Origin of the sequence: Streptomyces sp. WM6378 (assembly GCF_001279695.1) — a bacterium.
Classification (GTDB): Bacteria; Actinomycetota; Actinomycetes; order Streptomycetales; family Streptomycetaceae; genus Streptomyces.
This window is the reverse complement of the sequence record NZ_LGDD01000298.1, coordinates 1-57,671: the sequence shown is the minus strand read 5'-3', so window position 1 is coordinate 57,671 and position 57,671 is coordinate 1. Positions and strand designations below refer to the sequence as shown.

Below are 57,671 nucleotides of genomic sequence, written 5' to 3'. Positions count from 1 at the left end.
TTGTCGAGGCGGAGTTCGGCGCCGAGCACCCGGGCCTGGCCGAGCGCGATGGTCAGGCCGAGCCCGTGCCCGGACCCGCGCTCCTTGGCCCCGGTGTGGAAGCGACGCGGCCCGTCGCGCAAAAGGGCAGGAGGAAACCCGGGCCCGTGGTCGCGGACGACGACGGTACCGTCGGCGACACCGACCTCGACGGGGCCGGCCCCGTGCCGATGGGCGTTGACGACCAGGTTGCTGACGATCCGTTCGAGCCGACGCGGATCGGTCTCGACGGTGTGCGGGCCCTCGGCGACGCTGATCTCGGCATCGAGCCCGGTACGGGTGACGGCCTCGCGGACGACGCCGTCGAGCGGGACGTGGGCGTGGACGGGCTGCTCGGCCCCGGCATCGAGCCGGGAGATCTCAAGCAGATCCTCGACCAGGCCGCGCAGATCACGAACCCGCCCCCGAACCAGATCCACGTCCTCTCCGTCCGGCAGCAGATCGACGGCGGCGAGCAACCCGCCCACAGGGGTGCGCAGTTCATGGGCGACATCGGCGGTGAACTGCCGCTCGGTGCGGAGCCGGCGGCCGAGGCTGTCGGCCATGAGGTCGACGGTGGCGGCGATCTCGGCCACCTCGTCGCGGCCCTCGGTGGGCCCGGTCCGGGCGTCGAGGTCCCCGGCGGAGATCCGCCGCGCGGTTTCGGAGACCCGCCGCAGCCGACGCCCGATGAGCCCGGCCCCGTACACGGCGAGGGGGACGGAGGCGGCGACGGAGACGAGCGCGGCGACGGCCATGGTGGCGTCGAGCCGACGCAGCCCGTAGAGCTCGGAGTTCATGTTGACCTCGACGGCCAGTACGGGAGTGCCCGGCCCGCCGACCCGCTGGGCACCCCAGAAGGTGGGCCCGGAGTTCCCGTCGACGTGCCCGTCGTAGGCGGTGTGCCGGGCGTTGTCGGAGGGGTGGCGGAGCGAGGCGGGCAGGTCGGGGGGATCGAGCCGGGCGCCGTCGGAGAGGGTGCCGGTGCGGCGGTAGGTGTCCATGGCGGAGTAGACGGAGTTGAAGGCGCGCATCTCGGCCCGGTCGCGGATGTCGTGCGCGGTCCAGAAGTGAACGAGCAGCCCGACGGCGACGGCGACGAGGCAGGCGGTGGCCGCGGCGAGGGCGGCGATCTTCCAGCGGAGGGAGGTGGGAGTGTGCCGGCGCTGGGAAGCAGGGGCCGAGTTTCCGGGCTCGGTCTTGCGGGTCCGGGAAGCGGGGGCGGGCCGCGACCGCCGGAAGGGAGAGGAACGCACCGCGCCTACCGCCTGAACTTGTAGCCGAACCCGCGGACCGTCTCGATCCGGTCCCGCCCGAGCTTCTTGCGCAGCCGCTGCACGCAAAGATCCACGACCCGGCTGTCCCCGTCCCACCCGTACTCCCAGACGTCGCGCAGGAGGGTGTGCCGCTCAAGAACGACGCCGGGGTGGGCGGCGAATTCGAGCAACAGCTTCAGCTCGGTGGGAGTGAGCGCGACGGGCGTGCCGGAGACGAAGACCTCAAGGCCGCCGGTGTCGATGGAGAGCTCCCCGAAGGTGAGCAACTCCCCTTGATCGGAGGGGAGTTCAGGAGTCGGGGAAGAGGCGGGCGGCGGGTAGGTGGCCCGCCGAAGAAGCGACCGAATCCGAGCGACCAGCACATACGTATCGACGGGCTTGACGACGTAGTCATCGGCCCCGGCCTCAAGCCCGGCGACGACATCGAGCCCGTCCCCCCGGGCGGACATCATGAGCACCGGCACGAGACTGGTCTCCCGCACCCGGCGGCAGAGCCCGATCCCGTCGAGCCCGGGCAGCATGACATCGAGGACCAGCAGATCGAACTCGCGGTCCCGGAAGGCCTCCAACCCGGCCAGCCCATCAGCGGCGACCGCGACCTCGTACCCGTACCGCTCAAGGGCAACGGCGAAGGACCGCCGCATGAGGTCGTCGTCCTCGACCAGCAACACGCGAACGGGGCGCGGGGCGGCCGGAGCGGGACCGGGGACGGGTGAGGACACGGGGGCTCCTGTTCGCGGGGCCGGCCGAGCCCCCGACACCGCATTTTTCGGTCATAACGGTACGCAGCGGGCGACTCGGATGGATCGAAAGGAACGATACGACAGGAGGCCGGGCGGGGAAGCGCCCCAGGGGCCCGGCGGGGTGAGCCGATGGGGAACCAAGCGGTGGGTGATACGGGGTGGATACAAACCCGGGGTGCGCGCGGGCGGTGAGAGCGAACTCGGGGCTGTCCGACGTGACGGGGTCGGCTCCGTCCTCGACGCGGGTGAGGAGTGCGAGCTGCCGGTCATTCAACGGAGACCATCGGTGCATGTCGATCGTCGTACCGTCTGTTGTCTCCTCAGCACAAGCGGTGGGGTGACTCTTGCGGAGCACATGACGGCTTCGAAGGCGGAACACCTGTCGTTGGAAGTCACCGAGGAGCCGCTCCCCGAAGTCGGCTCCCAAATGGCTCCCAAAACAGGGCCACAACGCAAATCAGGCCCGGTACTGATCTCTCAGTACCGGGCCTGACCTGGTGTTTCAGCTGTCGGGGTGGCGGGATTTGAACCCACGACCTCTTCGTCCCGAACGAAGCGCGCTGCCAAGCTGCGCTACACCCCGATTGTCTCCGCTTGTCGCGGCGACGTCGTTTACTTTAGCCCACTGGCGGCCGGAGACGAAATCCGGTTTCCGGGGTGCCGCAGGCGGGCGCGGACGTGGTCACGGCCGATGGTCGTCAGGGCCAGGGCGTAGGCCGAGGGTCAGGCATGCCGCGTTGCCCAGGGCGCCCGCGTGCCGTGCTGGTCCACGGGGCGGCACGCCCCTCAGGTCGCCCCCGCCGCCCCGCCGGCCCTCACCCCCGTCGTCCCACCAACGTCAGCAACGTCGCCTCCGGCGGGCACGCGAAGCGGATGGGGGTGTAGCGGTTCGTGCCGCAGCCCGCTGAGACGTGGAGGTAGGCGCGGTTGCCCTCGGTGGAGTGGGTGGACAGGCCCTTTACCCGGTCCGTGTCCAGGTCGCAGTTGGTGACCAGTGCGCCGTAGAAGGGGATGCACAGCTGGCCGCCGTGGGTGTGGCCGGCCAGGATCAGGGGGTAGCCGTCGGCGGTGAACGACTCCAGGGAGCGCAGGTAGGGGGCGTGGACCACCGCGATCGACAGGTCGGCGTCCGGCTCCGGGCCGCCGGCCACGCTGTCGTACCGGTCCCGCTTGATGTGCGGGTCGTCCAGGCCCGTGAAGGCCAGCTCCATGCCGTCCAGCTTGAGGCGGCCCCGGGCGTTGCTCAGGTTCACCCAGCCCGCCGTGTCGAACGCGTCCCGCAGCTCTTCCCACGGGTTGTGCACTACGCCGACGGCCGGCGCGTTGCCGTTGAGGCCGTGCCGGCCCTGGGCCTTCTCGAACAGGTACCGGGCGGGGTTGCGCAGCTTCGGGCCGTAGTAGTCGTTCGAGCCGAAGACGTACACGCCGGGGAACTCCATCAGGGGGCCCAGCGCGTCCAGCGCCTCGGGGACGCCCTCCGGGTCGGAGAGGTTGTCGCCCGTGTTCACCACGAAGTCGGGGCGCAGGCCCGCCAGCGACTGCAGCCACGCCCGCTTCTTGCGCTGGCCGCTCACCATGTGGATGTCCGAGACCTGGAGCACGCGCAACGGCCTCGCCCCCGGTGGCAGCACGGGCACCGTGACCCGCCGCAGCCGGAAGGACCGGGTCTCGAAACCGGCCGCATAGGCGAGACCGGCGGCCCCGACCGCCGTGATACCCAAGGGAATTCCGTATCGCGCGCGCATACGCTCATCGTCGCAGACGCCGCCGACAACGGAGTACGGGGCGGAAATCGGCGGGCGGGTACGGCTGTGCACCTGACACACTGGGCACATGACCACGCTCAAGGCCCGACTCAAGGACGACCTCACCACCGCCATGAAGGCGCGCGACGAGCTGCGCTCGTCCACGCTCCGGCTGACCCTCACCGCCGTCGCCAAGGAAGAGGTCGCCGGCAAGACCGCGCGAGAGCTCTCCGACGACGAGGTGCTCAAGGTGATCGCCAAGGAGGCGAAGAAGCGCCGCGAGGCGGCCGAGGCCTTCGAGCAGGGCGGCCGCGCCGAGTCCGCCGCGCGCGAGCTGGCCGAGGGCGAGATCCTCGACGCGTACCTGCCCAAGCAGCTCTCCGACGACGAGCTCGCGGCGATCGTCGCGAGCGCCGTCGAGGAGGCCAGGGCGGCCGGCGCCGAGGGGCCGCGCGCGATGGGCGCCGTCATGAAGATCGTGAACCCGAAGGTGGCGGGCCTCGCCGACGGCGGCCGCGTCGCCGCCGCGGTGAAGAAGCTCCTCGTGGGCTGACCCACCCCGCACGAGCAACACGGGTAAAGGGGCGCCCCGGGATTCGCTGTGAATCCCGGGGCGCCCCTTTCACCTGCGCAAGGGCACTGCTACTGCGGCCACCCGCCCGTGTCCCCGCCGATGACGCCCGGCGGGATCGAGATGCCGGGGAAGGGCTGGTTGGGGTTGGGGTTGGGGTTCGGGGGCTTGTTCTCGCCGCCCGGCTTCGGCTTGTGCTTGCCCTTGTTCTTGTTCTTGTCGGGGGTGCTGGCCGGCGCGCCGGTCGCCGGGTCACCGGCCGGCTTCTGGCCGGTGTCGGGGATGTTGACGTTGACGAACGGCGCCGACGTCTGGCCCTGCAGCGCGCCGGTCATCGCGTCGCGCCAGATGGGGCCGGGGACCTGACCGCCGTACACCTGCTCGTACGTCTGGCCGCCGATGGTGACGTTGTTCATCTCGACGCGCTGAGACGGGCTGCCGACCCAGACCGCGGCCGACAGGTTCGACGTGTACCCGACGAACCAGGCGTTCTTGCGGGCGTCGGTGGTACCGGTCTTGCCCGCGTTGTCCCGGTCCTTGAGCCCGGCCTCCTGGCCCGTGCCGGAGTCGATCACGCCGCGCAGCAGGGTGTTGATGCTGTCCGCGGTGTTCTGCGACATCGCCTGCGAGCAGGAGCTCTTCGGCACCGGCACCGAAGAGCCGTCCGCCTTCTTGATCGACTCGATGGCGATCGGCGTGCAGTACGTGCCCCGGTTGGCGAAGGTCGCGTACGCCGAGGCCATCGTCAGCGGCGAGATGCCGGTCGAGCCGAGGGTCAGCGCCGAGGGCACCATGGGCAGCTTGTCGCCGTTGCCCTGGAGCACGTGCAGCTTGTCCGTCATCTGCGAGACCGGGCACATGCCGATGTCGCCGAGCATCTGCACGAAGTACGTGTTGACCGACTTGGCCATCGCGTCCCTCAGCGAGAACGGGCCGACCTCGGACTCGTTCTCGTTCTCCAGGTGGTACGGGTTGGGCTTGCCGTCGTTGACCCACGGCTTGCCGGTGCACGTCTGGACGGACGCCGGATAGTCCATCTCGTACGGAGCCGAGTACTGCTGGGTCGGTGGCTTGCCGCCCTCGATCGCGGCCGCGGCCAGGAACGGCTTGAAGGTCGAGCCGACCGGGAAGCCGTAATTGGAGCCGCCCATCTGCCGGTTGACCGAGAAGTTGATCTGCGTCTCGTTGTCGCCGAAGCCGTACGGCTTGGACTGGCCCATCGCGAGGATCTTGCCGCTGCCGGGCTGGACCAGCGAGACCGCGGTCGCGACGCTGTCCTTCTGGTAGACGTGGTTCTTGATCGAATCCTGCGTCGACTTCTGCGCCTGCGGGTCGAGCGTGGTCTGAACGGTGAGCCCGCCCTGGTTCCAGAGCTTGGCCCGGTCTTCCTTGGTCTTGCCGAACACCGGGTCGGACAGGAACACCTCGCGTACGTAGTCGCAGAAGAAGCCCGCGCCGTCGACGGCGGTGATGCAGCCGTTCTTCGGCTTGCTCACGCTCAGCTTGATCGGCGCTTCCTTGGCCTTGTCGGCCTCGGCCTGCGAGATGTCCTTCATGTCGGCCATCCGCTGGAGCACCGTGTTACGGCGCTTCTTGGATTCCTGCGCGTCGTTCACGGGGTCGTACCGGCTGGGCGACTGCACGATCCCGGCGAGCATCGCCGACTCGTCCAGGGTCAGGTCCTTGGCCGACTTGGAGAAGTAGCGCTTGGCGGCGGCCTCGATGCCGTACGCCTGCTGCCCGAAGAACGTGATGTTGAGGTAGTTCTCCAGGATCTTCTTCTTGCCGAGCTCCTCCTCGACCTGGATCGCGTACTTGAGCTCCTTGACCTTGCGGCCGATCGTCTGCTGGGTGGCCTCGGCGACCTTGTCGGGGTCGTCACCGGCTTCCTCGACGAAGACGTTCTTCACGTACTGCTGCGTGAGGGTGGACGCGCCCTGGGCGACACCGCCGCTGGTCGCGTTCTTGTTCATCGCGCGCAGGACGCCCTTGAGGTCGATCGCGCCGTGCTCGTAGAAGCGCGAGTCCTCGATCGCGACGATCGCCTTCTGCATGTACGGGGAGATGTCGGCGAGCGGCACCACGGTGCGGTCGCGCGAGTAGACCTGGGCGATCGTGCCGCCCTTGCTGTCCAGGATCGTGGTGCGCTGGCTCAGCGGCGGGGTCTTGAGATTGGCCGGGATCTCGTCGAACCCCTCGACCGTGCCCTTGGCCGCGAGCCCCAGCGCGCCGGCCGCCGGCAGGGCGATCCCCGCGAGCACGGCCCCCGCCAACACACTCACGCCGAGGAACTTGGCGGCCTGCTGGGTCCCGGTCAGGCCTCCGCCCGATCGCTTCTTTGCCATGAGGGCAGCCTACGTTCTCAATCGCCGGACACAGGTGAAGGCTCTGGCCTAAGCTGCTCTCAACTGTCACAGCAGTGCGGTTCCGTATCAAGGTCGGCACGTGCGTGGAAGTGTTCCGCCGTCCCCCGAATACGGCAGGAATCAACCCGGTTGGTGTCCGATTGCGCCTCATGCGTCACCGGGCGTCCGTTGTGACTCAGCTGATACGTCCCATTATTTCGGATTCATCGCGCATGTCCTCGGCTCACTCCGTTGGGTGATCTGCCGCGTACGCATAGTCCGTTCGGGCCATTCAAGATTGGGCCCGACGGGGGTGTTGCGCTGTGCCCACCTTCCGTAACGTCCTCAACTGGCAGCGGTGAATATGCCGCTGCCGCCGTGGGGGAGCCTCGATTCGGGAGAGGACGGCGCCGGCATGGGCTGGGTAACCGACTGGAGTGCGCAGGCAGCCTGCCGCACTACCGATCCGGACGAACTGTTTGTACAGGGTGCAGCGCAGAACAGGGCCAAGGCGGTGTGCACCGGTTGCCCGGTGCGGACCGAGTGCCTGGCCGATGCGCTCGACAATCGCGTCGAGTTCGGCGTGTGGGGCGGAATGACGGAACGGGAGCGGCGCGCACTCCTGCGCAGGCGCCCCACCGTCACCTCTTGGCACCGCCTCCTCGAAACCGCGCGCACCGAGTACGAGCGCAGCACGGGAATCCTGCCCGTGTGCGCGGAGGAGGAGTCGGCGTACGGCTACCGGCATTCCTTCGGAGACGAGGCGTACGCCGCAGCGGGCTGACGAGGTCGGAGGATCAGGCAGCTCCGGCCGGGGCCCCACCGGCCGCGAGCCGGTCCCCGATGATCCGCAGCCCTGCGAGGTCGTGCACATCGCCGGGCAGGGCGGCCACTTCGGCGACCGGGACCTCGGGGTGGAGTGCGGTGAAACGGTCGCGCGTCCGCTGTTCACGTGCGAGGACCTGCATGCGCTCGGCATGCAGCCGCAGCAGCCCGGCGGTCAGCCGCTCGACGGATTCCTGATCCGGGTCCACCTGATCCGGGTCTACAACCGCGTCCACCCGATCCGGGTCCGTGTCTGCGCGTGCACCAGCCGCGTCGGCGTGGGGAGAGGAATCGCTGGAGCCACGATCTCCAGCCTTCCCGGCCTCCTGATCGACAATGCGACGCTCGTCAAGATTTTCTGCAGGGATTTCTGCAAGGTGATCCGGATTGTTTTCCGCGTGATCCGGAAGGTCCGGGGCTTCCGCCGGATCCGGCAGTTCTTCGAGGCTCTCCGCCGCGGCGAGGGCGCGCTCGGCCGAGAGCCGGGACGCCGCACTGCCGTGCACGCGGTTGAGTACGAGCCCGGCCAGCGGCATGTCGTCGGCGGCGAGGCGCTCCACGAAGTACGCGGCCTCGCGCAGTGCGTCCCGCTCGGGCGCGGCGACGACGAGGAACGCGGTGCCCGGCGCCTGCAACAGCCGGTAGGTGGCATCCGCCCTGGTCCGGAACCCGCCGAACATCGTGTCCATGGCCGCCACGAAGGTCTGCACGTCGTGCAGGAAGGGCCCGCCGAGCAGCTTGCCCAGGGTGCCGGTCATCATCGACATGCCGACATTGAGGAACTTCATCCCGGCCCGGCCGCCCATTTTCGCGGGCGCCATGAGCAGCTTGATGAACTTGCCGTCGAGGAACGACCCGAGACGTTTCGGCGCGTCCAGGAAGTCGAGCGCGGAGCGCGACGGCGGGGTGTCGACCACGATCAGGTCCCACTCGTCCCGGGCCCGCAGCTGCCCCAGCTTCTCCATCGCCATGTACTCCTGCGTGCCCGCGAAGCCGGCCGACAGGGACTGGTAGAAGGGGTTCGTCAGGATCGCCTTGGCCCGGTCCGGATCCGCGTGCGCCTCGACGATCTCGTCGAACGTCCGCTTCATGTCGAGCATCATGGCGTGCAGTTCGCCGTCGCCCTCTATGTCCTTGACCCGGCGCGGGGTGTTGTCGAGCGAGTCGATCCCCATGGACTGGGCGAGCCTGCGGGCCGGGTCGATGGTGAGCACCACGACCTTCCGGCCGCGCTCGGCAGCCCGAACTCCCAGTGCGGCAGCGGTAGTTGTCTTGCCCACCCCGCCCGAGCCGCAGCACACGATGATGCGGGTACCCGGATCGTCCAGCAGCGGATCGATCGCCAGCGGCTCGGCCGCGTCCAAAGTCACTCACCCACCCCGAGCTTGCGCAGTTCCGTGGCCAGGCGGTAGAGCCCGGCCAGATCCATTCCCTCGCCGATCAGCGGCAGTTCGTACGTCGGCAGGCCCAACTGCCCGAGCATCGCCCGCTGTTCACGCTCCAGCTCCACCCGCTCGGCGTGCTCGGCGGCCTGCTCCAGGAGCGGCGTCACCAGCTTCGCCGAACCGGTGACTCCGGCCCGCGTCAGCGTCTTGGCGACCTCCTTGCGCCGGTCGCCCGTGACCCCGCGCACCGCCGCCTCGTCCAGGACGTGCGGCCGGACCATGTTCACGATGACGTTGCCCGCCGGCAGCTCGGCACCCCGCAGCTCGGCGATCCCGTCGACGGTCTCCTGTACGGGCATCTCCTCCAGCAGTGTCACCAAGTGCACCGCCGTTTCAGGGGACTTGAGGACCCGCATGACGGCCTGTGCCTGATTGTGTATCGGGCCGATCTTGGCGAGCCCGGCCACCTCGTCGTTCACGTTCAGGAAGCGCGTGATGCGCCCGGTGGGCGGCGCGTCCATCACGACGTAGTCGTACGCGTACCCCCCTTGCTTGTTCTTGCGGCGCACCGCCTCACAGGCCTTGCCGGTCAGGAGTACGTCGCGCACCCCCGGCGCGATGGTGGTCGCGAAGTCGATCGCGCCGAGCTTCTTCAGCGCCCGCCCCGCCCCGCCCAGCTTGTAGAACATCTGGAGGTAGTCGAGAAGTGCCCGCTCCGCGTCGATGGCCAGCGCGTACACCTCTCCGCCACCGGGCGCGACGGCGATCTTGCGTTCCTCGTACGGAAAGGCTTCCGTCTCGAAGAGCTGCGCGATGCCCTGTCTGCCCTCGACCTCGACGAGGAGCGTGCGCCTGCCCTCCGTCGCGAGGGCGAGCGCGAGTGCTGCGGCGACCGTGGTCTTGCCGGTACCGCCCTTGCCGCTGACGACCTGGAGCCTGCTCACATCGTCGAGCCTAACCAGTCCGCCCGCCGCTCACGCATGTGGTCCGCGTAAGGCGCCCGCGAGAGAGGGCGGCGGGCAGCGGCTACAGTCGGGCCCATGACCAAGTGGGAATACGCGACCGTGCCCCTTCTCGTGCACGCGACCAAGCAGATTCTGGACACCTGGGGCGAGGACGGCTGGGAGCTGGTCCAGGTCGTCCCCGGGCCGAACAACCCCGAGCAGCTCGTGGCCTACCTGAAGCGGGAGAAGCAGGCATGAGCGCCGTCGAAGCCAAGCTGGCCGAACTGGGCCTGACCCTCCCGTCGGTCGTACCGCCGCTCGCCGCGTACCAGCCCGCCGTGCAGTCCGGCGTGTACGTCTACACCGCCGGCCAGCTCCCCATGGTGGAGGGCAAGCTGCCCGTCACCGGCAAGGTCGGCGGCGAGGTCACCCCGGAGGAGGCCAAGGAACTGGCCGCCACCTGCGCCCTGAACGCGCTGGCCGCGGTCAAGTCCGTCGTAGGCGACCTGGACCGCATCGCGCGTGTCGTGAAGGTCGTCGGCTTCGTGGCCTCCGCCCCCGACTTCACCGGCCAGCCCGGTGTCATCAACGGCGCCAGCGAACTCCTCGGCGCCGTCCTCGGCGACAAGGGCGTGCACGCCCGCAGCGCGGTGGGCGTAGCGGTGCTGCCCCTGGACGCCCCGGTCGAGGTCGAGATCCAGGTGGAGCTCGTCGAGGCCTGACGTCCTCCTGCTGTTGTCGAGTGCTGATCTTCTATCGGCTGATCTCCTCTCGTCGAGGGCCGACCCCAAAGGGGCCGGCCCTTCGCCGTTTGACGGCTCACGGCGCATGGCTCACGGTGCGTGGCTGATGGCTGATGGCTGATGGCTGGCGGCTGTGCCACTGGCCGCCGTGCCGCTGACGGCTGGCTGCCGCCGACGGTTGACCGCTGTCAGCCAGTGCCGGCCGCTGTCAGCCAGTGCCGGCCGAGGTCGGGCGGTGGCCGGCCGCTGTCGGATCGCGGGTGCCCACTCGGGCGCGCCCGAGCGTGTCAAAGGGATGTCACCTACACGCACCCCCTCGAACATCCGCACGCCACCCCGTAGCATCCGCCCATGCCCAATGGTCAGTGGTACCCGCCGGAGTGGCCGGACCGCATTCGCGCCCTCGCCGCAGGCGAGCTCACCGCGGTCGAGCCGCGGCGGGCCGCCACCGTGATGCTGCTCCGGGACGGGGCGGCCGGCACGGACACCGGCCCCGCCGTCCACATGCTGCGCAGACGCACCTCCATGGCCTTCGCCGGAGGCGCTTACGCGTACCCGGGCGGCGGCGTGGACCCCCGCGACGCCGAGGACGCCCAGCTCGGCTGGGCAGGACCGCCGCGCGAGACCTGGGCCGAACGCCTCGGCACCGACCCCGCCTCCGCCCAGGCCATCGTCTGCGCCGCGGTGCGCGAGACCTACGAGGAGGCGGGCGTCCTCCTCGCGGGCCCCGACGCCACCACCGTCGTCGGCGACACCACCGGCGACGACTGGGAGGCCGACCGCCAGGCACTGGTGACCCGCGACCTCAGCTTCGCCGAGTTCCTGGACCGGCGCGGCCTCGTGCTCCGCTCCGATCTGCTCGGCGCCTGGGCGCGCTGGATCACCCCCGAATTCGAGCCCCGGCGGTACGACACCTGGTTCTTCGTCGCGGCGCTCCCCGAAGGGCAGGTCACCCGGAACGCCTCCACCGAGGCCGACCGCACCGTCTGGATCCACCCCGTCGAAGCCGCCGCCGGCTACGACAAGGGCGAGCTCCTGATGATGCCGCCGACCATTTCCACCCTGCGTGACCTCCTTCCGTACGCCACTGCCGCCGAAGCCCTCGTGGGCGCGGCCGAGCGCGATCTGACCCCGGTCCTCGCCCGGGCCCGTCTGACCGACACCGGGGAACTCGTCCTGAGCTGGCCTGGCCACGACGAGTTCACCAAGCACATCCCGGCCGGGGGCCGCCCCTCATGACCCCTGCCGCCGCCAACCCCATCGACCTTGCGCGGGACGGCCTCGCGAGGCGCGGTCGTCACACGCTGCCCCGGTCCGCGAGGCTTGCCCGGATGACCACCGAGTCCGCCACCCCTGGAGATGCCGTATGAGTGATGCCGCCGCTCTTCCCGGGCAGCCGCGCGGTGGGGTCCTTTCGGGCCGTGCGACCGACCGCGCGATCAACGTCCTCGCGCCCAACCCCTCCGCGATGACCCTGGACGGCACCAACACCTGGATCGTCGCCGAGCCCGACTCCGACCTGGCCGTCGTCATCGACCCCGGACCGCTCGACGACGCGCACCTCAACCACGTCATCGCCACGGCCGGGAAGGCGGGCAAGCGGGTCGCGCTGACTCTGCTCACCCATGGGCACCCCGACCACGCCGAGGGCGCGGCCCGTTTCGCGGAGCTGACCCGTACCCCCGTGCGCGCCCTGGACCCGGCCCTGCGCCTGGGGGACGAGGGCCTCGCCGCGGGCGATGTCATCACCACTGGTGGCCTGGAGATGAGGGTGGTGCCCACCCCGGGCCACACCGCTGACTCGCTCTGCTTCCATCTGCCCGCCGACCGGGCCGTCCTGACGGGCGACACGGTCCTCGGGCGCGGCACGACCGTCGTGGCCCACCCCGACGGCCGCCTGGGCGACTATCTCGACTCCCTTCGCAGGCTGCGTTCGCTGACAGTTGATGACGGTGTGCACACCGTGCTGCCGGGTCACGGCCCGGTGCTCGACGACGCGCAGGGCGCCGTCGAGTTCTATCTGGCCCACCGCGCCCACCGGCTGGCGCAGGTGGAGACGGCAGTGGAGAACGGCCACCTCACGGCGGCGGACGTGGTGGCCCTGGTCTACTCGGACGTCGACCGGTCGCTGTGGCCGGCCGCCGAGCTCTCGGTGCGCGCGCAGCTCGAATATCTGCGTGAGCACGGCCTTATTTGACGTTGCGTCAGGAGGGATGCTGGTTTAGCTGTGCATGAACTGGCGCTCCGTAGAGGAGGGTTGAGTGAGGGCGGTGCTCAACTCTCGTACGGGCGCGGCGCCTTGGCGCCATGGACCGTGAGGTATTCGGCGGCGAGCCACGGTCCGAGATTTTCGGTGTACATATCGAGAACGTTCCGGTCCGCGACCGGGTTCCCGGCCAGCACGGCAATTTCTCTCAACTGCCCGGCGCGCTCCGGGTAGTAGCGCCCGAAGATCTCCGCCTGCTCCGTCAGATCGCTGGTCCAGCCGCCGTGCTGCGGCATGACGAGTGTGAACGCGGTCCGCACGAGCTTGCGCGAGGCGCGGCGCATGAGCGACTGGAGTGCCGCGTCGTCGGCGGCCTCCGCGGCTTGCCGGCGCCAGCGGGGGAGGGCGTCGCCGAGGTCGCCGTTGGTCTCGCGGGCGAGCAGCGAGGTGGGCCGGTAGCGGGGCAGGTGTTCGGCGAGGTCGTCCCCGAGCAACGGGGTGCACAGGCAGGCCACGAACCAGCCGAGGTCGTACCGCTCAAGGCCGCTCAGCAGCACGTCCCGGCCGAACAGCAGGATCCCGGCCCCGTCGATCACCTCGAAACCGGCGTCCAGCTCGGACTCGATGGTCCGTGCCTCGGCTCGGTCGGCCTCCGTCGGGGACTCATGCAGCGCGAGCAGCACGTCCAGGTCGGACCGGCCCGCCCGCGCCGTGCCGCGCGGCACGGATCCGTACAGGTACGCACTGTGCAGCCGCCCGCCGAACCGGTGCGCCACCTGGTCGCGCAGGGCGGCGACGACGGCCCGGAACTCCGGCCGCACAAGGCCGAGCGACCCCTCGCGCTCGATGTATCCGTCTTTCCCGGCCATGCGCCCTTGTGCCCCCCCGTGTCCTTGCGTTCCGCTGCACGCGCGCGCCGCGACCGTACGCGCGGAGCACAGCAGTTACGCGCAGAGTAGACCGGGCCACTGACAGACGGGCCACCGACAGACGGCCGCTCGGTCCGTCCCCCGCCTGTGCGTTCGTGCCCTGTGGGGCCCATGTGCGGCCGCGGGGAAGTCGGCCCACGCGAAAGGGGCCGGTCTCGGATGGGACCGGCCCCTCAGGCGTACGAACAGAGGCGGTTGCGCAGGACGCGGCCGCGGACGGCGACGTTCAGCGCGAGCGCTTCGCCAGGCGCTCCACGTCCAGCAGGATGACCGCGCGGGCCTCCAGGCGCAGCCAGCCGCGCTGGGCGAAGTCGGCGAGCGCCTTGTTGACCGTCTCGCGGGAGGCGCCGACCAACTGGGCCAGCTCTTCCTGAGTCAGGTCGTGGACGACGTGGATGCCCTCCTCGGACTGCACGCCGAAGCGGCGCGACAGGTCGAGCAGTGCGCGGGCGACACGGCCCGGCACGTCGGAGAAGACCAGGTCGGACATCTGGTCGTTGGTCTTGCGCAGTCGGCGGGCGACGGCGCGGAGCAGCGCCGTGGCCACCTCCGGGCGGGCGTTCAGCCAGGGCTGAAGGTCGCCGTGGCCCAGGCCCAGCAGCTTGACCTCGGTCAGCGCGGTCGCGGTGGCGGTGCGCGGGCCCGGGTCGAAGAGGGACAGCTCGCCGATGAGCTCGCCGGGGCCGAGGACCGCCAGCATGTTCTCCCGGCCGTCGGGTGAGGTGCGGTGCAGCTTCACCTTGCCCTCGGTGACCACGTACAGGCGGTCGCCGGGGTCGCCCTCGTGGAAGAGGGTGTCGCCGCGGGCGAGCGTCACCTCACTCATCGAGGCGCGGAGCTCCGCGGCCTGCTCGTCATCGAGCGCCGCGAAGAGCGGGGCGCGCCGCAGAACGTCGTCCACGAATCTCTCCTTGTCGACCGGTATCAGGGGAGCCTGCTCCCCATTTTGCCGGACGGTCTAAACAGTGCGATCAATCACAAGGATGACGTACTGGAGTGCCGGACCGTGAGTCAGGGGGCCGATTGGGGCGCTGATTCGCTGTGGCCGGGGCGGATGTCGGTGCCGGGCTTTAGGCTGGCCGGGTGTCCAATTCGCCGGTGAGAGCGCAGGCCAGGGGGGCTGGAAGAGTGTCCGCAGACAATGATTCCGCTGTGGGCGAACAGCCCGCGTCCAGGGCGAAAGAGCCCGCGAAGAAGGCCGCGCGGGCTTCCGGAGCCGCCTCTTCCGCGCGCCCCGGCAAGACAGACGGCAAGACGGTCGGCAACACGGCAGAGCCGGCCGGGAAGGTCGCCCGAGTGAAACCCGCCGGCAAGGAGCCCGCCACGGTCAAGCCCGTCGTCAAGAAGGCCGCTGCCAAGAAGACGGCCTCCAAGGTGACGGCCGCCAAGGGCACGTCCGCCGGCGCGGTGCCTCCTGAGGAGGTGGCCTCCCCGGGCGCCCCTCAGGGGAAAGCCGCTTCGAAGGCCAAGAGCACGGCCACCTCCAAGCGCGCTCCCAAGGCCACCGGTACGGGCACCGCCACGGGCCGGCCCGTCGGAGCCAAGCCCGAGTCCCATCTCGCGATGGTCCGCCGGGCCCGCCGGATCAATCGCGAGCTCGCCGAGGTCTATCCGTACGCCCATCCCGAACTGGACTTCCGGAACCCCTTCGAGTTGCTCGTCGCGACCGTCCTGTCCGCGCAGACCACCGACCTCCGGGTCAACCAGACGACACCGGGCCTGTTCGCCGCGTACCCGACGCCCGAGGACCTTGCCGCGGCGAACCCCGAGGAGGTCGAGGCGATCATCCGGCCCACCGGGTTCTTCCGGGCCAAGACCAAGTCGATCATGGGGCTCGCCACCGCCCTCAGGGACGAGTTCGGCGGCGAGGTGCCGGGGCGACTGGAGGATCTGGTCAAGCTGCCCGGGGTCGGGCGCAAGACCGCAAATGTCGTGCTCGGCAACGCATTTGGGGTGCCGGGGATCACCGTCGACACCCACTTCGGCAGGCTGGTGCGCCGGTTCAAGTGGACCGAGCAGGACGATCCGGAGAAGGTCGAGGCGGAGATCTGCGCGATCTTCCCCAAGAGCGAGTGGACGATGCTCTCGCACCGGGTCGTCTTCCACGGCCGCCGCATCTGCCACGCCCGCAAACCCGCTTGCGGCGCCTGCCCGATCGCCCCGCTGTGTCCGTCGTACGGCGAAGGCGAGACCGACCCCGAGAAGGCGCGGAAGCTCCTCAAGTACGAGAAGGGCGGCCTGCCGGGCCAGCGGCTGAGCCCGCCGCCCGACTACCCGGGCCTGCCCGCGCCGCCGCTGGGAGCCGGCTGACGTCACCCGGAAGACGGACGCTGGAGCCGACCGGAACGAAAGCGACCGGCACAGGCGTTGTGGACGATGAATGACGGGGGTGCAGATGACGCACACGAGCGAGACGTACGACGGTGGTCTGAGCGCGACCGGAGATCTTGGCCGCACCGGCGGCCCGGTCGGCCGCCCGGACGCGGATCGGGCCCGCAGCGCCGGCCTGAGCGGCCGTATCGGCGGGCCCGGCCACGCCCAGGCGGCGAGTGGCGTGGGCGACCCGGCCGGGCCCGGCACTCCGCGCGCCATAGGCGACCCCACCAGAGACCCCGCCAAGGACGCGGCCAGGGCCCGGGCCACCGGCCACGCCGCCGTCGGCCACGCGGGCGCGGGGCGCGCCACCACAGGCCATGCGGCGCCCGGCGCCGATCCGCACGCCCGCCCCGGTACGAACGGCCTCGCCGTGACCAGCGAGGGCCTGCCCGGCTGGCTGGCGCCGGTCGCGCGGGCGGCCGAGGCCGTCGAGCCCGAGCAGATGAGCCGGTTCCTGCCGCCGGAGAGCGGCGACGGGCGGCAGTCCGCCGTGCTCGTCCTGTTCGGCGAGGGCCCGCGCGGCCCCGAGCTGCTCCTCATGGAGCGGGCCAGCCAGCTCCGTTCGCACGGCGGCCAGCCCTCCTTCCCGGGCGGCGCCCTCGACCCGGAGGACGGCGACCCGGCCACCACGGGCCCGCTGCGGGCCGCGCTGCGCGAGGCCGAGGAGGAGACCGGGCTCGACCCGGCCGGCGTCCAGCTCTTCGGCGTGCTGCCCCGGCTCTACATCCCGGTCAGCGGTTTCGTCGTGACGCCCGTGCTCGGCTGGTGGCGCGAGCCGACGCCGGTGCGGGCCGTCGACAGCGGCGAGACGGCCCGCGTCTTCACGGTGCCCGTGGCGGATCTCACGGACCCGGCCAACCGCGCGACCGCCGTCCACCCACGGGGCCACACAGGCCCGGCATTCCTGGTCGAATCGGCGCTGGTGTGGGGCTTCACGGCCGGTGTGATCGACCGGATCGTGCACTACGCGGGCTGGGAGCGCCCGTGGGACCGAGCCAAGCGGGTGCCGCTCGACTGGCACGCGTGACAGGCTGGGGCCCGTGAACGTGCTGGACATCCTGTTGCTGGTCGCCGCCGTGTGGTTCGCGATCGTCGGCTACCGCCAGGGCTTCGTCGTCGGCATCCTGTCGGTGATCGGGTTCCTCGGCGGTGGCCTCATCGCCGTGTACCTGCTCCCGGTCATCTGGGACCAGCTGACCAACGAGTCCCAGGTCTCGACGACAGCGGCCGTCGTCGCGGTCGTCATCGTGATCGTCTGCGCCTCCGTGGGCCAGGCCTTCACCACCCACCTCGGCAACAAGCTGCGCCGGTACATCACCTGGTCGCCCGCGAGAGCCCTGGACGCCACCGGCGGCGCCTTGGTGAACGTCGTGGCCATGCTGCTCGTCGCGTGGCTGATCGGTTCGGCGCTCGCCGGGACCGCGCTGCCGACGCTGGGCAAGGAGGTCCGCAGCTCCAAGATCCTCCTCGGGGTCTCCAACGTGATGCCCCAACAGGCATCCACCTGGTTCAGCGACTTCTCCTCGGTCCTCGCGCAGAACGGCTTCCCGCAGGTCTTCACGCCGTTCTCGAACGAGTCGATCACCGAGGTCCAGGCGCCCGACCCGAAGCTCGCGGGCAGCCCCGTCGCGGCGGCCGCCCAGAAGTCGATCGTCAAGGTCGTCGGCATGGCTCCGAGCTGCGGAAAGCGCCTCGAAGGCACTGGCTTCGTCTTCGCCGACCGGCGCGTCATGACCAACGCGCACGTGGTGGGCGGCGTGGACGAGCCGACCATCCAGATAGGCGGTCAGGGGCGTACGTACGACGCGAAGGTCGTGCTCTACGACTGGCGCCGCGACATCGCGGTCCTGGACGTGCCGGACCTGAAGGCGCCCCCGCTCCAGTTCACCTCCACCGACGCCCGCAGCGGCAACAGCGCGATCGTCGCGGGCTTCCCCGAGGACCATCCCTATGACGTCCGCTCCGCCCGCATCCGCGGCCGGATCAGCGCGAACGGGCCGGACATCTACCACCGCGGCACGGTCCGCCGCGATGTCTACTCGCTGTTCACCACGGTCCGCCCCGGCAACTCCGGCGGCCCGCTCCTGACCCCCGAGGGCAAGGTGTACGGGGTGGTCTTCGCGAAGTCGCTGGACGACCCGGACACCGGATACGCGCTGACCGCCGACGAGATCCAGGCCGACATCCAGCAGGGCCGCACGGCCAGTCAGCAGGTCGACAGCCAGCAGTGCGCCCTATGACCCCCTGACGAAAAGGCTCCGATGCGACTGACGATCCTCGGTGGCGGCGGCTTCCGCGTCCCCCTCGTGTACAGCGCCCTGCTGCGCGACCACGCGCCCGGGCGGGTCACCGAGGTGGTCCTGTACGACCTGGACGCGCCTCGGCTGCACGCCATCGGCCGGGTGCTCGCCGACCGGGCGTACGGGATCCAGGACGCGCCTCGGGTGCGCACCACCACCGACCTAGACGAGGCGCTGCGCGGCGCGGACTTCGTGTTCTCGGCGATCCGCGTCGGCGGCCTGGAGGGCCGGGCCGCCGACGAGCGGATCGCGCTCGCCGAGGGCGTCCTCGGCCAGGAGACGGTCGGCGCGGGCGGCATCGCCTACGGGCTGCGCACCGTTCCGGTCGCCGTCGAGATCGCCCGCCGGGTCGAGGCGGTCGCCCCCGATGCCTGGGTCATCAACTTCACCAATCCGGCGGGCCTGGTCACCGAGGCGATGGCCGAGCACCTCGGCGAGCGCGTCATCGGGATCTGCGACTCGCCGGTGGGTCTGGCCCGCCGGGTCGCCCGCACGATCGGCGCCGACCCGGACGCGCTGCGCCTGGACTACGCGGGCCTCAACCACCTGGGCTGGCTGCACGGCCTGTACGAGGGCGAGAAGAACGTTCTGCCGCGCCTGTTCGAGCAGGGCGACGAGGTGCTTACCTCGTTCGAGGAGGGCAAGCTGTTCGGCGCCGACTGGCTGCGCTCGCTGGGCTCCGTTCCGAACGAGTACCTGCACTACTACTACTTCAACCGCGAGGCGGTGACGGCCTACCAGCGGGCCGAGCAGACCCGCGGCGCCTTCCTCAAGGACCAGCAGGCACGTTTCTACGCCACGGCGGAGACCGTGCCCGACGCGTCGGTGTGGGCGGCCTGGGACCGCACCCGGGCCGAGCGCGAGGCCACGTACATGTCCGAGAACCGGGACGTGTCGGGGGTCGGCGAGCGCGCGGCCGACGACATGGAGTCCGGCGGGTACGAGAAGGTGGCGCTCGCCCTGATGCGGGCCATCGCGCGGGACGAGGCGGCGACGCTCATCCTGAACGTGCGCAACGGAGGGTCCCTGCGCGCGCTCGACGAGCGGGCCGTCATCGAGATCCCCTGCCGCATCGACGCGGCGGGCCCCCGCCCGCTGCCCGTGACGCAGCTGACGGGCCATGAGGCGGGCCTGGTCAGCGCGGTGAAGGCGGTCGAGCGGTGTGTCCTTGAGGCGGCCGCGAGCGGGTCGGCGCGGGCGGCGGTGAAGGCCTTCGCCCTGCACCCGCTGGTCGACTCCGTCCAGGTCGCCCGAAGGCTCCTGGACGGCTACCGAAGCGCCCATCCGGGCCTCGGCTACCTCAGGGCGGACTAGGTTCGCGTATGCCGCAGCCGGGCCGAGACCCAGCGGGCCCGGCGGCGCAGGATGCGCGGAATACCCACCTCCCGGGAATCGGAGGAGGGGTGTTCCAGCCCCTGCCCCTGCGGGCCGCCCCTCTCGTACGAGACCGGCCCTGCGGCCGTTCGGCGGTTCCGTGCTGCGTCACCGTAGTCGTGCGTCCAGCCCATACCCCGACGTGTGCCCGGGGCCCATGGTCGGTAACCGCGCCAGAGGGGGCCAATTGGCCTATGCGCCGGGCATTTGGCCGTTCGTCGGACAGCAGTTCCCACGCGGCCACCGGAACTCAGCGATCCGGTTCCGGATCCCTCAGCCAGTTGACCAGTTCGGTCGAGAACGCGACCGGGTCCTCCTCGTGCGGGAAGTGGCCCAGACCGTCGAACAGCCGCCAGCGGTACGGCGCTTCGACGTACTCGCCCGAGCCCGCCGCACTGCGGGTCCGCATCACCGGGTCGAGCGAACCGTGCAGGTGCAGCGTGGGCACCCGGACGGGCCGCTTCATCCTCCGGTTGAACTGGATGCCGTCGGGCCGGGCCATCGAGCGCACCATCCAGCGGTACGGCTCGATGGAGCAGTGCGCCGTGGACGGGATGCACATGGCGCGCCGGTAGGTCTCCACAGCCTCGTCCTCGGGCTGGCGCGGGCCGGACCAGTCCCGTACGAGCCGGCCGACCAAGGCTCCGTCGTCCGCGACCAGTTGACGCTCCGGCAGCCAGGGCCGCTGGAAGCCCCAGACGTAGGACCCGGCCGAGGTCTGCTTGAGGTCGGCGAGCATCGCCGAGCGCCAGCGGCGCGGATGCGGCATCGACGACACCACGAGCCGGCGCACCACCTTGGGGCGCATCACGGCCGCCGTCCACGCCAGATAGCCGCCCAGGTCGTGCCCGACCAGGGCCGCGTCGGGCTCGCCGAGGGACCGTACGACGCCGGTGATGTCGAGCGCGAGGTTGGCGGGGTCGTAGCCGCGCGGGGTGCGGTCGCTGCCGCCCACCCCGCGCAGGTCCATCGCGACCGCGCGGAAACCGGCGTCGGCAAGGGCGGTCAGCTGATGGCGCCAGGTCCACCAGAACTGCGGAAAGCCGTGGAGCAGCAACACCAGTGGCCCGTCGCCGAGTTCGGCGATGTGGAAGCGCGCACCATTGGCCGCCACGTCCCTATGGGTCCAGGGACCATCGATACGGACGGGGCTGCCGGTGCCGCCAGGGCTTCCGGTACCGGGATCGGGTGCGGTCATGCAGACGAGCGTGCCACAGAGGCGGAGGTCTCCGTGACCGCGTCCTGGACGGTCGCCGGGCGCGGGTGCGGCTTCACGCCCTGCAGGGCCGCGGCCGTCTGCTTGGCCGAGGCGATGGACTTCTCCGGCGGCTTGACCTTCTTGAACTTGGCCACGGCGATCAGCGCGAGCAGCGCCGCGAGCACCACGAACGCGCCGCCGACGATCAGGAACGACCAGGCGAGTCCGAGCCCCAGGTTGTGGATGCCGTACGCCGCCGCGAAGCTGAAGACCGGCAGCGCGAACAGCACGAGCACACCAGCTGCAGTGATGGCGATGCCGCCGATCGCCCCGCGCTTGACGTCCTGGCGCAGCTCGGCCTTGGCCAGCGCGATCTCGTCGTGCACCAGCGCGGACATCTCGGCGGTCGCGGAGGCGACCAGCTGGCCGAGGCTGCGCTCGGCGCTGCCGGCGTTGTGGCTGGGGTCGCTCATCGCTGACTCCCTCATCTCTTCTCGGATACCGACGGGTCGTACAGGTCCAACAGGTCCGTTGTCAGATCATGCCGGACTGTCGCCGTCGTCGTGCCCCGCCCCCGCCAGTTGCGCCAGCCTGCGGTGCTCGGCCGCCTTGTTCTCGTAGATCGTGGCCATCCGCAGGTGGTACTCCGGCTTGTCCAGTTCGTACATGTCGGGGATGCCGTCCTGGTCGTCGTCCCGCTCCTCGTCCTCGACGAGCGCCTTGTACCTGCGTACCCGCATCTTGAGCAGGACGGAGGCGAGGACGGCGGCTATCAGCGAGCCCACGAGGACGGCTGCCTTGACCTCGTCGGTCAGGTGGCCCTGGCCGGCGAAGGCGAGTTCGCCGATGAGCAGCGAGACCGTGAAGCCGATGCCGGCGAGCGAGGCGACGGCGAAGACGTCGGCCCAGGCCAGGTCGTCGTTGAGCTCGGCCTTGGTGAACCGGGCGGCCAGCCAGGTGCCGCCGAAGATGCCGAGGGCCTTGCCGACGACCAGGCCGAGCACGACGCCGAGCGTCTCGGGCCGGGTGAAGACGTCGGCCAGGGTGCCGCCGCTGATGCCCACACCGGCCGAGAACAGCGCGAAGAGCGGCACCGCGAGCCCGGCCGAAACAGGGCGCATCAGGTGCTCGATGTGCTCGCCGGGGGAGTGCTCCTCGCCCTCGGTGCGGTGGCAGCGCAGCATCAGGCCCATCGCGACGCCTGCGATGGTGGCGTGGACGCCGCTGTTGTACATCAGCCCCCAGATGACGAGCGCGAGCGGGATGTAGATGTACCAGCCCCTTACGCCCTTCCTGAGCAGCAGCCAGAAGACGGCGAGCCCGACCACGGCGCCGCCCAGGGCCGCGAAGTTGATGCTGTTGGTGAAGAAGACCGCGATGATCAGGATCGCGAACAGGTCGTCGACGACGGCGAGCGTGAGCAGGAAGGCGCGGAGCGCGGAGGGCAGCGAGGTGCCGATGACCGCGAGCACGGCCAGGGCGAACGCGATGTCCGTAGCGGTCGGCACGGCCCAGCCGTCAAGGGATCCGTTGCCAGAAATGTTGACCAGTGCGTAGACGAGCGCGGGGACGGCCATGCCGCAGACGGCCGCGATCACGGGCAGCGCGGCCGCCTTGGGGTCGCGCAGTTCTCCGGCGACGAGTTCACGTTTGAGCTCGATACCGGCGACAAAGAAGAAGATGGCGAGCAGCCCGTCGGCCGCCCAGTGCTGTATCGAGAGGTCGAGCCCCAGGGCGCCGATTCCCAGATGGAAACCTCGGACCGACTCGTAACTCGAACCCAGGGTGTTCGCCCAGATCAGCGCGGCGATCGCGGCCACGAGCAGCAGGACGCCGCCGACGGTCTCGGCACGCAGCGCCTCGGCGACGAAGTTGCGCTCGGGCAGGGAGAGGCGGCCGAGGAACTTGCGCTTGCTGGGGGTGGGTATGGCCACGAGGGCGACCTCCGGTCGGTTCGGCGGGCATGACTGAGCACGTTGCCGACCAGACTTCCCGGCGCACCTGACCTTCTTGTCGCGCCATTGACGCTTTCCTTACTTTACCTAACTTTATGGAGTGGTGCGTGCGGCGGGGTGAATCCGGTGATCATCACTTTAGGGGCATATGGGTCACAAGGCGCGCGAAAAGGGCCCGGCCGCCTCCCCGGCCGGGCCCTTCAGCGCTGGTCCGCCGCTCAGTCCTCGTTGGCCGCGCTCGGCAGCTTGTTCTGGATCAGCGCCATGACCGAGGAGTCGGTCAGCGTCGTGACGTCGCCCAGCTCACGGTTCTCGGCGACGTCGCGAAGGAGTCGGCGCATGATCTTGCCCGAACGGGTCTTGGGCAGCTCCGCGACCGGCAGGACGCGCTTGGGCTTGGCGATCGGGCCGAGCGCCGAGCCGACGTGTGCCCGCAGCTCCTCGACCAGGCCGTCGGTCTCGGCGGCGGTGCCGCGCAGGATCACGAAGGCCACGATGGCCTGCCCGGTCGTCTCGTCGGCGGCGCCGACCACGGCCGCCTCGGCGACCGAAGGGTGCGAGACGAGGGCCGACTCGACCTCGGTCGTCGAGATGTTGTGGCCGGAGACGAGCATGACGTCGTCGACGCGGCCGAGCAGCCAGATGTCGCCGTCGTCGTCCTTCTTGGCGCCGTCACCCGCGAAGTACCGGCCCTCGAAGCGCGACCAGTACGTGTCGATGAACCGCTGGTCGTCGCCCCAGATGGTGCGCAGCATGGAGGGCCACGGCTCGGTCAGGACGAGGTAGCCGCCCCCGCCGTTCGGGACCTCGTTGGCCTCGTCGTCGACCACGGTCGCGGCGATGCCGGGCAGCGCCCGCTGGGCCGAACCCGGCTTGGTCTCGGTGACCCCGGGCAGCGGCGAGATCATCATCGCGCCGGTCTCGGTCTGCCACCAGGTGTCCACGATCGGGCACTTGTCGGCGCCGATGTGCTTGCGGTACCACATCCACGCCTCGGGGTTGATCGGCTCGCCGACCGACCCCAGGACCCGCAGACTGCTCAGGTCGAACTTGGCGGGGATGTCGTCGCCCCACTTCATGAACGTACGGATCGCGGTCGGCGCGGTGTAGAGGATGGTCACGCCGTACTTCTGCACGATCTCCCAGAACCGCCCCTGGTGCGGGGTGTCCGGGGTGCCCTCGTACATGACCTGGGTCGCGCCGTTGGCGAGCGGCCCGTAGACGATGTACGAGTGCCCGGTGACCCAGCCGATGTCGGCGGTGCACCAGTAGACGTCGCTCTCGGGCTTCAGGTCGAACACCGCGTGGTGGGTGTACGCGGCCTGCGTGAGGTAGCCGCCGGAGGTGTGCAGGATGCCCTTGGGCTTACCCGTCGTACCCGAGGTGTACAGGATGAACAGCGGGTGCTCGGCGTCAAAGGCGGTGGGCGTGTGCTCCACGGACTGGCGGGCGACAATGTCGTCCCACCACACATCGCGGCCCTCGGTGAATGCGGTGTCCTGGCCCGTGCGGCGTACCACCAGCACATGCTCGACCTGCGGGCACTTGGCGACGGCCTCGTCGATGGCGGGCTTCAGGGCGGACGGCTTGCCGCGCCGGTAGCCGCCGTCGGCGGTGATGACGAGCTTGGCGTCGGCGTCCTGGATGCGGGAGGCGACGGCGTCGGCCGAGAAGCCGCCGAAGACCACGGAGTGCGCGGCACCGACCCGGGCGCAGGCGAGCATCGCGACGGCCGCCTCCGGGATCATCGGCAGGTACACCGCGACCCGGTCCCCGGCCTGGACACCCAGTTCCGTAAGGGCGTTGGCGGCCCTTGACACCTCGTCCTTGAGCTCGGCATAGGTGAGGGAGCGGCTGTCGCCGGGCTCGCCCTCGAAGTGGATGGCGACGCGGTCGCCGTGCCCGGCCTCGACATGGCGGTCGACGCAGTTGTACGCGACGTTCAGCTTGCCGTCGGCGAACCACTTCGCGAAGGGCGGGTTCGACCAGTCGAGGGTCTCGGTCGGCTCGGTGGCCCAGGTCAGGCGCCGGGCCTGCTCGGCCCAGAAGCCCAGCCTGTCCGCCTCGGCCCGCTCGTACGCCTCCGCCGTCACGTTGGCGTTCGCGGCCAGCTCGGAGGGTGGCGCGAACCGCCGCTCCTCCTTGAGCAGGTTGGCCAGGCTTTCGTTGCTCACGACATCTCCCTTTCCCAGGGCGTCCTATGTGCCTATGTGTCCCGGGCCATAGCTCATCAGGCCAAAGGCCGGGTGACAAGAGCTTCCAGGGAATTGGTTTAGACCTGTAGGCCTCGCTGGGCATCGGCGCGGCACGCGTACGGCCTCTCCTGCGGCGGCGGGAGGCCGGTCAGGAGAGGCCGTACGTCCTTGAGGAGGCGGCAGGTTCAGGCGTGCGTGTCCTCCAGGAGGTTGACGCCGACGCCCTCGAAGACTTCCGCGTGGTCGTCCGGGGCGAGCAGATACGCCTGCGCCTCGCCGACGTGGAAGTACATGCCGTGCAGGGCGAGGGTGCCGGCCGCCAGCGCGCGGGCCACCGATTCGTGCCGGCGCAGATGGTCCAACTGCTGGACGACATTGGTCAGACAGAGCTGTTCCACGGCGTCGGCGGGCAGCCGCCCGGCGATCCGGGCCCAGGAGTGCCGCCGGCTCGCCATCCGCTCCACGCTCGGCCTGCCGTACCGCAGCCAGCGGTGCAGCGGCGTCGTCGGCGCCCCGGGCCCGGTGTTGAGCAGCGCCTGCATGGCGCCGCAGCCGGAGTGCCCGCACACGGTGATCGACTGGACCCGGAGGATGTCCACGGCGTACTCGATGGCCGCCGCGACCGAGTCGTCGGCGCCTTCCGCGCCCGGCGGCGGCACCAGGTTGCCGATGTTGCGCACGGTGAACAGATCGCCCGGACCGCTGGAGGTGATCATGCTGGTGACGAGGCGGGAGTCCGCGCAGGTGATGAAGAGCTGCTGCGGCCGCTGGCCCTCGCGGGCGAGCCGGGCCAGCTCGTCGCGCACCAGGGGTGCGGTGTTGCGCTGGAACGAGCTGAGCCCGCTGGCCAGTTGGTGCCCGTGGGTGCGCTGTGGCGGCTGATCGTGGCAGTGGTGGTTGTGCCACGGCGTCCAGGGGCGACAGCAGGTGTGCGCGGCGGAGACGGGCTCGGCGATCCTGCCGCCGGCGCGCCCGGTGACGCGTACGGTCCCGCCGCGCGCGTGGTGCGCGGCCTGCCAGCTCTGCAGCGCCTCGAAGGCGGCGTGGTCCATGAACGACCCGTCCAACTCCACGATGGCGTCGGCCCCTTGGGGGACATGGCCGAGCGCCCGGGTCAGCCGGGGCACGGCGAGGAACGTCAACTGGCCGCGGGCGCGCACCAGATACGTGCCGTCGGCCTCCTCCTGGGCGGTGATCCGGGTACGGGCCAGTCGGTGCAGTGCGACGGCCACGGCCACCGCGATCCCCAGGACCACCCCTTGCAGCACGCCCAGAACGAGCACTCCGCCGACGGAAGCCACGTAAACCAGGAATTCGCGGTGTTTGTGGACGTTGCGGATGTGCGCGAAGTTGACCATCTGGATGCCGACCATCATGACGAGCGCGGCCAGCGCGGCCAGCGGGATCCACTCCAGTACGGACACGAGCAGCCCGGCCGCGAGCAGCACCCACACGCCGTGCAGCACGGTCGAGGCGCGGCCGGTCGCGCCCGCCCGGACGTTGGCGCTGCCCCGCACCGCGCCGCCCGAGACGGGCATCCCGCCGAGCAGCCCGGAGACGGCGTTGGCGATGCCCTGGCCGCGCAGCTCGCGGTCGAGGTCGGCGCGCGCCGGGGCCGTGGTGCCCGGCCGTTCGGACGCCAGCCGGTCCACGGCGACCGAGGAGAGCAGCGACTCCAGGCTGGCGACCAGCGTCACGGTGAGCACGGCGGCGGCGAGCCCGAGCACCGGTCCGTGCGGCAGCTCGGGCAGCACGTGCGTGCCCCAGGAGGGCAGGTCGACCCGGGCGATGTGCGGCGCGGCGAGCGCGGCCACGCCGGTGGCGACCACCACGCAGGCGAGCGCGGCGGGGATCCGGCGCAGGGCTTTTCCGATCCGCCCGGGAACGCGTGTCCACAGCAGGAGTACAGCGATGGTCAGCGCGCCGATGAGGGGCGCTGCGGGGCCGACCTGGGCCAACTGCTCGGGCAGTGCAAGGGCGTTGTCCACTACCGAGCTCTGCGGGGAGCCGCCGAGGACGATGTGGAGCTGGGCGAGCGCGATGGCGGCCCCGATGCCGGCGAGGGTGCCGTGCACGATGGCGGGGCTGACCGCGAGGGCGGAGCGGGCCGTCTTCAGTGAGCCCAGGGCGACTTGGAGCAGGCCCGCGCACACGGTGATGGCGCAGCTGGTGCGCCAGCCGTATGTCTGGATCAACTCTGCGGACACCACGGTCAGTCCGGCGGACGGCCCGCTGACGAGCAGGGGCGAGCCGCCGAGCAGCCCGGCGACGATGCCGCCGACGCCGGCCGCGATGAGGCCGGCCTCCAGCGGCGCGTCGATGGCGACGGCGAGGCCGAGTGACATCGGGACGGCGAGCAGGAAGACGGTGATGGACGCCGACAGGTCGGCGCCCTTGATCTGGAAGCGGTGGCGCCGGGGCCCGTCTCCGGAGGGAGGCGGCTGGTGCGGTCGCCGGATGCGAGGCGTGCGAGCTGGGGTCTTGGCGCGAGTGGGTACGCAAGCAGGCATGTTCCCGTCTCCTCCGGGGCAGCGCGGTCGCGGAACGTGGGGTCGCGGCCGTGGGTCACGGCAGTGCAGCGGCGGGATTCTCAACTCTCGGTAAACGAATCGTAATGCAGAGTAAAGCTGCTTACTCCTCATTTAGGGCAAATGGCCCAATGATTCATTCTCAAGGGTGAATAATCTGGTTTTCGTACGGCTTGTCGTTCCTTCGGTCCTCGGTCTGCGTGCGACTTTTGCGGCGCCGTGACGGCATTCACATCACATGACCGCAAGAAAGAGGTGGGCGGATGATCGCCGCCACGCACGCCACCAAGAGGGTCGCTGTCGGTGTCATCGCCGCGGCCCTGGCCGTCGGAGCCGCGGGCTGCTCCTCGGCTCCCGGCCCGGCCAAGCCGGGTGCCCCCGGCGGGCAGGGAGCCGCCGCCCCCAACCTCGCGCCCCATCTGATCGGGGACGGCTCCACCGCGTACACCGGACCCCAGCCGCACCTGCTCAAGGCCCAGAAGCTGAAACCGGGGCAGCAGCCGCCGCAGTTCGTGGTGTTCTCCTGGGACGGCGCCGGCGAGGACAGCCAGAAGCTCTTCTCGCACTTCCGCCAGGTCGCCAAGGAGTCCAACGCGACCATGACGTACTTCCTGAGCGGCGTGTACTTGCTGCCCGATGCCAAGGCGAGCCTGTACACCGCGCCCAAGCACTCCGCGGGCCTGTCCGACATCGGTTTCAATGACGACAAGGGCATCAGGGACACCGTGACCCAGCTGCGCGCCGCGTGGCGGGAGGGCAACGAGATCGGCACCCACTTCAACGGCCACTTCTGCGGGCCCGAGGGCGGCGTCGGCACCTGGTCGGTGGACGAGTGGAAGAGCGAGATCGCGCAGGCCAAGTCCTTTGTGAAGAACTGGAAGACGAACTCCGGCATGAAGGCGGAGGCACCGCTCCCGTTCGACTACGACAAGGAGCTCATCGGCGGCCGCACCCCGTGTCTGGAGGGACGCAAGAACTTCGTGGCGGCCGCCGGCCAGTTGGGCTTCCGCTACGACACCAGCGCCGTCAACGACCAGGTGTGGCCGAAGAAGAACGACAACGGCGTCTGGGACCTGTCGATGCAGCTGGTGCCGGTACCGGGCCGCGGCTTCGAGACGCTGTCCATGGACTACAACTTCTACATGAACCAGTCCAACGCGATGACCGGTGACGCCGATCAGCACGAGTACTGGGGCAACCAGATGCGCGACGGCCTCCTCCAGGCCTTCGTCCGCTCCTACGAGGGCAACCGCGCCCCGCTGATCATCGGCAACCACTTCGAGTCCTGGAACGGCGGCGCCTACATGCGCGCCGTCGAGGACACCATCCGGACGGTGTGCGTGAAGAGCGACGTCCAGTGCGTCTCGTTCCGGGAGCTCGCCGACTGGCTGGACGCCCAGGACCCGGCCGTGCTCGCCAAGTTCAACTCGCTGAAGGTCGGCGAGGCGCCCAAGGGCGGCTGGGCAGCCCTGGAGGCCGCCCGGCCCGCCGCCCCCGCGACGCCCCTCGCCCCGCTGAAGCCCGCGGTGCCCGAGCCCGCCGTCAGGCAGGCTGCGGCTCACTGACGTCGGCGATCAGCCCCTCGCTCAGCACGAAGGCGGGGTCGACCTGCGCGGCCAGGTCGGCCCCGGTCTTCGCGTTGCCCCAGCTCTCCGCGTTCTTCAGATGGAAGTGCACCATCTGCCGCGTGTAGCGCCCCCAGTCCCGGTTTTCGTACGAATCGTCCGCCGCGTTCTGGAGCGTCTGCAGGGCGAGCCGGTTGTCGGCCTCCAGGAGCTCGAAGCGGGGCGGACGGCCCTTCTCCATGGCGCGGACCCAGTCGGAGTGGCCCACCGTCACCAGGAGGTCGTCGCCGACCTCGGCGCGAAGGAAGTCCACGTCGTCCTGGCCCTGCACCTTGTTGCCGACGACCTTGAGCGCGACTCCGTAGTCCCGGGCGTACTCCTTGTACTGGCGGTAGACGGAGACTCCCTTCCGGGTCGGCTCGGCCACCAGGAAGGTCATGTCGAAGCGCGTGAACATGCCGGAGGCGAACGAGTCCGACCCCGCGGTCATGTCGACGACGACGTACTCGTCCACCCCGTCCACCAGGTGGTTCAGGCACAGTTCGACCGCGCCGACCTTCGAGTGGTAGCAGGCGACGCCCAGGTCGGACTCGGTGAACGGGCCGGTCGCCATCAGCCGGATGTCCCCGTCGTCGAGGACGACCCGGCGCGCGCACGCCTCGTACACCGGGTTCGCCTCGCGCACCCTGAGCAGCCGGGAGCCGTGGCCCGGCGGTGTCGTCTTGATCATCGTTTCGGTGGAGGCGATCCGCGGGTTGGTGCCGCGCAGGTACTCCTTGATGAGCGGAAGGTGCGCGCCCATCGCGGGCAGGGCCGCGGCCTCCTCCTCGTCGAGCCCGAGCGCGGCCCCGAGGTGCTGGTTGATGTCGGCGTCGACCGCGACGACGGCGGCCTCGTTGGCGGTGAGGTGACGGATGAAGAGCGAGGACAGCGTGGTTTTGCCGCTGCCGCCCTTCCCCACGAAAGCGATCTTCATGTTCACCAAGGGTAATTGCATGGTGGCGGTATGTATGCATGTCGAGTGATGAAGACCACTCGAAGGTGGGGCGCGGCTTGTGGACGCGTAGCCTCCTTACCTATGAGTACGAACGCCGCTGACCCTCTTGTCGCCCTCGGTGGGCTGCCGGGCGTCCCGGACGCCGTGGACTCCATGCGCAAGGCTGTGGACCGGGTCTACGGGCACCGTGTGATGCGGCGCCGCAGCAACGAGATCACTTCGGAAGCGGCGCTGCGCGGGGCCCGCGGCAGTGCCGCCCTGTCCGGCGCGGACTGGGCGCTCGAAGAGGTGCGGCGGCGGACCGACTTCGGCAGCGAGCCCGAGGCGCGCACCGTCGGCGCCGCGCTGCGGCTGACCGCCGAGGCGGGCCAACTCCTGTCCATCTGGCGCCAGTCGCCCCTGCGGGTGCTTGCCCGGCTGCACCTGGTCGCGGCCGCGGACTCCAGTGACGCGGTCGGCCGGCCGCGCCAGCGCGGCGAAGCCGTCGACGAGCCGCTCATCGAACTCCCGCTGCCGGAGGCGGACGAGGTCGCCGGCCGCCTCGAAGGCCTCTCCCGGCTGATCATCGCGGGTGGCTCGGCCCCGGCCCTGGTGACCGCCGCCATCGTGCACGGCGAACTCCTCGCGCTGCGGCCCTTCACCTCGCACAACGGACTCGTCGCGCGCACCGCCGAGCGGATCGTGCTGATCGGCAGTGGCCTGGACCCGAAGGCGATCTGCCCGGCCGAGGTCGGCCATGCGGAGCTGGGGCGGGCGGCCTATGCGGCGGCGCTCGACGGCTACGCCTCGGGGACCCCGCAGGGCATGGCGGCCTGGATCGCCCACTGCGGCAAGGCGGTCGAGCTGGGCGTGCGCGAGTCGACGGCGGTGTGCGAGGCGCTCCAGCGCGGCGCCGCGTAGGCGAAGCGTCCGGCCCCATCGTTTCGCGGCGGGCGCCCGGTTCACGGTTCTTCGCGGACCGAAGTCGTACATTTCGTACGGGAAAAGGGTTGCGGCGGTATCGATGTCCGATACCGCCGCTGGCATGTCCACCGTGTTACCAAGCGTCCTCGAATGTTGCCCATCAGGCCGGGATTCTCTGCCCGTTCACCTGGTGCGGCTGGCCCGTAATCGACGGGTCGACGTCGCGTGGGTGCTCGATGTTCATGCTCGGTCCGTGGGGCCTTTATTGCGTAGAAGGTGATCCTCTCGGATGTCCCAGGTCTCGCGGGCCGTTGAGTCCTTTCTACTCCCGTACGGCGAGAAGCGAAACCCCTCACCACAGTTCTTTACTTTTAGGTTCAAATAGGGGCGAAACGGACGTCTGCTTTCATGTGTGCTCGACAGGCGCGCCCTTCGAGCAGGTTTGCGCGACGCCTCAGGCAGAGTCGCAGCCACGTCGGCGGCTGGCATACCAGACGAGACCGGCGGTCGCCGCGGCCGCGCCGACCGCGGCCGCGACCAGCAGCGCCGAGCGGGGCGGCATCTTGATGGCGGGCAGCCGTTGCTTGAGGCTGACCGGCTTATTGAAGACGAGAACCGGCCATTCCCGGGCGGTCGCTTCGCGGCGTAGCGCCCGGTCCGGATTGACGGCGTAGGGGTGGCCGACCGACTCCAGCATCGGGACATCGGTCGCCGAGTCGCTGTAGGCGTAGCAGCGGGCCAGGTCGTATCCCTCGGACTCGGCCAACTCCTTGACGGCCTCGGCCTTGGTCGGCCCATAGGCGTAGTACTCGACGTCCCCCGTGAAGCAGCCGTCGTCGCCGACCACCATTCTGGTGGCCACCACCCGGTCCGCGCCGAGCAGTTCGCCGATCGGCTCGACGACCTCGGCGCCGGACGTCGACACGATGACCACGTCGCGGCCGGCGGCGTGGTGCTCCTCGATGAGCGAGGCGGCCTCGTCGTAGATGATCGGGTCGATCAGATCGTGCAGGGTCTCGGCGACGATCTCCTTGACCTGCTGTACGTTCCAGCCCTTGCAGAGGGCGGACAGATACTCGCGCATCCGCTCCATCTGATCGTGGTCGGCGCCACCGGCGAGGAATACGAACTGCGCGTACGCAGTGCGCAGTACGGCGCGGCGGTTGATCAGTCCTCCTTGATAGAAGGACTTGCTGAAGGTCAGCGTCGACGACTTGGCAATGACTGTCTTGTCCAAGTCGAAGAAGGCGGCGGTACGCGGCAACGAGTGGTTTTCCACGAGCCCGAGCATAGGCGCCCACCATTCGGCGTAAGCTGAGGCGCGTGGGTTTGCCTGAGAAGGCTCTCGGGTACACCATGGAAGTCACGGATCGTTCGCGACCGTGCTAACCCGGTCCGACTCCTCCCCCCCCGAGTCGGCCGTGGGGACGACCCCCGCTCTCCCCCCCGGCGGGGGTCGTCGCATGTCCGGATGCGTTTTCGGCCCTTGGATCCGATCGTCGTCCCCCTCTCTCCACCCCGCGCCCGGCGCTGTCCCACACCCGAGATTCGTCACTGTGCGTAGTGGTTGCGCTGCGCTCCGGAAGTCACTGGTATAGGTGAACGGGATATTCACAACGCGGATAGTTGTCCACAGATTTTGATCAAGATCCACATTATTTCGAGTCTCCCTCCACGGTGATTCAAGTTCGCGAAGAACGCGGACGCAGGAATCGGAGTGAGAGGGGGCGGAAATCGTGGACGGAGTCATGGCTTCCGACCGGCCGCCGGGCGCGGAGGGGCGGCGCGGCGGACCGCTGATCGTGACCGAGGACGAGGAACTGCTCGACGATCTGCTGCGGCTGTGCGCCGCGGCCGGCACCGAGCCCGAGGTGTGCCACGGCGTGCCCGACCGCAGGGGCGGCTGGGAGAGCGCACCACTGATCCTGGTCGGCGACGACGCCGCTCCCCGGCTGCTCGGTTCGGCCCGCAGGCGCGGAGTGCTCCTGGTGGGCCGGGACCAGGACGACCCCGGCGTGTGGCAGGCGGCCGTCGAGCTCGGCGCGGACCATGTGCTGCGGCTGCCCGACGCCGAACCGTGGCTCGTCGACCGGATCGCCGACGCCGCCGAAGGCGTGGGGCGCCCGGCCCTGACCGTCGGGGTGATCGGCGGCCGGGGCGGCGCCGGGGCCTCGACGCTGGCCTGCGCCCTCGCGGTCACCGCCGCACGCTCCGGGCAGCGCACCATGCTGATCGACGGCGACCCGCTCGGCGGCGGCCTCGACGTGCTGCTCGGCGGAGAGCAGGCCGATGGCCGCAGGTGGCCGGATTTCGCCGCTTCGCGGGGACGGGTCGCCGGAGGCGCCCTGGAGGAATCGCTGCCGCGGCTGCATCAGTTGAGGGTGCTGAGCTGGGACCGGGGGGACTCGGTGGTGATCCCGGGGGAGGCGATGCGCGCGGTGCTCGCGGCGGCCCGCCGCCGGGGCGGGGTGGTCGTCGTGGACCTGCCGCGCCGGGTCGACGACGCGGTGGTCGAGGCGCTCGCCCAGCTGGACCTGGGCCTTCTGGTGGTCCCGGCCGAGCTGCGCGCGGTGGCGGCGGCGAACCGGGTCGCCGCCTCCGTCGGCATGGTGCTGCGCGATCTGCGCGCGGTGGTACGGGGGCCGTACGCGTCCGGGCTCGACGAGCAGTGGGTGGCCGGCGCGCTGGGTCTGCCGCTCGCGGGCGAACTCCCCGTGGAGCCGGACCTGCTGGAGGCCCAGGAGGGCGGTGCGCCGCCGGGGAGCGCGCCACGCGGGCCACTGGCCAGATTCTGCGCGGCCTTCTGGGACCAGGCGCTGGCCGGCGGCCGCGCCGGGGGAGCGCTGTCATGAACGCGGTACGGGACGTGGGGCGGCCGCCCCTGGGCGCGCTGGGGCCGGCCGGTGGGGGGACACCCGTACGGGGCGCGGGGCCGCCTCTGCTCGACGCCGTGCGGCAGCGCCTCGCCGAGAGCGGGGCCGAGCCCACCCCGGCCAGGGTCGCAGCCGCGCTGCGCGCTCAGGGACGGCTGCTCGGGGATGCCGAAGTCCTCGGCGGGGCAGAGGAGTTGCGTTCCGAGCTGGTCGGAACCGGGCCGCTGGAGCCGCTGCTCGCCGATCCGGAGGTCACGGACGTGCTGGTCTCCGCGCCCGACCGGGTGTGGGTGGACCGGGGTGGCGGGCTCGAACTGACCGGGGTCCGCTTCGTCGACGCGGCAGCGGTGCGCCGGCTCGCCCAGCGCCTCGCCGCGGTGGCCGGACGCCGGCTCGACGACGCCCGGCCCTGGGTGGACGCCCGGCTGCCGGACGGGACCCGGATGCACGCCGTCCTGGAGCCGGTGGCCGTCGGCTCGGCCTGCCTCGCGCTGCGCGTGGTGCGGCCGAGGGCGTTCTCGCTGGCCGAACTCGCCGCGGCGGGCACGGTGCCGCCCGACGGCGAGCAACTGCTGCGGGCGCTGATCGAAGCCCGGGTGTCGTTCCTGGTGAGCGGCGGCACCGGCACCGGAAAGACCACGCTCCTGTCCACCCTGCTCGGCCTGGTCGGGAAGGGCGAACGGATCGTACTGGCCGAGGATTCGGCCGAGTTGAGGCCCGACCATCCACATGTGGTGCGCCTCGAAGCGCGGCCCGCCAACCAGGAGGGCGCAGGTCTGGTGACCCTGCGGGACCTGGTGCGCCAGGCCCTGCGGATGCGGCCGGACCGGCTGGTCGTGGGCGAGGTGCGGGGCGCCGAGGTGACCGATCTGCTGAGCGCTTTGAACACGGGCCATGAGGGAGGTTGTGGGACGGTTCATGCCAATTCCGCCGCCGATGTACCGGCGCGCCTCGAAGCGCTGGGCACGGCGGCCGGGCTCGACCGGGCCGCGCTGCACAGCCAGTTGGCGGCCGCGCTATCGGTGGTGGTCCATCTCGTACGCGACCGGGCCGGGCAGCGCCGGATCGCCGAGGTGCGCGTCCTGGAGCGGGACGCGGCGGGCTTGGTGGTGACGGTGCCCGCGCTGCGGTGGGGCGTGGCGGGGTTTGTGCGCGACTCGGGCTGGGAGCGGCTGCGGGCGCTGATCGGGGGTGCGTTGTGACGGATCTTCGGGTGGGGTTGCCCGCTTGGGCGGCGATGTGCGCGGGGGCGGCCGCATGGCTGTGGGTCGGGCGGGACCAGGGGGTGCGGCGGGCCCGGCTGATGTTCGCGGGAGCAGGAAGCGTCGCCGGAGGTGGTGCATTCGGGGCGTCGCCTCTCGGGCGGTGGGTCGAGGGTGTGCGGGGCCGGGCGCGGTGGCGGATGGAGTGGCTGTGTCTGCCGCTGGGGCTCGCGCTCGCCGTCCTGGGCGGATCGGTGCTGCCGTTGGTCGCCGGGGCGGTGGCGGTGCCCTTGGTGGGGCGGCGGCTGCGGGCCCGGGAGCGCGAGCGGGCCAGGGCGCGGCGGGCCGACGAGGTGATCGCCTGGTGCGCCGCGCTGGCGGGGGAGCTGCGAGCGGGCCGCCAGCCCGGCCAGGCGCTGGCCGCGGCCGCCCGGGACACGGCGGCCCTGGGCGCGGCGACGGCCCTTGTGGTGGCCGCCGCGAAGTTCGGCGGCGATGTGCCCGGGGCGCTGCGGGAGGCGGCCAGGGAGCCGGGCGCCGAGGGGCTCGCCGGGGTCGCCGCGTGCTGGCAGGTCGCGGTGGACGGCGGGGCGGGGCTCGCCTCCGGCCTGGAGCGCCTGGAGGGCGCGTTGCGGGCGGAGCGGGAGCAACAGGACGCGCTGAGCTCCGAGTTGGCGGGGCCGCGCACCACGGTGCTGTTGCTTGCGCTTCTGCCGGCGCTGGGGCTTGTGCTCGGCACGGCGATGGGCGCGAGCCCGTTGCGGGTGCTGCTGCACAGCGCGGCCGGGTTCGGGTGCCTGCTGGTGGCCGGGGTCCTGGAGGTTGCCGGGGTGTGGTGGGCGGCGCGGATCGTACGGGCCGGGGAGGGGCGATGAGCCCCTGGTCGCCGGAGGTTGTCCACAGGCTGGGGGTGGCGGTGGGGGCGGTCGCCCTCGCCCTGTGGACGGCGCTGGGGGTGGCGCGGCGCAGGGAGGAGCGCAAGGTGCGGCGCCGAATCGCCGCATTGCTGGCCCTTGAGGCGCTGACCGTGCCTTCGCGCCGGAACTGGATCCCGGCGTGGACGGCCCGCGCCAAGCGGTGGGGAACGCCGCTGGGGGTGCTGGCGGTCGGCTGTGTGCTGGTCGGCGGAGTCGCGGGCGTGCCGGCAGGCCTGGCGGCGGCGTACGGGGCCTGGGTCTGGGGGCGGCGCCGCCGGGCTCGGGGGGACGGGGACGGTGCGCGCCGGGCGGCGGCCCGTGAACTGCCGCTCGCCGCTGATCTGTTGGCGGCCTGTCTCGCGGCCGGGGCCGGGCCTCGCGAGGCGGCCGGGGCGGTCGGGGGCTCTCTGGAGGGGCCCGTCGGCGCCCGGCTCGGCCAGGTTGCCGCCGAACTGCGCATGGGCGGCGAACCGGCCGATGCGTGGGGGAGGTTGGGGGCGATGCCGGGCGCGGCCGAACTGGCTCGCTGCCTGGAGCGGGCCGCTTCGTCGGGGGCTCCCGCCGCGGGCCCCGTCGCGAGGGTCGCCGAGCGCTGCCGGGCCGAACGGACCCGGGAGGCGTCGGCCCGGGCCAGGCGCGCGGGCGTGCTGATCACCGGCCCACTGGGCCTCTGTTTCCTCCCGGCCTTCCTGGCGGCGGGGGTTGCCCCGGTGGTGATCGGGCTTGCGGGCGGGTTGCTCAGGCGGTGAAGGGGTTCACCTCGGTTCACCTCGCCGAGCCGCTCAGGCGCCTCGCTGGCGCCACACGGATGTCACTCAACACACGTACCAATCAAGGGAGTTGGGATTCATGAACGCGGTAATCGATCAGCGAGCCGGTGCGATGAAGCGGCGGATGCGGCTCTGGGGGCTTGCGTTGCGGCGCAGGGTGCGGGGGGACGCCGGAATGACGACCTCCGAGTACGCCGTGGGCACCCTCGCGGCCTGTGCCTTCGCGGCGATCCTGTACAAGGTCGTCACCAGCGGCGGGGTCGTGTCGGCGCTGACCCAGCTGATCACCAGGGCGCTCGATGTGCAGTTCTGAGCGCCGCAGGCGGTGGCGGAAAGACCGGGGGTTTGTGACGGCGGAGACGGCTGTGGCGATCCCGGCCCTGGTGGGCTTCGCGCTGGCACTGCTCTGGGCGCTGACGGCGGCCTCGGCGGAGATCCGCTGCGTGGACGCGGCCAGGGCCGGGGCCCGCGCGGTGGCCCGTTCCGAGCCGGAGGCCGTGGCGGTGGCGGCGGCCAAGTCGGCGGCGCCGAAGGGTGCCGTGGTCACGGTGTGGCGGACCGGGGAGCTGTGGCGGGTCCGGGTGGAGTCCGCCACGCCGGGGCCGCACCACCTGGCCATGACGCTGAGCGCGGAGGCCGCGGCACTGGCCGAGGACACGGTGGGGGAGGTCTCGTGAACCGGCGATTACGAGGTCTCACGAAGTGGTGGGCGCGAGGTCCCGCGCGACGACTGGGCCGGGCCCTGCTGGACCGATGTGCACAGGGCCGGAGTTGTGCCGACCGGGGCTCCGCCACCGTATGGGTGGCGCTGACGGCCGCCACGATGTGTGCCGTGTTCGCGGCCGTGCTGTGCCTCGGCCAGGCGGTGGCCGCCCGGCACCGGGCCGGCGGGGCCGCCGACCTGGCCGCGCTCGCGGCGGCCGACCGGGCCCTGTGGGGCTCGCCGGACGCCTGCGCCAAGGCCGTCGAGGTGGCCCGGGCCCAGGGCGCGGAGCTGGTGCGCTGCACGGTGGCCGGAGAGATCGCGGACGTACGGGTGCGGGCGAGGTTCGGCCCGTACGCGCCGAGCGTCAGGGCCCGGGCGGGGCCGTCCCCGGCTGTTCCGGGGCTTCCCGCAGCAGTTCCGTGAGGAGGCGGACGGCGCCCCGCTTGTGCAGGGGGTCGTTGCCGTTGCCGCACTTGGGCGACTGGATGCAGGACGGGCAGCCGGCCTCGCACTCGCAGGACGCGATCGCCTCGCGGGTCGCGGTCAGCCAGCGCGCGGCGGTGTGGAAGGCGCGCTCGGCGAATCCGGCGCCGCCCGGGTTCCCGTCGTACACGAAGACCGTGGGCAGCAGGGTGTCCGGGTGCAGCGGGACGGAGACGCCCCCGATGTCCCAGCGGTCGCAGGTGGCGAAGAGCGGCAGCATCCCGATGGAGGCGTGCTCGGCGGCGTGCAGGGCGCCGCCGAGGATCTCCGGGTTGATGCGGGCGGCGTCGAGCTGGTCCTCGGTGACCGTCCACCACACGGCCCGGGTGCGCAGGGTGCGGGGCGGCAGGTCGAGCTTCGTCTCGCCAAGCACCTCGCCGGTGATCAGTTTGCGGCGCAGGAAGGAGACGACCTGGTTGGTGACCTCGACGGAGCCGTAGCAGAGGCGGCCGGCTCCCCACGGGATCTCGGTGTCGGTGGACAGGACGGAGATGGAGGTGGTGTCCCTGGCGACGGTCGAATAGGGCGGGCTCGCCTCCTCGACGAGGGCGGCGGAGTCCTCCAGGTCCAGGTGCTTCACCAGGTACGTACGGCCCTGGTGGAGGTGGACGGCGCCGTCGTGGACGGTGGTGTGGGCGGCGGACGCGTCGACCGTGCCGAGCAGCCGTCCCGTCGAGGCCTCGACGATCTGGACCGGGCGGCCGCCACCGCCCCGGATGTCGGTGAGGTCGGCGGCCCGCTCGCGGCGGGTCCAGAACCATCCGTTGCTGCGGCGTCGGAGCAGGCCCGCCTGCTCCAGCTGCGGCATGAGCTCAGGGCTCGCGGGGCCGAACAGCTCCAGGTCGGCCTCGGTGAGCGGGAGTTCGGCCGCCGCCGCACACAGATGGGGGGCCAGGACGTACGGGTTGTCCGGGTCGAGCACGGTGGACTCGACGGGCTGCTGGAACAGCGCCTCGGGGTGGTGGACGAGGTAGGTGTCCAGCGGGTCGTCGCGGGCGATCAGAACGGCCAGGGCGCCCTGGCCCGAGCGCCCGGCCCGGCCCGCCTGCTGCCACAGCGAGGCCCGGGTGCCCGGGTAGCCCGCGATCAGTACGGCGTCGAGGCCGGAGACGTCGATGCCGAGTTCCAGGGCGGTGGTGGCGGCCAGGCCCAGGAGCTCGCCGGAGTGCAGGGCCTGCTCCAGGGCACGGCGCTCCTCGGGCAGGTAGCCGCCCCGGTAGGCCGCGACGCGCCGGGCGAGGGTCCGGTCGACCTCGTACAGGCGCTCCTGGGTGATGACGGAGATGAGTTCGGCGCCGCGCCGGGAGCGGACGAAGGCGACCGTGCGGACCCCCTGCACGGCCAGGTCGGTGAGGAGGTCGGCGGTCTCGGCGATGGCGGTGCGGCGCACCGGGGCGCCCTTCTCGCCGGCCAGCTCGGTGAGCGGGGGCTCCCACAGGGCAAAGACCAGCTCGCCGCGCGGGGAGGCGTCGTCGGCGACCTCGACGACGGGCAGGCCGGTCAGGCGGCCCGCGGCCAGGGCGGGCTCGGCGGCCGTGGCGGAGGCGAGCAGGAACACCGGGTCGGCGCCGTAGCGGGCGCACAGGCGGCGAAGGCGGCGCAGGACCTGGGCGACGTGGGAGCCGAAGACGCCGCGGTAGGTGTGGCACTCGTCGATGACGACATAGCGCAGGGCGCGCAGGAAGGAGGCCCACCTGGGGTGGGAGGGCAGGATGCCCAGGTGCAGCATGTCCGGATTGGTGAGGACGTAATTGGCGTACTGGCGTACCCATTCGCGTTCCTCGACCGGGGTGTCGCCGTCGTACACGGCGGGCCGGATCGCGTTGCCCAGCGGGGCCGCGAGGGCCTTCACCGAGCGGCGCTGATCGGCGGCCAGGGCCTTGGTCGGGGCGAGGTAGAGGGCGGTCGCGCCGCGGCCGTTGGGGGCCTCGGAGCCGTCCAGGAGCGTGCTGAGGACGGGTGCCAGGTAGGCCAGCGACTTGCCGGAGGCGGTGCCGGTGGCGATCACGACCGACTCGCCGTTCAGGGCGTGCTCGGCGGCGGCGGCCTGATGGGCCCAGGGGTGCTCGACGCCGGCGTCCTGAATGGCGTTGATCACTTCCGGGCGGATGAGGTGCGGCCAGACTGCATGACGGCCCGCACGCGGGGGCAAGTGCTCCGTATGAGTGATGCGCGCAGCCCGGTCGGCCCCTGCGGCGAGCCGGTCGAGGACCGTGCCGGGGTCGGGTCGTTCACCCGTGCTGTCGGCGGGTGTTCTGGGGCGGTGATTCCTGGCCATCGGCACCGAGTGTGTCACTGGCGTAGCGGACAATGGTCCCAAGGCGTCGTGCATGGCTGCTGGTAAGTGATTGAATGCCATCGCGGCTGGCGATCCGTTCTCTGGCTCCGCCGGGGAGACTCAGGGGGCGGCCGCTCGATAGCAAGGTGCTGGAGGATCCGTGGACCTGTCCCTGTCGACTCGCAATGTGTCCGGCCCTGGTGGCGACCGTACGGTCGTCGAGGTCGGTGGCGAGATTGATGTGTATACCGCGCCCAAGCTGCGCGAGCAGTTGGTCGAGTTGGTGAACGACGGCAGCTACCACCTGGTTGTCGACATGGAGGGCGTGGACTTCCTCGACTCCACCGGCCTGGGTGTGCTCGTCGGTGGGCTCAAGCGCGTGCGCGCGCACGAGGGCTCGCTGCGCCTGGTCTGCAACCAGGAGCGCATTTTGAAGATCTTCCGGATCACCGGGCTCACCAAGGTGTTCCCGATCCACGGCTCGGTCGACGAGGCCGTCAACGCGACCGACTGACGGTGGCCGTCCGCGGACGGCTCCGGAGGAAGGACAGGGGCGCCGGGCGGCACTTTGGCCCGGGGCCCCTGAGATGTACGCCCGTACGTTCGAGGGGGATCGCCAATGGCCACCGTTGAACTCCGTTTCAGTGCCCAGCCCGAGCATGTCAGGACGGCCCGTCTGGTGGCGGCCGCCGTGGCGCGCCGGGCCGGGGTCGACGAGGCAGTGCTCGACGAGGTCAGACTCGCCGTCGGCGAGGCGTGCAGCCGTGCTGTGGGGCTGCACCGCTCGCACGGCATCGATGCCCCTGTCCGCGTCGTCCTGACCGAGGAGGAGAAGCTGTTCTCCATTGAGGTCGGCGACGAGGTGCCGGGGTCGGGCGGCGGCGCTTCGGCGGTGCCGGGGGTGCGCGGATCGGCCCCCGACGACGAGCTCGACGACGGCGCGGAGGACGAAATGGGCCTCGCTGTCATCAGTGGGCTTGTGGACGATGTGGAGGTCACCTCCGGCGAGTCCGGTGGTGTCATCCGGATGAGCTGGCCCACCACACCGGCCACGTTGCTTCCCTGATCCACTTCTTTTCGATATTGGGACGGGCCCTGCTGAGCAGGGCCTTTTTCATTTCTTGAGCCAGATTTCGGGGTCCCGTACCTAGATCGCCGATCAAGCGTCAATGCGTTTGCCCCATTACCGCTTTCGGGGGCTTTCTCGTGACCGGATCTCTCTCTGATGAGCCGATGAAGGTCAATTCCATTTGCGGCGCCCTGTTTTGATCGTGTTCCGCTACCTACAATCCGTCCACATCTTGAGCTCTGAGCGTCAAGGAGGACGAATGGCGGGGCTCTTCAACCCAACGGAACTCGACCACCCCACATCCCTAGCTGCCGCGGTCCTGACCGACGGCAACCGGCTGATCGTGATCGTCATCGCGGCTGTCGCGCTGGCGGCCCTGATCGTGGCGCAATTGCTGGTGCGCCAGGTCCTCGCGGCCGGCGAGGGCACCGATTCGATGAAGAAGATCGCGGCCGCCGTTCAGGAAGGCGCAAATGCCTATCTGACCCGGCAGTTGCGCACCCTCGGCGTCTTCGCCGTCGTGGTGTTCTTCCTGCTGTTCCTGCTGCCGTCCGACAACTGGTCGCAGCGCGTAGGCCGTTCCGTGTTCTTCCTGATCGGCGCCGTCTTCTCGGCGACGACGGGATACATCGGGATGCGTCTCGCCGTGCGCGCGAATGTGCGCGTCGCGGCAGCCGCCCGAGAGGCGACTCCCGCGGAAGGCGAACCCGAAAAAGATCTCACCACGGTCTCCCACAAGGCCATGAAGATCGCTTTTCGTACCGGCGGCGTCGTCGGCATGTTCACGGTGGGCCTCGGCCTGCTCGGCGCCTCGGTCGTCGTGCTCGTGTACGCGGCCGACGCGCCCAAGGTCCTGGAGGGCTTCGGCCTCGGTGCGGCCCTGATCGCGATGTTCATGCGTGTCGGCGGCGGCATCTTCACCAAGGCGGCCGACGTCGGCGCCGACCTGGTCGGCAAGGTCGAACAGGGCATCCCCGAGGACGACCCGCGCAACGCCGCCACCATCGCGGACAACGTGGGCGACAACGTCGGCGACTGCGCCGGCATGGCGGCCGACCTGTTCGAGTCGTACGCCGTGACCCTGGTCGCGGCGCTGATCCTCGGCAAGGCGGCGTTCGGCGACTCGGGCCTCGCCTTCCCGCTGATCGTCCCGGCGATCGGCGTGGTCACCGCGATGATCGGCATCTTCGCGGTCGCCCCGCGGCGCGCCGACCGCAGCGGAATGTCGGCCATCAACCGCGGTTTCTTCATCTCCGCGGTGATCTCGCTGGCCCTGGTGGCCGTCGCGGTCTACGTCTACCTGCCGTCCTCGTACGCCAAGTTGAACGGCGTCACGGACGACGTGATCAAGACCCACAACGGCGACCCGCGGATCCTCGCGCTCGTCGCCGTCGCCATCGGCATCGTGCTCGCCGCGCTGATCCAGCAGCTGACGGGGTACTTCACCGAGACGACCCGGCGTCCCGTCCGGGACATCGGCAAGTCATCGCTCACCGGGCCCGCCACGGTCGTCCTGGCCGGTATCTCCATCGGGCTCGAATCGGCCGTCTACACCGCCCTGTTGATCGGTCTCGGCGTGTACGGGGCCTTCCTGCTCGGCGGCACCTCGGTCATGCTCGCGCTGTTCGCGGTGGCGCTGGCCGGCACCGGTCTGCTCACCACGGTCGGCGTGATCGTCGCCATGGACACGTTCGGCCCGGTCTCCGACAACGCCCAGGGCATCGCGGAGATGTCCGGCGACGTCCAGGGAGCGGGCGCCCAGGTGCTCACCGACCTGGACGCCGTGGGCAACACCACCAAGGCCATCACCAAGGGCATCGCGATCGCCACCGCCGTACTCGCGGCAGCGGCGCTCTACGGCTCCTTCAAGGACGCCATCGGGACGGCCGTCAACGACGTCCACGCCAAGGCGACCGAGCTCACCTTGAGCATGGACATCTCACAGCCCAACAACCTGGTCGGGCTGATGCTGGGCGCGGCGGTCGTCTTCCTCTTCTCGGGGCTCGCGATCAACGCCGTGTCCCGGTCGGCCGGTTCGGTGGTCTTCGAGGTGCGGCGGCAGTTCCGCGAGCACCCGGGGATCATGGACTACACCGAGCAGCCGGAGTACGGGCGAGTCGTCGACATCTGCACGAAGGACGCGCTCCGCGAGCTGGCAACCCCCGGCCTGCTCGCGGTGCTCGCGCCCATCGCGGTCGGCTTCACCCTCGGTGTCGGAGCCCTCGGCTCCTACCTCGCGGGCGCGATCGGCACCGGCACGCTGATGGCGGTCTTCCTCGCCAACTCGGGCGGCGCCTGGGACAACGCCAAGAAGCTGGTCGAGGACGGCCACTTCGGCGGCAAGGGCAGCGAGGCCCACGCCGCCACCGTCATCGGCGACACCGTCGGCGACCCCTTCAAGGACACCGCGGGCCCCGCGATCAACCCGCTGCTCAAGGTGATGAACCTGGTGGCACTCCTGATCGCGCCGGCCATCGTGAAGTTCTCCTACGGAGGCGATGCGAACCCGGCCGTACGAGGGATCGTGGCGGCGCTCGCCATCATCGTCATCGTCGGCGCGGTGTACGTCTCGAAGCGGCGCGGCGTGGCCGTGGGTGACGACGGCAACAACGAGCGGGTCGCGAAGTCGGCGGACCCGGCGGTGGTTTCGTAGCCGTACGTGCAGCAAGGGACGGGCGGACGGTGGGGTTTGACACACCGTCTGCCCGTTCTGCTTGGTGCAAATGGCTTCAATAGGGGGCAGACTGCACGGACGGCAAGCGTTTGTCGCCCACTTGGCGTGTATGTTCCGGGGCCGAGAGCCTTGGAAGGGACCAAACCGGTGAACAAGAAGCTTGCGGCCGCACTGTCCGGCGGTGCGGTACTGATGCTGACGTTGTCGGGCTGCAGCGACGACTCCAACAAGAAGGTCGACGACTGGGCGAAGACCTTCTGCAACACGGCCCAGCCCCAGTTCAAGAAGATCACCGACGCGAACGCCGCCATCCAGGCGCAGACGCGTGACGACAGCAAGCCGGCCGACGTGCAGAAGACCGACTCGGCCGCCTTCCAGCAGATCTCGGACGCCTACAAGGCGCTGGGCGCGGCCGTCGACAAGGCCGGAGCTCCGCCGGTCAAGGACGGCGCCACCACCCAGCAGGAGGCCGTCAAGGAATTGAACGCCTCCTCCGTGTCGTACGCGAACCTCAAGAAGAAGGTCGACGCGCTCAACGCCGGCGACCAGGCGGCGTTCGCCAAGGGCCTGGAGGACATCGCGACCGAGCTCGGCAAGATCAGCTCGACGGGTGACGCCTCCCTGAAGAAGCTGGAGTCCGGCGACATCGGCAAGGCCATGCAGAAGCAGCCCGGCTGCCAGAAGCAGACGCCGTCCTCCCCCGCGCCCTCGGCGTCGGGCGCGGGCGCACCGGCCGCGTCGCCCTCGGGCTCCGCATCGCCTTCCGGCTCGGCCTCGGGCACCCCGAAGTCGTAACCCGCATGTGCCCTCGATCGTGGCCCGGACCCCCAACGGGGGCCGGGCCACGGCCGTGATGGGGTGATTGTCAGTGGCAGCGGCCACAATGGCCGGGTGAGTACGACCAGTCTTCCCGCGCCCGATCACGCAGCCCGCCTGCGTGACGCCCTGCTCGCCGCCGCCTTCACCGCCGACGGCCTGCTCGACCTGCTCGGCGCTCCCGCGTACGCCGCGCTGGCTCGCAGCGAGACCGTCCCCGCCCTGCGCGCCACCCGCGGGCGGGCGCCACTCGACACGCTGGTGCGGCTCTTCCTGCTCCAGCAGCCCGTTCCGTACGAGAGCGCCCGCGCGGCCCTGCCGCTGGAGGAGGCCCTCGCGGACGGCTGGGCGGTCCGCGAGGGCGACGAGGTGCGGGCCACGGTGGACGTGCGGCCCTATGGCGGGCCCGAGGGCCAGGACTGGTTCATCGTCTCCGACCTGGGCTGCGCGGTCGGCGGCGCGGGCGGGGCGAGCGGGCGTGACGAGGCCATGGTGCTCGGCGTCGGCGGCGCCTCCACGACGCTGGCCGGCATCACGGTCCGGCTGCCCGTGGGCTCGGCCCTCGACCTCGGCACCGGCTCCGGAATCCAGGCGCTGCACGCCGCGCAGCACGCCACCCGCGTCACCGCCACCGACCTGAACCCGCGCGCGCTCGACTTCACCCGGCTCACCCTCGCGCTGTCCGGGGCGCCGGAAGCCGAGCTGCGGACGGGCTCGCTGTACGAGCCGGTGGGCGAGGAGACGTACGACCTGATCGTGTCCAACCCGCCGTTCGTGATCTCGCCCGGTGCCCGGCTGACCTACCGGGACGGCGGGATGGGCGGGGACGATCTGTGCCGCACGCTCGTTCAGCAGGCGGGGGAGCGACTCAACCCCGGCGGGTACGCCCAGTTCCTGGCCAACTGGCAGCACGTCGAGGGCGAGGAGTGGCAGGACCGGCTCCGCTCCTGGGTCCCCCGCGGCTGCGACGCCTGGATCGTGCAGCGCGAGGTCCAGGACATCACCCAGTACGCCGAGCTGTGGCTGCGCGACGCCGGGGACCACCACACCGACCCGGCCCGGTACGCGGAGCGCTACGAGGCGTGGCTGGACGAGTTCGAGGCGCGCAAGACCAGGGCCGTCGGCTTCGGCTGGATCACCCTGCGCCGCACGGACAGCGAGCAGCCGTCCATCGTGGCCGAGGAGTGGCCGCACCCGGTCGAGCAGCCGCTCGGCGATGCGGTGCACGCGCACTTCGAGCGGCAGGACTATCTGCGCCGGCACGACGACGCGGCGCTGCTCGCCGACCGGTTCCGCCTCGCCGACGAGGTGGTGCAGGAGCAGGTGGGGCTGCCGGGCGCCGAGGACCCGGAGCACGTGGTGCTGCGGCAGAACCGCGGCATGCGCCGGGCCACCAAGGTGGACACGGTGGGCGCCGGGTTCGCGGGCGTCTGCGACGGGCAGCTGCCGGCGGGCCGGATCCTGGACGCGATCGCCCAGCTGATCGACGAGGACCCGGTCCGGCTGCGGGACCGTACGCCGGACGCCATCCGGCTCCTGGTCGAGCAGGGTTTCCTGGAGCCGGTGGGGGAGTAACCCGATGAGGGAGGGGCGGGAGGGGGCCGAGTGATCGGGACCGAGCTGGACGGGGCGGCGCCGGGGGCGACGCGAATAGTCGCCGGCCCGCTGTGGCGGGTGCGGTAGCCGGTAGCCCCGGATCGCCGACAGCCTTTGAACTTCCGGGACTTAGTCCTGCCCCGCCCGATCGGGACGACGCCGCTAAAGAAGGTGGCCCGCGCTGCGGGAGCCGCTTCCGGAGGCGGTACGCCGGCAGATCGCCGAGCATCACCCCGGCGTGGGCGACGATGCGCTGGTCCGTTCCTATCGGTCTGTCCCTGCCGAAAGGATCCGCAGGTGCGCGTGCGGTGCTCGCGCACGCCACCAGGCGTATCGGGACGGCGCGTTGGCCGATGAGTGGCCGGCGCCGCGACGGCTCATCAAGGACGAAGTCCTGGTCAGGGCCCGGATGTTCACGGCCGGGGGCATCGACGCGCTGCTCGCCGGGCCGGTGCCGCGCGCCAAGGGGAGCCCGCCCTGGCCGGGCCGCGCGGGCGCGAGGAGGGGGCGGTTCCGCCCCACTGCTCACCGGAGCGAGCGTGCTCCAGCAGGCGCTGCCGGGGTGGCTGCGTACGACGGGTGACGGACTGCCGCTGACGCGCGCGGCGGACGCGGCCCGACGCCTGGCGGACGGAGGGGTCATCGCCTGGGCCCGGGGCGGTGCGGAATGGGCTGTCGCCGTGGGATATGCCCTGCTCACGGCGGGGCTGCCGACCGTCTTCGAGTGAGGCGGCGGGCGGCGGGCCGCGTTCGATGCGATGTGACGCTCGACGCCCCTGTGACGTGCGACGCCTCGACGGGTTCTCAGGAGAGGGGGATCTGGCTGAAATGTGCATGATCGGGTGACCGTTCACCCGGCGTTCTCCGGAATGCGGCCCCGGCTCTGCCCGGGGGTGCCGCGTGGTGACCAGGATCGCGCCCATGAACGCAATGGGTGGGACCGAGGCGGGGCCGGCGGTCTTCGCGGGAACGGTGTTCGTGCTGTTCGGGGGCGCTCTGCTGCTGTGGACGGCATCCTGCGTGCGCCGCCGCACGCCGGTCGCGCACGGGGTCTCGCCGGTCGCCTCGGCCGTGCTCGCGAGCGCCTTCGGCGCCGCCTTCCTGCTCCTCGGCCTCTGGTGCTTCGCCCGTATCTAGTCCGAAAGGGGATGAAACGCTTTTCGGAAGGCTTCGGGACGGTCCGGGCGGCAGGATCGCGGTAAGTCGGGTTACCGTTCGAGTGGCCGCTGCGGGCTTTTGCTGTTTGACACGGGGGCGGGTTGTACCGTCACACTCCGCAGCGTCATGTACTGACACCCGAGTGCCGACCGGAGAGAAGAGCGAAGTTGTCCCCGACCAGCGAGACCGCAAAGGGCGGCCGCCGACTCGTCATCGTCGAGTCTCCTGCCAAGGCGAAGACGATCAAGGGCTACCTCGGCCCCGGTTATGTCGTCGAGGCGAGCGTCGGGCACATCCGCGACCTGCCGAACGGCGCCGCCGAGGTGCCCGAGAAGTACACCGGCGAGGTGCGCCGTCTCGGAGTGGACGTCGAGCACGACTTCCAGCCGATCTACGTCGTCAACGCCGACAAGAAGGCCCAGGTCAGGAAGCTCAAGGAGCTCCTTGCCGAATCCGACGAACTCTTCCTCGCCACCGATGAGGACCGCGAGGGCGAAGCCATCGCGTGGCACCTGCAGGAAGTTCTGAAGCCCAAGGTCCCGGTCCACCGGATGGTCTTCCACGAGATCACCAAGGACGCGATCCGGGACGCCGTCGCCAACCCGCGCGAGCTGAACCAGCGCATGGTCGACGCCCAGGAGACCCGCCGCATCCTCGACCGCCTCTACGGCTACGAGGTCTCGCCGGTCCTGTGGAAGAAGGTCATGCCGCGGCTGTCCGCCGGGCGCGTCCAGTCGGTGGCCACTCGACTCGTCGTGGAGCGGGAACGCGAGCGCATCGCGTTTCGTTCTGCTGAGTACTGGGACCTGACCGGGACGTTCTCCACCGGCCGGGCGGGCGACGCCTCCGACCCGTCCACGCTGGTGGCACGGCTCAACACGGTCGACGGCCGGCGCGTGGCGCAGGGTCGCGACTTCGGTCCCGACGGACAACTCAAGAGCGACGTCCTACACCTGGACGAGGCGAACGCGCGGGCCCTGGCCGCAGCGCTTGCCGACTCCTCCTTCGCCGTGCGCTCGGTGGAGTCCAAGCCCTACCGCCGCTCGCCGTACGCCCCGTTCCGTACGACGACGCTCCAGCAGGAGGCCTCGCGCAAGCTGGGCTTCGGTGCCAAGGCGACCATGCAGGTCGCCCAGAAGCTGTACGAGAACGGCTTCATCACCTATATGCGTACGGACTCCACGACGCTGTCCGACACGGCCATCGCGGCCGCCCGGGCCCAGGTGACGCAGCTGTACGGCGCCGACTACCTGCCGGACAAGCCGCGTACGTACGCCGGGAAGGTCAAGAACGCGCAGGAGGCGCACGAGGCGATCCGCCCTTCGGGTGATCGTTTCCGCACCCCGGCCGAGACCGGCCTGACCGGCGACCAGTTCCGGCTCTACGAGCTGATCTGGAAGCGCACCGTCGCCTCCCAGATGAAGGACGCGGTCGGCAACTCGGTGACCGTGAAGATCGCGGGGCGGGCGAGCGACGGCCGGCAGGCCGAGTTCACCGCGTCCGGCAAGACGATCACCTTCCACGGCTTCATGAAGGCGTACGTCGAGGGCGCGGACGACCCGAACGCCGAGCTCGACGACCGCGAGCGCCGGCTGCCGCAGGTGGCCGAGGGCGACGCGCTGTCGTCCGAGGAGATCTCGGTGGACGGCCACGCGACCAAGCCGCCGGCCCGCTACACCGAGGCCTCGCTGGTCAAGGAGCTGGAAGAGCGCGAGATCGGGCGTCCTTCGACGTACGCCTCGATCATCGGCACGATCCTGGACCGCGGGTACGTGTTCAAGAAGGGCACGGCGCTCGTTCCGTCGTTCCTGAGCTTCGCCGTGGTCAACCTCCTGGAGAAGCACTTCGGCCGGCTCGTCGACTACGACTTCACCGCCAAGATGGAGGACGACCTCGACCGCATCGCGCGGGGCGAGGCCCAGGCGGTGCCGTGGCTGAAGCGCTTCTACTTCGGTGAGGGCGACGCGGCGACGGGCGGCTCCGCCTCGGCCGCCGGAAACGGCGACGGGGACCACCTCGGCGGGCTCAAGGAGCTCGTGACCGACCTCGGCGCGATCGACGCCCGCGAGATCTCCTCGTTCCCCGTCGGCGAGGGCATCGTGCTGCGCGTCGGTCGCTACGGCCCGTACGTGGAGCGCGGTGAGAAGGACTCCGAGGGCCACCAGCGCGCGGACGTCCAGGACGACCTGGCGCCCGACGAGCTGACCGTCGAGTACGCGGAGGAGCTGCTCGCCAAGCCGAGCGGCGACTTCGAGCTGGGCGCGGACCCGGTCAGTGGCCACCAGATCGTCGCCAAGGACGGGCGTTACGGCCCGTACGTCACCGAGATCCTGCCCGAGGGCACGCCGAAGACCGGCAAGAACGCGGTCAAGCCGCGGACCGCCTCGCTCTTCAAATCGATGTCCCTCGACACGGTCACGCTGGACGACGCCCTCAAGCTCATGTCGCTGCCGCGCGTGGTCGGCGCGGACGCCGAGGGTGTCGAGATCACCGCGCAGAACGGGCGCTACGGGCCGTACCTGAAGAAGGGCACCGACTCGCGCTCCCTGGAGACCGAGGACCAGCTCTTCTCCATCACGCTCGAAGAGGCACTGGCGATCTACGCCCAGCCCAAGCAGCGTGGCCGCGCCGCCGCCAAGCCGCCGCTCAAGGAGCTCGGCGTCGACCCGGTCAGCGAGAAGCCGGTCGTGGTGAAGGACGGCCGCTTCGGCCCGTACGTCACCGACGGCGAGACCAACGCGACGCTGCGGACCGCCGACAGCGTCGAGGAGATCACGCCGGAGCGCGGCTTCGAGCTGCTCGCCGAGAAGCGCGCCAAGGGCCCGGCCAAGAAGACGGCGAAGAAGGCCCCCGCCAAGAAGACCGCCGCGAAGAAGGCTCCGGCCAAGAAGACGGCGGCCGCCAAGAAGACCGCGGCGTCCAAGACGACCGCGGCGAAGAAGGCTCCGGCGAAGAAGACCGCGGCCAAGAAGGCCACGGCTTCGGAGTAGTCCGACGGTTGACGGGGGGCCGGGGCACACGCCCCGGCCCCCCGTTCCGCGTTGAGCCCCGGTGGAGCCCGAGTCGCTTCGTCCGTCCATATGTTCGGGCACCCCCGCGAGGATCGCTGCGCTCCGGATAGGCTGGGCGGATGACGCGAGGAGCCGAGCATCCCCCAAGCTCTGAAGGAGTCGTGAGCCCCATCTCCGACGCCCTAGCCGCAGACTCACGTGAGCGGGCCGTACGCGCCCTGCTGCGCATCCCTTCGCTGCGGCGGTTGTGGAGCGCACAGCTGGTGGGCGGGATCGGCGACGCGCTCGCCGTACTCGTCACGCTGCTGCTGGCGTTGCAGGCCGCGGTGGAGCAGCAGTCCTTCGGGGGCGGATACCGGGGGGCGGCGTTCGCCGTCGCCGCGGTGCTCGGTGCCCGGGTGTTCGCGACGGTGCTCTTCGGGGCCGCGCTCCTTGGCCCGGTCTCCGCGCTCACCGCGCCGAACGGGCCGCTCGACCGGCGCTGGACGATGGTCGGCGCCGACGGCGTACGGGCCGCGCTGCTGATCGTCGCCCCGCTGTGGATCGACTGGACGCCGGCCAACGCCCTGCTCCTCATCCTCGTCACCGCGTTCCTCGCGGGAGTCGCCGAACGGTTCTGGACGGTCGCCAAGGAGAGCGCGGCGCCCGCGCTGCTGCCCGCGCCTCCTTTGGAGGGGGCCGCCGTCCGGCCGCTGCCGGACCACCTGGACGCGCTGCGCAGGCTCTCGCTGCGTACGACCTTCGTGGCGATCCCGCTGGGCGCCGCCGCCCTGCTCGTCGCGGCCCTCGTGAGCAATCTGCTCGGAACGGGCATCGACTGGTTCAAGCTGCACCAGGCCGCGCTCGGCTCCTACCTCGCCGCCGGGCTCTTCGCCGCGTCGATCTCCGTGGTCGCCCTGCTCGAACTGCCCGACACCCCGACGCCGCGGGCCCGTTCTCCGCTGGAGGGGCTGCGCAGGCCCAGCACCGGAAACGGCCCCGACAGGGGACGTACCGGCGCGGTCCCGCTGCTCGTGCTCGCCTGCGCCGCCATCACGGCCGCCATCGCCGCGGCCGCCTCGGTCGCCGTGCTGCACGCCGTCGACCTGGGCGGTGGCCCGGCCGCGTTCGCCCTCCTGATCCTCACCCTGACCGGTGGCACGGTGCTCGGCATCCGTACCGCCGCCAAGATCCTTCCGGTGCTCTCCCGGCGCCGCCTGCTCTCCCTGGCGATCGCCGTCACCGGCATCTCGCTGCTCGCCATAGGCCTGGTGCCGGACCTGGCGACCGTGCTGCTCATCGCGCTGATCGCGGGCGTCGCCGCCGGTGTCGCCGCGAACACCGGGCACGTACTGATCGACCAGGAGACCGAGGAGTACCGCAGGGCTCGCACCGCCGAGCACCTCCAGGCGGTCGTACGGGTCTCGATAGGGCTCGGCGCCATCGTCGCGCCGCTGCTCGCCGCGGCCATCGGCAGCCACCGCGTCGAGTCGGGCTCGTTCGTCTTCGCGCATGGCGGCGCCGGATTCACGCTGATGCTGGTGGGCGCGCTGCTCCTGCCCATGGCCGCGGTCGTGCTCGCCAAGGCCGACGACCGCCAGGGCGTGCCGCTGCGGCGCGACCTGGCCGACGCGGTCCGCGGCGCCGACCCGGTCCAGGCACCCGCCGCGACCGGCTTCTTCATCGCCCTGGAGGGCGGCGACGGGGCCGGCAAGTCCACCCAAGCCGAGGCGCTCGCCGAGTGGATCCGGGCCAAGGGCCACGAGGTCGTCGTGACGCGTGAGCCCGGTGCGACGCCGGTGGGCAAGCGGCTGCGGTCGATCCTGCTCGACGTGTCGTCGGCCGGCCTCTCCAACCGCGCCGAGGCGCTGCTGTACGCGGCCGACCGCGCGGAGCACGTCGACTCGCTGGTGCGCCCCGCCCTGGAGCGCGGCGCGATCGTCATCTCGGACCGCTACATCGACTCGTCCGTGGCTTACCAGGGGGCCGGTCGTGATCTGTCCCCGACCGAAGTTGCCCGAATCAACCGGTGGGCAACTGGCGGACTTGTTCCGAATCTGACCGTTCTGCTCGATGTTTCGCCCGAAACGGCGCGCGAGCGCTTTACGGAGGCGCCCGACAGGCTGGAGTCGGAGCCGCCGGAGTTCCACGGACGAGTGAGGTCCGGCTTCCTCACCCTGGCCGCCGCCGACCCTTCGCGCTATCTCGTGGTCGACGCCGGCCAGGAGCCGGAAGCCGTCACCACGGTCGTACGCCACCGGCTCGACCAGATGCTGCCGCTCTCCGAAGCCGAGGTCAGGGCCCAGGAGGAGGCGCGCAAGAAGGCCGAGGAAGAGGCCCGCAAGCGCGCCGAGGAGGAGGCCGCGCGCAAGGCCGAGGAGGAGCGCCTGGAGCGCGAGCGCCAGGCGCAGCTGGCCAAGCTGCGCGCCGAAGAAGAAGAGCGCAAGCGGCGCGAGCTCGAAGAGGCGCGCCTGCGTGAGGAGGAGCGCCAGGCGGAGGAGGCCCGGCAGCGGGCAGAGGAGGCCAGGCGGCTCGCCGAGGAAGAGCGCGTACGGCGCGAGGCCGAGGAGAAGGCGCGCGCGGCCGAGCAGGAACGCCTGCGCAAGCAGGCGGAGGACGAGGCCCGGCTGCGCGCCGAGGCGGAGGCGCGCCGCCTGGAGAAGCAGCGCAAGGCCGAGGAGGCGTTGCTGCGCGCGGAGGAGGCGCGTCGGCTGGCCGAGGCCGCGGCGGTGGCCGCTGCGGCGGAGGCGGCTGCCAAGGAGGGCGGTTCGGCTGCGGCGAGCGCGTCCGGGGCGGTCGGCTCCGCCGGTTCGTCCGGCTCGGCCCGTTCCGCCGATGTTTCGGAGTCGGAGATCACCGTGGCGACCCCGGTGGTCAGCCCGAATGAAGTGACCCAGTCGGTGCCGGTCGCGGAGCCCAACGAGGTCACCCAGCCGGTGCCGGTGGCCGAGCCGGATGCGGCGGGTGGGGCGGGTGCCAAGTCCGGTCGTGCCTCCGACGCCGATGAGACGACGGTTCTGCCGTCGGTGCAGGACGCGGGCCGTAACGTCGGCCGCGATGCTCGGGCCGCCGACGAGACCGCGGTGCTGCCACCGGTGCGCGACGCCGATCCGGCGGACCGGGTGCCGCCGGGCCTCTTCCGCGACGAGCGGGGGGCCGGGCACCAGGGCGACGGCGGCAACGAGCGCACGCGTGAACTGCCTCAGATCGACCCGGAGACGGGCCAGGAGCGCCAGCGCCCGCGTTCGGACTGGGCGGAGGAGACCCCGCTGGACGACCTGCCGACGCTCGCTGACGAACTGCTCGGCCCGCGCGACGACGAGGACGACAACCCGCGCGGCGGCCGCCGCAGGCGCTGACCGGATAGGACCGCTCGGTTCGCCCCGGTTCGCCCCGAGATCCACTGGGCCGGGCTCGCCCCGGTGGGGTAGGCCGGAGCCCTGGCCTTCGTGCTGGCACGCAGAGGAAGTTGCGTGCCAGCACGATCGTTTCGGGGGCCGGAATTTTCTAGAGTTCTGAGTGCCGCAGGACCGCCGAGCGCCACCGCACTCTCCTGACCTGTGGGGGTTTTGCCCGCCGGCGTCCGTTGTCAGTGGGGTGGCGCACAATGGGGCGCAGCAGTGACCGCAGGTATGGAGGGGCAGTCGATGGCCGTATGGGACGACCTGGTGGGCCAGGAGCGGGTGCAGGAGCAGCTGGGTGCCGCCGCCCGGGATGCCGACGCGCTCGTCACCGCCGAGCGTTCCGGCCAGCCGCGCCCCGAGGCGTCGAAGATGACGCACGCCTGGCTGTTCACCGGCCCGCCCGGCTCGGGCTGCCCCACCGCGGCCCGCGCTTTCGCTGCCGCTCTCCAGTGCGTCAGCCCCGACCGCGCGCTCGGTGGCGCACCGGGCTGCGGCTTTTGCGACGGATGCCATACGGCTCTGATCGGTACGCACGCCGATGTCACGGTCATCACCACCGAGGGCCTCACCATCGGCGTCAAGCAGACCCGCGAGCTGGTGCGGGGTGCCCAGATGTCGCCGTCCGGCGGCCGCTGGCAGGTGATCATCATCGAGGACGCCGACCGGTTCACGGAGCAGGCCGCCAACGCCGTCCTCAAGGCCGTGGAGGAGCCCGCCCCCCGCACGGTGTGGCTGCTGTGCGCACCCTCCTTGGAGGACGTGCTGCCCACCATCAAGTCCCGCTGCCGCCACCTCACCCTGCGCACGCCGCCGGTCGAGGCGGTCGCCGACGTGCTGATCCGGCGCGACGGCATCGAGCCCGAGGCCGCGTACGCGGCGGCCCGCGCCACCCAGGGCCACATCGGCCGGGCCCGCCGCCTGGCCACCGACGCCTCGGCCCGGGCCCGGCGGGCCGCGGTCTTGAAGGTGCCGCTTCGGGTCGACGACGTGGGCGGCTGCCTCAAGGCCGCGCAGGAGCTGGTCGACACCGCCGCGGACGACGCCAAGCAGGTGGCCGAGGAGGTCGACGTCAAGGAGACCGAGGAGCTCAAGGCCGCGATGGGCGGGGTCGCCGGCGGCCGCATGCCGCGCGGCACCGCCGGGGTGATGAAGGAGCTGGAGGACAAGCAGAAGCGCCGCAAGACCCGCACGCAGCGCGACAGCCTGGACCTCGCGCTCACCGAGCTGACCGGCTTCTACCGGGACGTCCTCACCCTGCAACTGGGCACCAGGTCGGCCATCGCCAACGAGGACGTACGGGACGCGGTGGACCGGATCGCCCGCGCGTCCGGCCCCGAGCGCACCCTGCGCCGCATCGAGTCGATCCTGGCGTGCCGCGAGGCACTGGACCGCAACGTGGCCCCGCTCCTGGCGGTGGAGGCGATGACGCTCGCGCTGCGAGCGGGCTGAAACCGGCAGAGGTGAGCGACCATGGGGGAAATCGGGGCGGACGAGGTTGACGGGATCACCCGTACGAGCCGCGCCGCCGCGCACCGCATACATCACGTCACGAGGCGGATACGCTCCGGAGATGGACTCCAGGCGCCTGCTCCGTACTTCAGCCATCGCCGCCGCGACGGCCGGCCTGCTCATCTCCGGCTGCTCGTCGGGCAGTTCGTCCACGTCCGCGACCGCGTCCCCGCAGGCCGCGACGAAGGCGGGCCCGGCCGACGCCTCGACGGGCGAGGGCCTCGCCCCGTACTACACGCAGAAGCTGAGCTGGCGGGCGTGCGGTGTCGCGAAGTTCGAGTGCGCCACGATGAAGGCGCCGCTCGACTACGCGAAACCCGCCGGGCCGTCGGTCAACCTGGCGGTCGCCCGGGTGAAGGCGACTGGGCCCGGCAAGCGGATCGGATCGCTCCTGGTCAACCCGGGCGGCCCGGGCGGCTCGGCGGTCGGCTACCTCCAGTCGTACGCGGGCATCGGCTACCCCGCGCCGGTGCGGGCCCGCTACGACATGGTGGCCGTGGACCCGCGCGGCGTGGCCCGCAGCGAACCCGTCGAATGCCTCACGGGCAAGGAGATGGACGCATACACGGAGGTCGACCAGACCCCCGACGACCCGGCCGAACAGGCCGCCCTGGCCAAGGCGTTCAAGGACTTCGCGAACGGCTGCGAGGCCAAGTCCGGCAAGGTCCTGCCCCATGTCTCCACGGTCGAGGCAGCCCGTGACATGGACATTCTGAGGGGAGTCCTCGGCGACCAGAAGCTGTACTACGTCGGCGCCTCGTACGGCACGTTCCTCGGGGCGACGTACGCGGAGCTCTTCCCCTCCCGCACCGGCCGACTGGTCCTCGACGGTGCGATGGACCCGTCCCTCTCCTCCCTGGACATGAACCGCGACCAGACGGCGGGCTTCGAGACGGCGTTCCAGTCCTTCGCCGCGGACTGCATCAAGCAGAAGGACTGCCCGCTGGGCTCCGACTCCGTCGAGGACGCCTCGGACCGCCTGCGGAAGTTCTTCAAGGGCGCCGACGCCAATCCGATTCCCACCGGCCAGAGCCGACAGCTCGGCGAGTCCCTGGCCACCACGGGCGTGATCGCCGCGATGTACGACCAGGCCGCATGGCCCGAACTGCGCACCGCGCTGGCCCGCGCCATGAAGGGCGACGGCGCGGGCCTGCTGGCCCTGGCGGACTCGTACTACGAGCGCGACGCGAACGGCAAGTACGCGAACCTGATGTTCGCCAACGCCGCCGTGAACTGCCTGGACCTGCCGCCCTCCTTCGCCGGCCCCGCCGAGGTGACGGCGCAGCTGCCCTCCTTCGAGCAGGCCTCCCCGGTGTTCGGCGACGGCTTCGCCTGGTCCGGCCTGAACTGCACGTACTGGCCCGTCAAGGCAACCGGCACCCCGCACCGCATCGAGGCGAAGGGCGCCGCCCCGATCCTGGTCGTCGGCACCACCCGCGACCCGGCGACCCCGTACAAGTGGGCCCAGTCCCTCGCCTCCCAGCTCTCCTCCGGCACCCTCCTCACCTACGAGGGCGACGGCCACACCGCGTACGGCCGCGGCAGCGACTGCATCGACACCGCGATCAACACCTACCTCCTCGACGGCACCCCGCCGCCGAAGGGAAAGCGCTGCTCATAGCCCCGACCGAGCTCGCCCCGACCCTGGTCGGGACCACTCCAGAAACTGTGTAGACTTGGCGACGCTGCTGCTCGCACCATGGTGCGCAGGGCGGTGCCGCCTTAGCTCAGTTGGCCAGAGCAACGCACTCGTAATGCGTAGGTCTCGGGTTCGAATCCCGAAGGCGGCTCTGTGGAAGCCCCAGGACTCACTCGCCGTGACCTGGGGCTTTTGCTTTTTTCGGGGTGGGTGGGGCGGGGTGAAGGGCACGGTCTTTCGGCGGCGGCCACCTCACGCCGGCGCGCTTCTTTCTGAGCCGGGCCCGTCGTGCCCAACGGGCAGTGTCGAAGGTCGCCACGGGCGTTGTGCCGATGGCAGTGGTCTATGCCGGTGTTGGGGGTAACAGAGGCAGGGCGGCCACAGCGGCGAGAGTGGCGATGGTCCGGCCTGGAAGCGCTTGCCCACCCCGGGCGAAAATACGCGGGCCCCCCCCCCCCCCCCCCA

At 71.1% G+C, this 57,671-nt stretch carries 47 protein-coding genes and 2 tRNA genes (1 of these 49 running past the window's edge); 31 read left to right on the top strand and 18 right to left on the bottom strand.

Annotation, left to right across the window (positions count from 1 at the left end):
* The 4 genes from ADK54_RS25950 to ADK54_RS25935 all read right to left on the bottom strand — a co-directional run.
* A protein-coding gene (locus ADK54_RS25950) for a sensor histidine kinase (protein WP_199827036.1) crosses the window boundary here: on the bottom strand, positions 1-1,274 show its 5' portion. Its footprint begins 46 nt before the window's first position; the window shows 1,274 of its 1,320 coding nt (coding positions 1-1,274); the start codon lies at positions 1,272-1,274; its stop codon lies beyond the left edge, outside the window.
* A gap of 5 nt (positions 1,275-1,279) precedes the next feature.
* Entirely contained in the window at positions 1,280-2,017 is a 738-nt protein-coding gene (cseB, locus tag ADK54_RS25945; RefSeq protein WP_053728127.1) for a two-component system response regulator CseB, read from the bottom strand.
* Positions 2,018-2,547: 530 nt separating this feature from the next.
* A tRNA-Pro gene (locus ADK54_RS25940) sits at positions 2,548-2,621 on the bottom strand.
* Positions 2,622-2,853: 232 nt separating this feature from the next.
* Entirely contained in the window at positions 2,854-3,783 is a 930-nt protein-coding gene (locus ADK54_RS25935; protein ID WP_053728126.1) for a metallophosphoesterase, read from the bottom strand.
* Positions 3,784-3,871: 88 nt separating this feature from the next.
* On the opposite strand from ADK54_RS25935, the gene ADK54_RS25930 reads away from it, so the two are divergent.
* Positions 3,872-4,336 (top strand): GatB/YqeY domain-containing protein, encoded by a 465-nt coding sequence (locus ADK54_RS25930; protein WP_053728125.1) that lies wholly within the window; start codon positions 3,872-3,874, stop codon positions 4,334-4,336.
* Positions 4,337-4,425: 89 nt separating this feature from the next.
* Here the strand turns inward: ADK54_RS25930 and ADK54_RS25925 are convergent, their stop codons facing one another.
* Positions 4,426-6,699, bottom strand: coding sequence for a transglycosylase domain-containing protein (locus ADK54_RS25925; protein WP_053728124.1), 2,274 nt, complete (start codon positions 6,697-6,699; stop codon positions 4,426-4,428).
* A 415-nt stretch (positions 6,700-7,114) separates the two neighbouring features.
* Here ADK54_RS25925 and ADK54_RS25920 point away from each other — a divergent pair, with 415 nt between their 5' ends.
* Positions 7,115-7,483 (top strand): WhiB family transcriptional regulator, encoded by a 369-nt coding sequence (locus tag ADK54_RS25920; RefSeq protein ID WP_053728123.1) that lies wholly within the window; start codon positions 7,115-7,117, stop codon positions 7,481-7,483.
* A 13-nt stretch (positions 7,484-7,496) separates the two neighbouring features.
* On the opposite strand, the gene ADK54_RS25915 is transcribed toward ADK54_RS25920, so the two are convergent.
* Both ADK54_RS25915 and ADK54_RS25910 read right to left on the bottom strand, forming a co-directional pair.
* Entirely contained in the window at positions 7,497-8,894 is a 1,398-nt protein-coding gene (locus ADK54_RS25915) for an ArsA family ATPase (protein ID WP_053728122.1), read from the bottom strand.
* Positions 8,891-9,853 (bottom strand): ArsA-related P-loop ATPase, encoded by a 963-nt coding sequence (locus tag ADK54_RS25910; RefSeq protein WP_053728121.1) that lies wholly within the window; start codon positions 9,851-9,853, stop codon positions 8,891-8,893. The genes ADK54_RS25915 and ADK54_RS25910 overlap by 4 nt, the downstream gene beginning before the upstream one ends.
* 96 nt (positions 9,854-9,949) lie before the next feature.
* On the opposite strand from ADK54_RS25910, the gene ADK54_RS45075 reads away from it, so the two are divergent.
* From ADK54_RS45075 to ADK54_RS25895, 4 genes are all read left to right on the top strand, one after another.
* Positions 9,950-10,111, top strand: a complete 162-nt coding sequence (locus ADK54_RS45075) for a DUF4177 domain-containing protein (RefSeq protein WP_003975360.1) — start codon at positions 9,950-9,952, stop codon at positions 10,109-10,111.
* On the top strand, positions 10,108-10,575 hold the full coding sequence (locus ADK54_RS25905) for a RidA family protein (protein WP_053728120.1): 468 nt from the start codon (positions 10,108-10,110) through the stop codon (positions 10,573-10,575). Before ADK54_RS45075 ends, ADK54_RS25905 begins: the two co-directional genes overlap by 4 nt.
* 372 nt (positions 10,576-10,947) lie before the next feature.
* Positions 10,948-11,835 carry an NUDIX hydrolase gene (locus tag ADK54_RS25900; protein ID WP_053728119.1) on the top strand — a complete coding sequence of 296 codons (888 nt, stop codon included), beginning with the start codon at positions 10,948-10,950 and terminating at the stop codon, positions 11,833-11,835.
* A 127-nt stretch (positions 11,836-11,962) separates the two neighbouring features.
* The gene (locus ADK54_RS25895) at positions 11,963-12,793 is read left to right on the top strand and encodes an MBL fold metallo-hydrolase (protein ID WP_053728118.1); all 831 of its coding nucleotides are present in this window, start codon (positions 11,963-11,965) and stop codon (positions 12,791-12,793) included.
* A gap of 77 nt (positions 12,794-12,870) precedes the next feature.
* Here the strand turns inward: ADK54_RS25895 and ADK54_RS25890 are convergent, their stop codons facing one another.
* Positions 12,871-13,671 (bottom strand): nucleotidyltransferase domain-containing protein, encoded by an 801-nt coding sequence (locus ADK54_RS25890; RefSeq protein ID WP_053728117.1) that lies wholly within the window; start codon positions 13,669-13,671, stop codon positions 12,871-12,873.
* Positions 13,672-13,957: 286 nt separating this feature from the next.
* Entirely contained in the window at positions 13,958-14,632 is a 675-nt protein-coding gene (locus ADK54_RS25885; protein WP_053728116.1) for a Crp/Fnr family transcriptional regulator, read from the bottom strand.
* A gap of 506 nt (positions 14,633-15,138) precedes the next feature.
* Between ADK54_RS25885 and nth the strand changes: the two genes are divergently transcribed.
* The 4 genes from nth to ADK54_RS25865 all read left to right on the top strand — a co-directional run bounded on the left by nth (position 15,139) and on the right by ADK54_RS25865 (position 19,721).
* Positions 15,139-16,041 carry an endonuclease III gene (nth, locus tag ADK54_RS25880; protein ID WP_078966627.1) on the top strand — a complete coding sequence of 301 codons (903 nt, stop codon included), beginning with the start codon at positions 15,139-15,141 and terminating at the stop codon, positions 16,039-16,041.
* Positions 16,042-16,477: 436 nt separating this feature from the next.
* Positions 16,478-17,134 carry an NUDIX hydrolase gene (locus ADK54_RS25875; protein ID WP_053728141.1) on the top strand — a complete coding sequence of 219 codons (657 nt, stop codon included), beginning with the start codon at positions 16,478-16,480 and terminating at the stop codon, positions 17,132-17,134.
* Positions 17,135-17,147: 13 nt separating this feature from the next.
* The gene (locus ADK54_RS25870) at positions 17,148-18,347 is read left to right on the top strand and encodes a MarP family serine protease (protein WP_053728115.1); all 1,200 of its coding nucleotides are present in this window, start codon (positions 17,148-17,150) and stop codon (positions 18,345-18,347) included.
* A 21-nt stretch (positions 18,348-18,368) separates the two neighbouring features.
* Positions 18,369-19,721, top strand: a complete 1,353-nt coding sequence (locus ADK54_RS25865; protein ID WP_053728114.1) for a 6-phospho-beta-glucosidase — start codon at positions 18,369-18,371, stop codon at positions 19,719-19,721.
* On the opposite strand, the gene ADK54_RS47695 is transcribed toward ADK54_RS25865, so the two are convergent.
* The 6 genes from ADK54_RS47695 to ADK54_RS25840 form a co-directional block, all read right to left on the bottom strand.
* On the bottom strand, positions 19,718-19,915 hold the full coding sequence (locus tag ADK54_RS47695) for a hypothetical protein (RefSeq protein ID WP_078966621.1): 198 nt from the start codon (positions 19,913-19,915) through the stop codon (positions 19,718-19,720). The genes ADK54_RS25865 and ADK54_RS47695 overlap by 4 nt on opposite strands.
* A gap of 116 nt (positions 19,916-20,031) precedes the next feature.
* Positions 20,032-20,979 (bottom strand): alpha/beta fold hydrolase, encoded by a 948-nt coding sequence (locus tag ADK54_RS25860; RefSeq protein WP_053728113.1) that lies wholly within the window; start codon positions 20,977-20,979, stop codon positions 20,032-20,034.
* Positions 20,976-21,452 (bottom strand): phage holin family protein, encoded by a 477-nt coding sequence (locus tag ADK54_RS25855; protein WP_053728112.1) that lies wholly within the window; start codon positions 21,450-21,452, stop codon positions 20,976-20,978. Before ADK54_RS25855 ends, ADK54_RS25860 begins: the two co-directional genes overlap by 4 nt.
* Positions 21,453-21,518: 66 nt before the next feature.
* Positions 21,519-22,913: a Na+/H+ antiporter NhaA gene (nhaA, locus tag ADK54_RS25850; protein WP_053728111.1), complete on the bottom strand. Its 1,395-nt coding sequence runs from the start codon at positions 22,911-22,913 to the stop codon at positions 21,519-21,521.
* A gap of 239 nt (positions 22,914-23,152) precedes the next feature.
* Entirely contained in the window at positions 23,153-25,108 is a 1,956-nt protein-coding gene (gene acs, locus ADK54_RS25845; RefSeq protein ID WP_053728110.1) for an acetate--CoA ligase, read from the bottom strand.
* Between the two features lie 206 nt (positions 25,109-25,314).
* Positions 25,315-27,639 carry a bifunctional SulP family inorganic anion transporter/carbonic anhydrase gene (locus tag ADK54_RS25840; RefSeq protein ID WP_053728109.1) on the bottom strand — a complete coding sequence of 775 codons (2,325 nt, stop codon included), beginning with the start codon at positions 27,637-27,639 and terminating at the stop codon, positions 25,315-25,317.
* 281 nt (positions 27,640-27,920) lie between these two features.
* Between ADK54_RS25840 and ADK54_RS25835 the strand changes: the two genes are divergently transcribed.
* Complete coding sequence (locus ADK54_RS25835) at positions 27,921-29,222, top strand: hypothetical protein (RefSeq protein WP_053728108.1); 1,302 nt, start codon at positions 27,921-27,923, stop codon at positions 29,220-29,222.
* Here the strand turns inward: ADK54_RS25835 and ADK54_RS25830 are convergent.
* A complete protein-coding gene (locus tag ADK54_RS25830; protein ID WP_053728107.1) occupies positions 29,200-30,198 on the bottom strand; it encodes an ATP-binding protein in 999 nt (332 codons plus the stop codon). The two genes, ADK54_RS25835 and ADK54_RS25830, sit on opposite strands and share 23 nt — an antisense overlap.
* A gap of 102 nt (positions 30,199-30,300) precedes the next feature.
* Between ADK54_RS25830 and ADK54_RS25825 the strand changes: the two genes are divergently transcribed.
* Complete coding sequence (locus ADK54_RS25825; protein WP_053728106.1) at positions 30,301-31,119, top strand: Fic family protein; 819 nt, start codon at positions 30,301-30,303, stop codon at positions 31,117-31,119.
* A gap of 457 nt (positions 31,120-31,576) precedes the next feature.
* Here ADK54_RS25825 and ADK54_RS25820 read toward each other — a convergent pair whose 3' ends face one another.
* Positions 31,577-32,413 carry an HAD family hydrolase gene (locus tag ADK54_RS25820; protein ID WP_053728105.1) on the bottom strand — a complete coding sequence of 279 codons (837 nt, stop codon included), beginning with the start codon at positions 32,411-32,413 and terminating at the stop codon, positions 31,577-31,579.
* 457 nt (positions 32,414-32,870) lie between these two features.
* Here ADK54_RS25820 and ssd point away from each other — a divergent pair, with 457 nt between their 5' ends.
* The 7 genes from ssd to ADK54_RS25785 all read left to right on the top strand — a co-directional run bounded on the left by ssd (position 32,871) and on the right by ADK54_RS25785 (position 38,013).
* Entirely contained in the window at positions 32,871-33,974 is a 1,104-nt protein-coding gene (ssd, locus tag ADK54_RS25815; protein WP_159047900.1) for a septum site-determining protein Ssd, read from the top strand.
* Positions 33,971-35,197 carry a TadA family conjugal transfer-associated ATPase gene (locus ADK54_RS25810; protein WP_078966620.1) on the top strand — a complete coding sequence of 409 codons (1,227 nt, stop codon included), beginning with the start codon at positions 33,971-33,973 and terminating at the stop codon, positions 35,195-35,197. The genes ssd and ADK54_RS25810 overlap by 4 nt, the downstream gene beginning before the upstream one ends.
* A 35-nt stretch (positions 35,198-35,232) precedes the next feature.
* Positions 35,233-36,072 carry a type II secretion system F family protein gene (locus tag ADK54_RS25805; RefSeq protein WP_053728139.1) on the top strand — a complete coding sequence of 280 codons (840 nt, stop codon included), beginning with the start codon at positions 35,233-35,235 and terminating at the stop codon, positions 36,070-36,072.
* Positions 36,069-36,863 carry a type II secretion system F family protein gene (locus ADK54_RS25800; protein ID WP_053728138.1) on the top strand — a complete coding sequence of 265 codons (795 nt, stop codon included), beginning with the start codon at positions 36,069-36,071 and terminating at the stop codon, positions 36,861-36,863. Before ADK54_RS25805 ends, ADK54_RS25800 begins: the two co-directional genes overlap by 4 nt.
* Positions 36,864-36,963: 100 nt before the next feature.
* Positions 36,964-37,197, top strand: a complete 234-nt coding sequence (locus tag ADK54_RS25795; protein ID WP_053728103.1) for a DUF4244 domain-containing protein — start codon at positions 36,964-36,966, stop codon at positions 37,195-37,197.
* A gap of 52 nt (positions 37,198-37,249) precedes the next feature.
* Positions 37,250-37,561: a TadE family type IV pilus minor pilin gene (locus ADK54_RS25790; RefSeq protein WP_324610194.1), complete on the top strand. Its 312-nt coding sequence runs from the start codon at positions 37,250-37,252 to the stop codon at positions 37,559-37,561.
* A gap of 53 nt (positions 37,562-37,614) precedes the next feature.
* Positions 37,615-38,013, top strand: a complete 399-nt coding sequence (locus tag ADK54_RS25785) for an Rv3654c family TadE-like protein (RefSeq protein WP_324610195.1) — start codon at positions 37,615-37,617, stop codon at positions 38,011-38,013.
* Here the strand turns inward: ADK54_RS25785 and ADK54_RS25780 are convergent.
* On the bottom strand, positions 37,955-40,432 hold the full coding sequence (locus ADK54_RS25780) for a DEAD/DEAH box helicase (protein WP_078966616.1): 2,478 nt from the start codon (positions 40,430-40,432) through the stop codon (positions 37,955-37,957). The genes ADK54_RS25785 and ADK54_RS25780 overlap by 59 nt on opposite strands.
* 79 nt (positions 40,433-40,511) lie before the next feature.
* On the opposite strand from ADK54_RS25780, the gene ADK54_RS25775 reads away from it, so the two are divergent.
* The 12 genes from ADK54_RS25775 to ADK54_RS25720 all read left to right on the top strand — a co-directional run bounded on the left by ADK54_RS25775 (position 40,512) and on the right by ADK54_RS25720 (position 57,357).
* Complete coding sequence (locus tag ADK54_RS25775) at positions 40,512-40,865, top strand: STAS domain-containing protein (RefSeq protein ID WP_053728100.1); 354 nt, start codon at positions 40,512-40,514, stop codon at positions 40,863-40,865.
* A 105-nt stretch (positions 40,866-40,970) separates the two neighbouring features.
* On the top strand, positions 40,971-41,417 hold the full coding sequence (locus ADK54_RS25770; RefSeq protein ID WP_053728099.1) for an ATP-binding protein: 447 nt from the start codon (positions 40,971-40,973) through the stop codon (positions 41,415-41,417).
* Between the two features lie 262 nt (positions 41,418-41,679).
* A complete protein-coding gene (locus ADK54_RS25765) occupies positions 41,680-44,073 on the top strand; it encodes a sodium-translocating pyrophosphatase (protein WP_053728098.1) in 2,394 nt (797 codons plus the stop codon).
* 168 nt (positions 44,074-44,241) lie between these two features.
* Entirely contained in the window at positions 44,242-44,889 is a 648-nt protein-coding gene (locus ADK54_RS25760) for a hypothetical protein (RefSeq protein ID WP_053728097.1), read from the top strand.
* Positions 44,890-44,985: 96 nt separating this feature from the next.
* Entirely contained in the window at positions 44,986-46,485 is a 1,500-nt protein-coding gene (locus tag ADK54_RS25755) for a DUF7059 domain-containing protein (protein WP_078966615.1), read from the top strand.
* A gap of 560 nt (positions 46,486-47,045) precedes the next feature.
* The gene (locus ADK54_RS25750) at positions 47,046-47,234 is read left to right on the top strand and encodes a hypothetical protein (protein WP_053728096.1); all 189 of its coding nucleotides are present in this window, start codon (positions 47,046-47,048) and stop codon (positions 47,232-47,234) included.
* 193 nt (positions 47,235-47,427) lie between these two features.
* Positions 47,428-47,643, top strand: a complete 216-nt coding sequence (locus tag ADK54_RS25745) for a hypothetical protein (RefSeq protein ID WP_234392203.1) — start codon at positions 47,428-47,430, stop codon at positions 47,641-47,643.
* A gap of 188 nt (positions 47,644-47,831) precedes the next feature.
* Positions 47,832-50,654, top strand: a complete 2,823-nt coding sequence (gene topA / locus ADK54_RS25740) for a type I DNA topoisomerase (RefSeq protein WP_053728094.1) — start codon at positions 47,832-47,834, stop codon at positions 50,652-50,654.
* A 140-nt stretch (positions 50,655-50,794) separates the two neighbouring features.
* A complete protein-coding gene (gene tmk / locus ADK54_RS25735) occupies positions 50,795-54,013 on the top strand; it encodes a dTMP kinase (protein WP_053728093.1) in 3,219 nt (1,072 codons plus the stop codon).
* Positions 54,014-54,301: 288 nt separating this feature from the next.
* Positions 54,302-55,507, top strand: a complete 1,206-nt coding sequence (locus ADK54_RS25730; protein WP_053728092.1) for a DNA polymerase III subunit delta' — start codon at positions 54,302-54,304, stop codon at positions 55,505-55,507.
* A 121-nt stretch (positions 55,508-55,628) separates the two neighbouring features.
* Entirely contained in the window at positions 55,629-57,188 is a 1,560-nt protein-coding gene (locus tag ADK54_RS25725; protein ID WP_053728091.1) for an alpha/beta hydrolase, read from the top strand.
* 95 nt (positions 57,189-57,283) lie between these two features.
* Positions 57,284-57,357, top strand: a tRNA-Thr gene (locus ADK54_RS25720).
* Positions 57,358-57,671: the final 314 nt, after the last annotated feature.

Coding starts and splice junctions, on each gene's coding strand:
- ADK54_RS25935 (WP_053728126.1), bottom strand. CDS start 3,783: ATGCGCGCGCGATACGGAATTCCCTTGGGTATCACGGCGGTCGGGGCC.
- ADK54_RS25930 (WP_053728125.1), top strand. CDS start 3,872: ATGACCACGCTCAAGGCCCGACTCAAGGACGACCTCACCACCGCCATG.
- ADK54_RS25925 (WP_053728124.1), bottom strand. CDS start 6,699: ATGGCAAAGAAGCGATCGGGCGGAGGCCTGACCGGGACCCAGCAGGCC.
- ADK54_RS25920 (WP_053728123.1), top strand. CDS start 7,115: ATGGGCTGGGTAACCGACTGGAGTGCGCAGGCAGCCTGCCGCACTACC.
- ADK54_RS45075 (WP_003975360.1), top strand. CDS start 9,950: ATGACCAAGTGGGAATACGCGACCGTGCCCCTTCTCGTGCACGCGACC.
- ADK54_RS25905 (WP_053728120.1), top strand. CDS start 10,108: ATGAGCGCCGTCGAAGCCAAGCTGGCCGAACTGGGCCTGACCCTCCCG.
- ADK54_RS25900 (WP_053728119.1), top strand. CDS start 10,948: ATGCCCAATGGTCAGTGGTACCCGCCGGAGTGGCCGGACCGCATTCGC.
- ADK54_RS25895 (WP_053728118.1), top strand. CDS start 11,963: ATGAGTGATGCCGCCGCTCTTCCCGGGCAGCCGCGCGGTGGGGTCCTT.
- ADK54_RS25890 (WP_053728117.1), bottom strand. CDS start 13,671: ATGGCCGGGAAAGACGGATACATCGAGCGCGAGGGGTCGCTCGGCCTT.
- ADK54_RS25865 (WP_053728114.1), top strand. CDS start 18,369: ATGCGACTGACGATCCTCGGTGGCGGCGGCTTCCGCGTCCCCCTCGTG.
- ADK54_RS47695 (WP_078966621.1), bottom strand. CDS start 19,915: ATGGGCTGGACGCACGACTACGGTGACGCAGCACGGAACCGCCGAACG.
- ADK54_RS25860 (WP_053728113.1), bottom strand. CDS start 20,979: ATGACCGCACCCGATCCCGGTACCGGAAGCCCTGGCGGCACCGGCAGC.
- ADK54_RS25855 (WP_053728112.1), bottom strand. CDS start 21,452: ATGAGCGACCCCAGCCACAACGCCGGCAGCGCCGAGCGCAGCCTCGGC.
- ADK54_RS25840 (WP_053728109.1), bottom strand. CDS start 27,639: ATGCCTGCTTGCGTACCCACTCGCGCCAAGACCCCAGCTCGCACGCCT.
- ADK54_RS25835 (WP_053728108.1), top strand. CDS start 27,921: ATGATCGCCGCCACGCACGCCACCAAGAGGGTCGCTGTCGGTGTCATC.
- ADK54_RS25830 (WP_053728107.1), bottom strand. CDS start 30,198: ATGAAGATCGCTTTCGTGGGGAAGGGCGGCAGCGGCAAAACCACGCTG.
- ADK54_RS25825 (WP_053728106.1), top strand. CDS start 30,301: ATGAGTACGAACGCCGCTGACCCTCTTGTCGCCCTCGGTGGGCTGCCG.
- ADK54_RS25820 (WP_053728105.1), bottom strand. CDS start 32,413: ATGCTCGGGCTCGTGGAAAACCACTCGTTGCCGCGTACCGCCGCCTTC.
- ssd (WP_159047900.1), top strand. CDS start 32,871: ATGGCTTCCGACCGGCCGCCGGGCGCGGAGGGGCGGCGCGGCGGACCG.
- ADK54_RS25810 (WP_078966620.1), top strand. CDS start 33,971: ATGAACGCGGTACGGGACGTGGGGCGGCCGCCCCTGGGCGCGCTGGGG.
- ADK54_RS25805 (WP_053728139.1), top strand. CDS start 35,233: ATGTGCGCGGGGGCGGCCGCATGGCTGTGGGTCGGGCGGGACCAGGGG.
- ADK54_RS25800 (WP_053728138.1), top strand. CDS start 36,069: ATGAGCCCCTGGTCGCCGGAGGTTGTCCACAGGCTGGGGGTGGCGGTG.
- ADK54_RS25795 (WP_053728103.1), top strand. CDS start 36,964: ATGAACGCGGTAATCGATCAGCGAGCCGGTGCGATGAAGCGGCGGATG.
- ADK54_RS25780 (WP_078966616.1), bottom strand. CDS start 40,432: ATGGCATTCAATCACTTACCAGCAGCCATGCACGACGCCTTGGGACCA.
- ADK54_RS25770 (WP_053728099.1), top strand. CDS start 40,971: ATGGCCACCGTTGAACTCCGTTTCAGTGCCCAGCCCGAGCATGTCAGG.
- ADK54_RS25765 (WP_053728098.1), top strand. CDS start 41,680: ATGGCGGGGCTCTTCAACCCAACGGAACTCGACCACCCCACATCCCTA.
- ADK54_RS25745 (WP_234392203.1), top strand. CDS start 47,428: ATGAACGCAATGGGTGGGACCGAGGCGGGGCCGGCGGTCTTCGCGGGA.
- tmk (WP_053728093.1), top strand. CDS start 50,795: ATGACGCGAGGAGCCGAGCATCCCCCAAGCTCTGAAGGAGTCGTGAGC.
- ADK54_RS25730 (WP_053728092.1), top strand. CDS start 54,302: ATGGCCGTATGGGACGACCTGGTGGGCCAGGAGCGGGTGCAGGAGCAG.
- ADK54_RS25725 (WP_053728091.1), top strand. CDS start 55,629: ATGGACTCCAGGCGCCTGCTCCGTACTTCAGCCATCGCCGCCGCGACG.